The sequence below is a fragment of the Pseudomonas sp. FP1154 genome, from assembly GCF_030687245.1.
In the GTDB taxonomy this organism is placed as follows: domain Bacteria; phylum Pseudomonadota; class Gammaproteobacteria; order Pseudomonadales; family Pseudomonadaceae; genus Aquipseudomonas; species Aquipseudomonas rhizophila.
Genome location: NZ_CP117465.1, coordinates 3,791,287 through 3,847,716, shown reverse-complemented (window position 1 = coordinate 3,847,716; position 56,430 = coordinate 3,791,287). Strand labels below are relative to the sequence as shown.

Sequence of the window (56,430 nt, the reverse complement as noted above, 5' to 3'; positions counted from 1 at the left end):
GGATGTAATCCTCGGGCTGGGTGTAAGTGTGGGTCAGCTCGGTGGCGCTCAGGTCTGACGCCTGGGTGAAGATCTGCCGCTGTTCGCGCAGGCTGTCATAGGTGGCCTTGATCGCGGCGAAGTAGGCACCGTGACCATCGATGGTGACGCGCACGCCGAGTTCCGCCAGGCGTTTGTCGTCACGCAGCAACGGATTGCCATAGGTGACGAGCATCAACGGCACGCTCAGGTTTTCGCTGATCTGCGCCAGATGGTCGAAGTCCTGCACCCCCACCATGCAAATCCCGTCGGCGCCGGCACGTTCGTATTGCTGGGTCCGACTGATGATTTCCTGGACCGGTAGGATCCCGGCGTTGGTGCGGGCAATGATCGCCATTTCCGGGTCGACCCGGGCTTCCAGTGCTGCGCGAATCTTGCCGACACCTTCGGCGACGCCGATCAGGTCGGTGGATTTGCGCCCGAACTGGGCCGGCAGCAGCGTGTCTTCGATGGTCAGGGCCGCCACACCGGCGCGCTCGAGTTCGATGATGGTGCGCATCACGTTCAGGGCGTTGCCATAGCCGTGATCGGCGTCGGCAATTACCGGCAGTTGGGCTACGCGGCCAATGCGCGTGGCCTGCTCGGCGAATTCGCTGAGTGTGATGAGGGCAAAGTCCGGCGCCCCCAACACTTGCAGCGACGCGACCGAGCCTCCCAGTATCCCTACTTCAAAACCCAGGTCGGCGGCGATGCGCGCTGACATCGGATCAAACACCGAGGCGGTGTGGTAGCAGGTTTCGCTCGCCAGCAGTTGGCGAAAGTTGCGACGCAAGTCTTGATGGGAAAGCCTGGGCATATGAGTTCCACCATTGGAATGGAAAGGCTTGAGCAAAAGTGTCAACGCCGAAAGATCCAAAGGCTATCACGCGCAAGGCTTAAAGATGATGACGAATGTGCATGGGCTATGTGTGTGCCGGATTGCAGAGGATCCCGACAGGCTGTCAGCGATGATCGAGCTGACCAAGGTGCAGGCAAAGGGGGCGGAGGCTAATGCGTGTCAGTGGGTAAGGTATTTGTGCTCGAGCCCAGCCTATGCCGCCGCCGCTTGCCGCCCCTGTTGAAGCAACGCCACGGCGCGCACCGTGTCACCTGGTTGCATTTGCAGACGTTTGGCCGTGAGACGGTCCACCAGCAGGCTGTGACCGTGCTGGTGGGCTCGGGCACTGGTTACGCGGCAACTCGCCAGCCGTCGGTTATGGATCAGCCAGACCGGTGCCTGTTCGTCCGGCATACCGATGGCCAGGGTCAGCGACTGGCTGTCGCGCACGGTCCGGATTTTCGCCACTGGCGCTTCGATCACCGGGCCGCCATCGAAAATGTCGATGTAGCCTTTATGGGTAAAACCCTCGGCGCCGAGGATTTTCAGGGCCGGCTCGGTATTCGGGTGGGCCCTGCCGATAGCCGCCTGGGCCTGTTCGGTGAGCAGGCAGGTGTACAGGGGCTGGCGCGGCATCAGCTCGGCGATGAAGGATTTGTTGCCCATGCCGGACAATTGGTCGGCGTAGCTGAAGTCTTTCTGAAAGAAGTGCCGGCCCAGGCTGTCCCAGAACGGTGAGCAGCCGTGCTCGTCGGCGTGCCCTCGCAACTCGGCGATCAGTTTTTCACCGAACAGCTGGGAAAACTCGGCCACGAACAGCAAGCGCGCCAGTGACAGCAGGCGTCCGTTATGGCCGCGGCGGTGTTCGGGATGCAGGAACAAGGAGCAGATCTCCGATTGCCCGGTCATCTCATTGTTGAGGAACAGCGTGGGTATCTGTCGCTGGATGCCCAGTTCAGGTGCGGAGCTGACGGTGACCCCGACCCGATAGTTGTACCAGGGCTCACGCAGCCCGACCGCACCGGTCAGGGCGCTGATACCGACCACTTGCCGGTCATCGTCCTCGAGCACGAACAGGTAATCGGCATCGGCGCGTTCGACTTGTCCGGCAAAGGTGCGCTGGGCCCAGCGCACTCGATGAGCCAGGCGTTCTTCGTTGGCCGGCAGGCTGGTGAACCCGGGGCCCGCGCAATGGGCCAGGTCCAGCAAGGCGGGCAGATCCGTCAGAGCGACCGGGCGCACAATCATGATGCAGCTCCTTCATCGTGCCAATCGGGGCGCTGATGCCAGGTGAGGAATCGCGTCAGGTTCATAACGCAACCACCCGGGCCCGCTCGCCGTCGGTGATACCCAGTGCTGCCAGCATCTGCGGTGTCAGGGACACGGTGCCCTCGGCACTGACGTCAAGCTCGGCCACGATGGCCCGGTAATTCTCCAGGCCGTCGTTGCTCAGCAGGAAGCGGCCGCCGAGGTCAATGTCTGAGCATTGTCGGGCCGTGGCTATACGGCTTTGGGTGATCGAGCGGATGTTCGCCACACGAGCATGCAGTGTCGGCCCGCCGTCGAAGATATCCACGTAGCTGTTGGTTTCGAAACCCTCGCGTTCCAGGATGTCGAAGGCTTCCTGGCCGTCGGGATGCACCCGGCCGATACAGGCTTGGGCCGCCTGGGACAGCATGGGTACATAAATCGGGTATTGCGGCATCAGTTCGGCGAGAAAGGTGCGGCTCTGCAGACCGCACAAGCGTTCGGCTTCGGCGTAGGGCAGGTCGAAAAAATGCTGGCCGACGGCATCCCAGAACGGCGACTGACCGTCATCGCTGCTGAAACCAACGATCTCGGTGATCACTGATTCGGCAAAGCGTTGCGGATGGGCGGCGATGAACATCAGCCGCGCGCGAGACAGCAACTCCGATTCCGGCGTGCGTACCCGTCCGGCGTCGATATGAAAACCGCGCAGCAGCGTCTGGCCATTGAGGTCCTGGCACAGCGACAGCGCGGGTACGCCGTGCTGGATGTTCAGTTCCCGGGATTCGCTGGTAAACGGGCGATGACGCAGGCTGTAGAACGGTTCATTGCAGCCGGTGCTGGCGAGAATCTCGGAACAGCCGGTCAATTGCCCGGATGCCAGGTCCTCCAGGACGAAGAAATAATTCTCTGCGCCAGGGCTCTGCACGTCGGTCTCGAACGAGGCACATGAATCGAGGATTTTGTCCCTCAGGCGTTCGGTATCGTCGGGAAGCGATGTGACGCCCACCAGACTGTCACGGGCCAGTTGCTGCAATTGCGGCAGGTCGCTTAATTGAACTGGACGTAAGGCCAGCATGGATTGCACTCCTTTTCCAAAGAGCCCGGTGACATGCACCGGGCTTGACGATCACTGTCGATGTCCACGCATTGTGACGACGGCTGGTCGAACCCCTTCGACCGCCGATCCTCACTGTCCCGCAGGGTCAGGCAGGGCAGTATCGGTGCCGAACTTATTGAGCACGGCCAGATAGACCAGGCCTGCGGCAATCCATATCAAGCCGAGCTTCTGCGCATCCACGCCCATGTTGTACATGATGGCCGCGACGATGGCGAAGCCGATCAAAGGGCAGATCAGGTGGCGAATCACTTGGCCGGACCGCTGGCGGCGCCAGTGATGGTTGATCACGGTGATATGCAACAACATGAAGCCGCTCAAGGCGCCGAAATTGACCAGGGAAGTCAGGGTGTCCACGGCATCGATGAACAGGTAGCAGATCAGCAGCGACAGCACCGCTACCAGATAGATGCTCAAGTATGGGGTGTTGTGTTTCGGATGGACCTTGGCCAGCACCTTGGGGAGCTTGCCGTCCCGGGCCATGCCGAACAACAGCCGCGACACCGCCGCTTGCGAGGTGATCGCCACAGCCACGCCCCAGGCCAGCGCCGTGGCGACGGCGGTCAAAGTGGCCAGCCAACTGCCGGCCGCCAATTCGGCGATTTCATAAAACGCGGTATCGGCGGACTTGAAGCCCATGCCGGCCGCCAGGTCGGTGGCAATCCAGGTTTGCACGACGAAAATCACCCCCATCACCAGCAGTGTGATCAACGCCGCCTTGCCCACGCTGCGCCCCGGATCATTCTTGATTTCTTCGGCCAGGGTGGAAATGGCATCGAAGCCCAGGAACGACAACACGGCGATAGACACGGCCTGCATCAACAGCGCGAAATCAAAACGCTCCGGGCTGTACAGCGGCGCCAGGGTCAGTTGGCCGTTACCGGCGCCCCCCTGCAAGGCATTCCAGGCGTAGAACAGGAAAATGGCCAGCACCATCAGTTGCGCCAGCAGGAAAATGATATTCATCCGTGCGGTGAAGGTGATGCCCCGCAGGTTGACGAAGGTCGCGCTGACCAGGAATGCCAGAATGAAACCGACCTTGGGAACGTCCGGGTACAGATGGTTCAGCGCCATGGCGGCGTAAACATAGAGCAGGGGCGGGATCAGCAGGTAGTCCAGCAGCATCAGCCAACCGGCGATGAAGCCCACGTGTGGGTTAAGGCCCCGTTGCGCATAGGAATAGACGGAGCCGGCCACCGGAAAAGCTCTGGCCATGCTGCCGTAGCTCAAGGCCGTGAAGAGCATCGCCACCATGCCGATGATATACGCCAACGGCACCATCCCCGGCGCCTCGGCGTTAACGTAGCCATACACGCCGAACGGTGCGATGGGGATCATGAAAATCATCCCGTACACCACCAGGTCCGTCAGCGACAGGCTGCGCTTCAATTCCTGTTTATAGCCAAATGCCTCGATACTCATAAGCCGTTCTCCTTCTCAGCTGTGTGGGTGTGCTCTTGCTTGTCGCTTGCCGCTCGAACCTTGCCGCTGCTTTCCTACAACAATGGCGCCAGGTAAGCGCTCCAGGCCTGCACCGCTGTCGGGCTGCGTAGCAGGTCGTTGCGCACTTCGATCAACACCGAATCCAGGCCGCGTCCATCGCCATGTACCGGAACCGTCATATCGGTCGAAGGGTTGATCTTGTACGGCTGGTTGCCGGCTACCCGCAGCGAGTGCCGGCTTAGCCCGTCGACGATGCGCTGGGCATAGTCCTTGGCCTCGCCGAACAGCACGCCCGCTTCCAGGGCGCGCGGTTGGCCGTAGAACACTGGCGTAAAACTGTGGATGCCCACCACCCGCACCGTCCGGTTGTCGGCCAGGCGCTGGTCGATCAACGCTCGCAGTCGATCATGGAAGGGATGGAACAGGCACCGCTGGCGATATTCACGGGTGGCCTCATCCAGGGACTGGTTGCCCGGAATCTGGTAGATCTCGCTCTGGTGCGGGATGCTGTCGGCGACGTGAAGGGGACGGTTCAGGTCGATCAGCAGCCGTGAATAGTTGGCCGCGAGCAAGGTCGCTCCAAGGGTTTCGGACAGTTGTTCGGCCAGCGCCAGGGCACCTATATCCCAGGCAATGTGCTCCTGGGCCGCCGTCTCATCCAGGCCAAGGTCGTTCAACGCGGCGGGGATAAAACGGTCGGCGTGTTCACACACCAGGATCAACGGGTGTTCGGCGTCTTCCCGGATCAGGCGATAAGCCGGCCCGGTATAAAGGCCCGATTCAGCACATTCAATAGATTCGCGCATAGTGCTCACACAGCTCGGCAGGTGACAGCGCCTGGGTCAAGGCCAGCTCCTGGGCCTTCAAGGCGAAATAGGTTTCGACCAGCGGGCCGGGCAGGGCTTCGAACAGCGCCCCGCTGTGGCGCAGGCAATCCAGCGCCTGGGCCAGGGTCGTCGGCAGGGCGATAATGCCACGGGCACGACGGTGTTCTTCGTTCAATTCATCGGGTATTTCATCGGTGACCGCCGTGAGCGCCAGCCGTTGCTCGATGCCCAGTCGCCCGGCGATCAACAGCGCCGCCAGCGCCAGGTGCGGCGAAGCGGTGGCATCCATGGCGCGAAATTCCAGGTTGTACTGGGTCGCCACCGGTTTGCCGCTCACGCTCACCGTCGGGCAGATGCGCAGCGCCGCTTCGCGGTTACGTTGCCCCAGGCAGGCGTAGGACGCGCTCCAGTGATGGGGTTGCAGGCGTTCATAGGACACCGGTGTCGGCGCGGTGATTGCGCACAGGGCGGGCAGATAGTGCAGCACCCCCGCGGCCCAGTGCTGGCCCAGGTCCGACAGCCCGTTGGCGCCGCCAGCATCATGCAGCACGGGGACGCCGTCCAGGTCTTGCAGGCTCATGTGCAAATGCACGCCGTTGCACACGGCATGTTCCGAAGTCTTGGGGGCGAAACTCACATCCAGGCCCATCTGCCGGGCGATCTCCCGGGTGATTTCCCGCACGTTCACCGCACGGTCGGCGGCGGCCACGCCCAGGGTCGGGCGGCAGGTGATTTCATACTGATGCTTGCCGTATTCCGGCAGGAACATTTCCGGTTCCACGCCGCCTGCCCGCAATGCGCTGAGCAACCATCCGGCGAACCCGGCCTGCTGGCGCTGGGCCTGGAGGCTGAAGGCCAGGCGATCCGGTTGGGGTTGAGGGGTATCGAGGCTGAATTCATGCTCGAACGCGGCGAACACCTGCAAGCCCAGCTCGGCGCGATAACGTTGCACTTCGTCATGCAGCAAGGTGCGAGGGCAAGCGGCCCAGGGCCGACCATCGGTTTCCCGCACATCGCAATGAATGAAATCCAGGGCAGGTGCCTGGGTATCCGGGCCATTGTCGACAGTGACCCTGCTGGCCAGGTCCGGGATCAGTCGCAGGTCGCCATAGGCCCCCCAAGGGTTGGCCGCTGCAATGATGTCCTGGGGCGTCAGCGCACTGTTGGCCGGCACCCAGCCACAACCGGCGTCGACGTAGTGGGGCAGTTCATCACTGGGGAACGAGCGGCCGCGGGTCACGCCGATCAGGTCGGTGCAGACCAGCGTGGACACGGGCAGCGGGGTCAGCGGCGTTGCGGTATCGAGACGGCTCACGGCTGCATCTCCTGCAACCGACCGAGCACGGTGTCGGTATCGGTGATCCAGCAATAACCTTTGATCGCGTTCAGGCAGGCCAGATGACGTTGTTCGCTGTAAGTGGCGCAGGCATCTTCCACCAGCGTGACCAGGTAGCCGCGGTCGGCGGCGTCACGCACGGCCATGTCGACACACTGGTCGGTGACGATGCCGGCGATGATCAGATGACGGGTCTGCAGATTGCGCAGCACGTAGTCGATGTTGGTGGAGTTGAAGACCCCCGAAGACGTCTTGGGCAGCACGATCTCGTTTTCCCGCGGCGCCAGCTCGGCGATGATCTGGGCTTGCGGGCTGTCTTTGGGCAAATGCATGTCCGACAGCTTGTGGTCCAGCGAGCGATCGCGACCATCGGCAGTCAGGCTCTGGATGTGGGTGTGCAACACGTTTTGCTGCGCCGCCCGCACCGCTTCGAGCAGGCGCTGCTGATTGGGGATCACCTGTTGGCGGGCACGGCGGATGAAATAGTCGGCCTCGGGCGTGGCCAGGTGGGCATCGAATTGCGGTTCCAGCCAGGCGCGTTGCATGTCCACCAGCAGCAAGGCGGTATGGTCGCAGGTGAATGGCAAATCCCGAGGGGAGTGGTGAGGGAGCGAGAACATCCTTATTTTTCCTCCAGCAGGTGCGTGTTGAACGCCGTGCGCAAGGTGTCGATACCTTCCAGGCGCTCGGCCAGATCAGGGCATTGCAAGGTCAGGCAGGCGATAAGCGCTTCGACCTGGGCCAGCGCCGGCACCAGGCTGTCGAAGGCCGAGATCGATTCCACCGGAGCGCTGATGATCAGGTCGGCCAGTTCCCGTAGCGGTGAGGTGTAGACGTCGCTGAACAGTACGACCCGCGCGTGGCGCTCCTTGGCCGCGCTGGCCACGCGTTGGGCCTGGGCCTGGTAGCGACGATAATCGAAGATCAGCACCACATCCTGGCGCTGCACGTCGAACAACCGGTCGGGTAACTGGGCGTTGTCTTCCAGGGCAAAACAACCCGCACGCAGCAAGCGCAAGTGGTTGAGCAGGTATTGGGCGAGGAAGCTGCTGAAGCGCCCGCCAAAACAATGCACCTGATGCCGGCTGTCGAGCAGCCATTGCACGAGAATACGCACGTCTTCGGGTTGAGTCAGGGCCTGGGTGTCGGTGAGGATGCGCTGGCTGGTTGCCAGGTACTGGCTCCAGGTGTCGCCTTGCTGCAATTTGGCCCGCGGTTGCAACAGGGTGCGAGGGGAGCGCAGGCGATGGTCCATGTCACTGAGCAGCGCATCCTGGAATTCGGCATAACCGCCAAATCCGAGTTTTTTCACCAGCCGCACGATAGTCGGGTCGCTGACCCCGGCATGATCGGCCAGGCGCGACATCGGCCCGAGGCCGTTGCGCGGGTAATGATCGAGCAGGGCCCGTACGACCTTGCGTTCCGACGGCGTCAAAACCAAGCCCGGATCGGTAATCAGGTCTCGAAGAGGCGGCATCCGTGCTCCTTGCCTGGATGGGTGTTGGATTTCTTTCATAACTCCTGAAAATAGTATTTATGTAGCGGGTACTACATGTCCAGTGGTTTTTACGTTCTGTTTAAAATGCACGAAAGTAGTGCGAAAGCCTTGTAGGACGGGGACTTGATCGCATAGATCCGATATGTCAGTTGATGCCTCTGTCGGTGTAAGACATAACGCCTTTTTGTCTCAGTTATTTGATTTCATATAAGGTGCTGTACAAGAAAAAGCCGGAGTATCACCTCCATGAAACCCGTTCGACTGTCTGAGTACCGTGTGTGCAAGCCACTCGCCTGACCCTGATCTGCCATGCCCGCACCGTCGCCCAGAAGCAGGCGCGTTTTGGCCTGGATGAACCGCTGGATGCCGACTGGCTGGGCAAACGCCCGGAGCCGGGCCACGGCTACCGAAATGTCCGGCAGTTGCTCTGCGGGCCGGAGTTGCGCACCCGGCAGACTGCCGCCCTGTTCGGCGACGACGCCCAGGTGGTCGCTGACCTGGCCGATTGCGATCTGGGTCGCTGGCGTGGCTTGTCCATCGACCAGTTGCTCAAGGTCGAACCGCAACCCCTGCAAGCCTGGCTCGACGATCCCGATGCGGCTCCCCATGGCGGCGAATCCGTCACCCGCTTGTACCATCGTGTCAGCGACTGGTTGGCCAGCCTGGAAGGCCGGCCAGGGCATGTGTTGGCCGTCACTCATCCGTTCGTGATCCGCGCGGCCGTGGTGACCGTATTGGGCTGTCCGGCAGCTGCCTTCAACCGTCTCGACATCGAACCGCTGTCGACTGTCGAGTTGCGTTTCAACGGTGTGTGGCGATTGCGCACCGAGGGTCCCGGCCAGGAGTCACTCGAATGAAAAAACTGTCAGTCATCGGTATTGGTGCCGGCGATCCGGATTACCTGACGATCCAGGCAGTGAAAGCCTTGAATCGGGTGGATGTGTTCTTTCTCATGGACAAGGGGCCTGCCAAGCAGGCGTTAGTGGATCTGCGGCGGGAAATCTGCCAACGCTACATCGTTGATCGTACCTACCGTTTCGTCGAAGCCTACAGCCCCGAGCGACAACGCGGCGACGTGGACTACGCCGCCAGTGTCGAAGATCTGAACCGGGCGAAGCAGGCTACCTTCGAGCGGTTGATCGAAGAGCAGTTGTCTGACGGGCAGTGCGGCGGTTTCCTGGTCTGGGGCGATCCGTCGTTGTACGACAGCACCGTGCGTATCTTGCAGTCGATTCTCGACGCGGGTCGCTGCGCCTTCGAATTCGAGGTGATTGCGGGCATCACCAGCGTCCAGGCCCTCGCGGCGCAACATAAGGTGCCATTGAACAGCATTGGCGGTTCGCTGGAGATCACCACGGGCCGCCGGCTGGCGGCAGGGCAGGTCGGTGACTCGGCAAGCGTGGTGGTGATGCTCGATGCTGAAGATGCGTATCGCCAGGTATCCGATCCGGATACGCACATCTACTGGGGGGCCTATGTGGGCACACCGGATCAGATCCTGATCGCCGGTCGGCTGGAGGAGGTGGCTGAAAGCATCGAACGCACCCGCAAGGCCGCACGGCAGGCGAACGGATGGATCATGGATACTTATTTGTTGCGCAAACCTTGATAACTCAAACCTTGATACGTCAGACCCCAATGTTCGACAGTTTCCACGTCAACTGACCGCCTTCGCCCCACGTCCAAACCGCTCCCGGTACACCGACGGCGCCAGCCCCACCACACTGCGAAATGCCACGCGAAAGCTTTCCACCGAGCGGTAGCCGCACAGCTGGGCGATGTTGTCGGTGTTGTCTTCGGTGCTTTCCAGCAACTCGCGAGCCCGGGCCAGGCGCTCATGTTGCAGCCAGGCCTTGGGCGACAGGCCGCAGGCCTGGGTGAAGTGCCGCAGGAAGGTTCGCTCGCTCATGGCCGCCTGGCTGGCCAGTTCGCGCACACCGAGCGGTTCGTGCAGGCGTTCGCGGGCCCAGTGCATGACGCCGGACAAATCGCTGCGTGGCGTGCGGCTGACCGGTGAAGGAATGAACTGCGCCTGGCCGCCCGTGCGTTGTGGTGACATCACCAGTCGCCGCGCCACGGCGTTGGCAACCTGGGTGCCGAAATCCCGCGCCACCAGGTGCAGGCAGGCATCAATGCCCGCGGCGCTGCCGGCCGAAGTAATGACTTGCCCCGAATCCACGTACAGCACATCCGGGTCTACCAGGATGGCGGGAAAACTTTTGGCCAGTTCATCGGTGTAGCGCCAGTGAGTGGTAGCGCCCAGTCCATCGAGCAAGCCGGCGGCGGCCAGCACGAATGCCCCTGAGCAGATCGACAGCAGGCGCGCGCCCCGGGCATGGGCGCAGCGCAATGCCTCAAGCAGCGCCGGCGGCGGTGGTTCGTCGCGACTGTGCCAGCCGGGCACCACGATGGTTTGCGCCGTTTGCAATAATTCCATGCCGCCATCGGCCAGGATCTGGAAGCCGCCCATGGCCCGCATCGGGCCGTCATCGACGGCAACGATCCGATGTTTGTACCAAGGGAAATCGAACTCAGGTCGGGCAAGGCCGAATATCTCGATGGCGATGCCGAATTCGAAGGTGCACAGGCCGTCGTAGGCGAGGATGGCGACCAGACCGGGATTGGGCTGCATATGGCGGAAAATTCCCACAGAGTGTCTTGTGCGCCACTGTAGCGGTAAGCATCGGCCGGATAAAGTCTGCTCACCCCCTCATTTGTCTGTGGAGTACACACTCATGACCAGCCTGGTTCGCCAAGTGCCTGCTGCCCCGTCCGACCTAGCCCTGCAACATTTCAGCCGGCGTCTGACGTTCGAAACCGATTGCTCCGACGTTCACGCCAGCCAACAGGCTGGAGAAGTCGATTTCGTGCTGGTGGACGTGCGCGGGCCACTGGCTTTCGAGCGCGGGCATGTGCCCGGGGCGATCAACCTGCCAACCCGCTCGCTGACCGCCCAGGCGCTGGCGGCTTATCCCAAGACCGCGCTGTTTGTGGTCTATTGCGCGGGCCCGCATTGCAATGGCGCGAACAAAGCGGCAGTGCGTCTGGCGACCTTGGGTTATCCGGTCAAGGAAATGATTGGCGGTGTCATGGGCTGGCTGGACGAAGGCTTCCGTCTGACTGGCGCAGTGCAATGCGCGGCGGACCAGGCTGTCGGTTGCGACTGCTGATCCTTTCCAGCCAGCAGGGTGCAATCCCTGTGGCCTGGTTGTTTCTATAAATATTTGTCGCCTCAACACAATTCGCCTCCTGAGTGCCCCTCTAGACTGCCGGCCACTTCGGTTTTTAATGACCGAACGCTGCCTAAGAATCTGCCGATAACCCGCTAATAAAAACCTGCGCACTCAGGAGCAAAAATGAACAAGCTAGCAATGTTTGGTGCCTTGGCACTGTCCGTGTTGTCCTTGTCGGCCGTGGCCGAAGACGCCAAGCCGATCCGCCTCGGAATCGAAGCCGGTTACCCGCCGTTCTCGATGAAAACCCCCGACGGCAAGCTGACGGGTTTCGATGTTGATATCGGCGACGCGCTGTGCGAGCAGATGAAGGTCAAGTGCACTTGGGTCGAGCAGGAATTTGACGGCCTGATCCCAGCGCTGAAAGTGAAGAAAATCGACGCGATCCTGTCGTCCATGACCATCACCGATGATCGTAAGAAAAACGTCGACTTCACCATCAAGTACTACCACACCCCGGCGCGTTTCGTGATGAAGGAAGGCAGCGACGTCAAGGACCCGCTGACCGAACTCAAGGGCAAGAAAGTCGGTGTGCTGCGTGCCAGTACCCACGACCGTTTCGCCACCGAGGTGCTGGTGCCCGCCGGTATCAATCTGGTGCGTTACAGCTCCCAGCAAGAAGCCAACCTGGACATGGTCGCCGGTCGTCTCGACGCCATGCTCGCCGACTCGGTCAACCTCGACGACGGCTTCCTGAAAACGGACGCCGGCAAAGGTTTTGCCTTCGTGGGCCCGACCTATGAAGATGCCAAATACTTCGGTGGCGGCGCCGGCATTGCGGTGCGCAAGGGGGATAAGGCCCTGGCCGAGAAATTCAACGACGCCATCACGCAAATCCGCGCCAACGGCACGTACAAGAAAGTGCAGGACAAGTACTTCGCTTTTGATGTCTACGGGCATTAATCGCTGAAACCAAGGTGGCCCGCCGTTGACCCGGTCGGCCACCTTTTTCATGGGCGAGTGTTTTACCCCAGCGCCCGTCGAAATACCGTTATTGGGAGTTCCTCATGCAACGCATCGACCATACCCTGCCATGGAGCCACCTGGGCACCGAGCGCCGGCTCAGTGTGTTTCGTTACGGCCACGGTCCACGCAAGGCGTATATCCAGGCCAGCCTGCACGCCGATGAATTGCCCGGCATGCGCACGGCATGGGAGCTGAAACAACGACTCAACGAGCTTGAGACCCAAGGCTTGCTCAACGGCGTGATTGAACTGGTGCCCGTGGCCAACCCCATCGGCCTGGACCAGCATCTGCAGAGCGCGCACCTGGGGCGTTTCGAGCTGGGCAGCGGCAAGAACTTCAATCGGTCTTTCGTGGAACTCAGCGCGCCGGTGGCCCAACGCATCGGTGATCGCCTGGGCGACGACCCGGCCGCCAATATCACGCTGATCCGCCAGACCATGGTTCAGGTGCTGGACGATTTGCCGGCGCCGCCCTCACAACTCGAGGCCCTGCATCGCCTGCTGCTGCGCCATGCCTGCGACGCCGATGTCACCCTGGACCTGCATTGCGACTTCGAGGCGGCGATTCACCTGTACGCCTTGCCGCAACACTGGCCGCAGTGGCGCTCCCTGGCCGCGCGGTTGAAGGCGGGCGTGGCGTTGCTGTGCGAAGACTCTGGCGGCAGTTCCTTCGACGAGTCTTGTTCCTCGCCCTGGTTGCGTCTGGCCAAGACCTTCCCCGAGGCCGCGATCCCGCCGGCCAACCTGGCGACCACGCTGGAACTGGGCAGCATGGGCGACACTCGGGTGGATCAGGCCCAGGCCAATTGCGAAGCCATTCTCGGGTTCCTGGCCGAGCAGGGTTTCATCGGTGGTGACTGGCCGCCCGCGCCAGCGCACTGTTGTGAAGGTTTTCCGTTCGAAGGCACTGAGTACCTGTTCGCGCCGCATCATGGGGTGGTGAGCTTCCTGCGCGAGGCCGGTGAGTGGGTGGAGCAGGGCGATCCGTTGTTCGAAGTGGTCGATCCGTTGAACGATCGGGTTACTACTGTTCGGGCCGGCACCAGCGGCGTGTTGTTTGCGCTGGACCGTGGGCGCTATACCCAGCCTGGAATCTGGCAGGCGAAAGTGGCCGGGCGAGCGCCGATTCGCGCGGGGAAATTGATCAACGACTGATAACTGCTGTCTATCTCAGCGCACGCGCGTTGCCGTGCGGCTATCGAATGATGGAGGAAGACTGATGTTCAAAGCGCTCGCCCTGTTGCTGTTGGTAGTGTCTTGCGGTTTGCAGGCTCAGCCTGCGCTGCACACCGATTTGCCCCTCAATTACCTGGCCCATGCCGATGAGCAGGCCAGAAACCGGCCGCTGGTGATCTTCCTGCATGGCTCCGGCGGCAGTGAGCAAGACCTGTTCGACCTCAAGGATGAGTTGCCCAGTGACTACAACTACCTATCGGTACGAGCGCCCAAGACCGTGGAGCGGGGCCAGTATCAATGGTTTGCCAAGAAGGGCGAGGGCGCCTACGACGGTGATACCGCGGACCTGAAGGCCAGCGGCCAGATGCTGTTGGATTTCATCGAGAAGGCCCGGGTCAAGTACCCGACCGATGCGAGCAACGTATACCTGGTCGGTTTCAGCCAGGGCGCGATGATGAGTTACGAGGTCGCCCTGCGCCATCCCGAGGCCGTCGGTGGCATTGCCGCGCTGGGCGGGCGGGTGCTGTCGGTACTGCGGGCCGAACTGACACCCGACGAGTCGCGCCGGACGCTGGCGGTATTTATCGGTCATGGTACGGCGGACTCGGTGATCCCATACCACGACGGCACCGAGGCGGACAGCTTCCTCAAGACCCTGGCCCTGGAGCCCGAATTCCATGCCTATCCGGGCGTTGGCCACAGCGTCAGTGCCATGCAGGTGCGGGATCTGCGCGCCTGGCTGGAGCGGCTTAATCCCTGATTCAGTGACAGAGGTGTTGAGTGTGCCGCCGTCATCGCGAGCCGGCTCGCTCCCACCTTTTTCCCGAGTTGCTCCCAGAAACGGGATTGCCTCCAGTCCTGTGGGGGCAAAGATTGCTCGCGATGAATAGCAGATTGGATATCAAGATTCATGTCGCCCCAGAATCTCTGTGGGAGCGAGCCTGCTCGCGATGAAAACCACCCGGTCCATCAAGTCACTGACCAGCGACGATCTGCTTCACCAGCGCCTCATGCCCGGCCTTGTCGCTGGCCCGGGAAATGATCTGTACCACTGCCATGCGCATGCCTGAGGCGCCCAGCAACGTGGTATCGAGGGTCGGCCCACCGCCTTGGGTCGCCTTGGTATCGAGCTGGCGCAGACCCAGGCCGGTACCTTTTTGGGTCAGGCTTTTCTCGCTCAGGATCTTGGCATCCGGCAGGGCCTTGATTTTCTGGACGGCGAAGTCGGCCATGGTGGCATCGAGGAATGTGCTGTCGTCGTCTTTCACATTCGAGCCATCGATGATGGTGTTTTCAGCCGTGATCACCACGGTTTTGCTGGTGGCATTGCTGTACATCGTCCCCTTCGCCCCCGCCGTGCCCTGAGCGGCATCGCCGGCCGGAAGCGGTGTCGCAGTGAAGCCCTTGGGCAGGGTGAAGTTGAACTTGCTTCCCAGCAGGGAAACCTTTTGTACCTGTGCTGCGCCGCCGGTTTTGGGCTGGGCGGCATAAGCAGGCACCACCACCAGACTGGCGATGACCGTCAGCATCAGGGCAGCGGCTTGTTTACTTACCAATGACATTGAAACGCTCCACAGAGGGGTGTGCTTGAGCGCGATCATCCCATGGGCGTCCAACCGGCTCCAGCGCCGGTCACGAGTGCGCCACATCATTGGCCCGTGGGGCAGAGGCGCGCACCAGCAGGCGGCGGGTCACCAGCAGCATGACCACCGACACCGCGACACTCACGACAAAGGCCGGCATGCCGAGCAGCGGCAGGGTGAGGGCCAGGGTCAGGCAGAACGCGGTGAAGCAATACATGCCAGTGGCCGTGGCCCGCAGCAACGCGGCGGTGAAGGCCGCGCCCCGGGTTTGCTGGGAGAACACTGCCATGACGCTGCCCAGCACCGGGAACACCGCCAGTAGCCCGCTCCAGCGTTCACCCACGGTGCTGGCCAGCAGCGTCACCGCCAGGGTCAACAGCGCGCCGGCGACCATGCGTAGCAGCAGCTTGTCGGATTTGGGAGCCGGGCTGCTCATCACCGGTCGAACCGTCGGGAACAGATAAGGCGCGGCCAGCAATGCCACAATGGCGATCACGCTCGACAGCGGCAGCGAGGCCGGCAACCAGGACAGCACCATCGCCACCAGCGCCCAGACGCCCAACGCGATACCCAGCGCCCAAGGCCAGTCACGATGCTGGGCGACCCGGGCGTACACCACACAGAATGCAATCATTGCAAACATGGCCGACAGCGCCGCTGTCGCCGACTGAGCGGCAAACGCCTCGCCCTGTTCCAGGGCCAGGAACAACAGAATCGGACCCACCACCACCGGCAACCCCGACAGCCAACCGGCCACGCTCGGTCCCCAACGCCGGCCCGCCAGGGAAATCAGCAGCAGGAAAGCGGGAATCACCAATAATTTGAGCAGCAGCACGGGGTTATCCTTGTCAGGCGACGGGTCGACACGTTAGCACCGACCTCGCAGTTTCAGCGATCCCAGTAAGGTACTTCGCCAAAACACTGTAGAAAAAAGTCAATCACGGTACGCACTTTCACCGACAGACGTCGGCTGCCCGGCCAGAGAATGGCGATCTGCTGGGGCTCAAGGCTGTTGGAGGCTTCGTAGTCGCGCAATACCGGCACGAGGGTGCCGTTGCGCACGGCTTCGCCGATCAACCACGACGGAAACATCACCAGCCCCAGGCCTTGTTCGGCCGCCTGGGTCAGGGTGTCGGCATGGTTGCCGGTGATCGGCCCTTTGACGCTGTAGGGCGTCCAGGCCTGACCCGGACGGCGAAAAAACCAGCGTTGCTGGCCGGCCACGCCCTTGTAGGCCAGACACTGATGGTTCGCCAGGTCCTGGGGTTTGAGCGGCGTGCCGCAACGCGCCAGGTACGCGGGGCTGGCGGCGATCTGAAAGCGGTGCGGGGCGAGGATTCGCGCTTGCATGCCTGAATCGTGCAGCGGGCCGATGCGAAACAGCAGGTCCGCGCCTTCCTGCAGCGGGTCGACGTAGCTGTCGGTTTGCTGGATGTCCAGTTGCAGCTTCGGGTAGCGCTCACACAATGACCCCAGCCACGGCGTCAGATGGCGCTGGCCGAACACCACCGGGGCATTGATCCGCACCAGTCCAGCCGGCTCACTGTGTTGTTCCTGCAGCGCCTGTTCGGCTTCTTCCAGTTGCACCAGCAACAGGCGTGCATGATGACCCAGCAGGCGGCCGGCTTCAGTGGGCGAAACAGCGCGGGTGTGTCGATACAACAACTGCTGGTTGAGGGCCTGTTCCATCAACTGGATCTGCCGGGAAATCGACGACGGCGCCAGGCCTTCGCGCCGGGCCACCTCCGAGAAGCTGCCGTGGTCGAGCACGGCGACAAACAACCGCAGGGCCTTGAAGCCGAGTTCATTGAGACCGTGCATGGACTGCTCCGCTGTGCGAGTTGCGCAAAAGTGTTGTCTGGATGCTCCCATTTATCGCACAGCTGCGCCAGCCGATAATCCCGCTCATTGTTCTTCTCAGAGGTTCTGATCATGCAAGCGTCTTCACTCAACGCCGCCGCCCCGGCGGCTGCCTCCAAACCACGAGTGCTTTTGCGCTGGCTGTTGCTGCCCCTGGTGATCCTGGCTGGCATGGGCCTGTCGGTAGAGGCCGGTCTGCTGGGGCCGCTGGGGGTTCAAGTGGGGCATCTCTGGGCAACCCTGAGCATATTCGGCGTCGGTTCGGCGATTCTATTTCTGCTGTTGCTGCTCAGTGGTCCGCAACAAGGCCCCGCCTTGAATGAGTTGCCGCGCTGGCAATTGATCGGTGGTTTCCTGGGGCCGATCTACGTGGTCGTGCTGACGCTTGCCACGCCCCACATCGGCATTGCCATGACCATGGTCGCAATCCTTTCCGGGCAAGTGGGTAAAAGCGTGCTGATCGACCACTTCGGCTGGTTCGGTGCAACCCGCAAGCGGGTCAACGGCGAGCGCTGGCTCGCCTTGGCGCTGATCGTCGTAGCCCTTGTCCTGATTGCCCGAGGTTGAATATGAATCTGTTTTTGCTATTGCTGCTGGTCGTTGGGGCCGGTGCGGTGTTGAGCGTGCAGGCGGCCATCAACGGTCGCCTGGGCCAGACGGTCGGTGTGCTGCGCAGCAGTCTGCTGACATTCGTGGTGGGCACGGTGGTCACCGGGTTACTGATCGTGTTTTTTGAACCCGCTCACGCCGTCAGCCTGCTGGACGTGCCGAAATGGCAACTTGGCGGTGCCTTGTTTGGTGTGGTGTACATGATGGTCATGGTCGGCGCGGTGCCAAGGGTCGGCACCGCCGTGGCGACCGTGGCGGTGATCCTCGGGCAGTTGGCCATGGGCATGCTGATCGACAATTTCGGCTGGTTGGGCAACCCCGCTATTGAGTTGTCCGGGAGTCGGGTGCTGGCGATGGCCTGCCTGGCACTGGCGCTGGTATTCATGTATCGCAGCAGTGCACGGCAGGCCTGAGAACCTCAGTCGGGCTCGACTTCCAGTCGCAGGCTGCCATCGTCCAGACGCTTGGCAAGCCGGACAATACCGCCAATGTGCCGGCCTTCGGTGCTGAAGACCACGATCTGGGCTTTTTCCAGATCATCCGGCAGCGGTGGCTGAACGTGCAGGGCGAACCACACCGGTTCACCGTCATCCAGGCGTTGGACATCGTAGCGGCAATCGACGCTTTGGGTCTGGCGACCAAACAGCGTGTCGAGGCCATACTTAAGGTCGGTGCTGTCGTCGGCAGCGGGGGCGAGGGACATCGGCGGTCTCCTGGGATGAATGCTCGGCTGGTCTTCTAGTGATTCCTCTGGTGGGGGAAAATTCAATGGGTTCGCGCCGGCACTGAACCGGCGGCGTTGCTGCTAGAATCGCCCACCTTGACTTACGAGAGGTATGCCCATGAGCGAGCCGATTCGCCTGACCCAGTACAGCCACGGCGCCGGTTGCGGCTGCAAGATTTCGCCACAGGTGCTGGAAGTGATCCTGGCCGGCAGCGGTGCGCAGAACCTTGACCCCAAGTTGTGGGTTGGCAATGCCTCCCGGGACGACGCTGCGGTATACGCCATCGACGAGGAGCGCGGGGTGGTCTCTACCACCGATTTCTTCATGCCGATTGTCGACGATCCTTTTGATTTCGGTCGCATCGCCGCCACCAATGCCATCAGCGACATCTACGCCATGGGCGGTGATCCGTTGATGGCGATTGCGATTCTCGGCTGGCCGGTCAATGTACTGGCCCCGGAAATCGCTCGCGAAGTGATTCGCGGCGGTCGTTCGGTATGTGACGAAGCAGGCATTCCCCTGGCGGGCGGCCATTCGATCGATGCGCCCGAGCCGATTTTCGGCCTGGCGGTCACGGGCCTGGTGCAAAAGCGTCATATGAAGCGCAACGACACCGCCACCGCCGGTTGCCGTCTGTACCTGACCAAGCCCTTGGGCATCGGCATCCTCACCACCGCGGAAAAGAAAGGCAAGCTGCGCGCCGCCGATGTTGGCCTGGCCCGCGACTGGATGTGCACCCTCAACAAGCCGGGCAGCCGCTTCGGCAAGCTCGATGGCGTGGCGGCGATGACCGACGTCACCGGTTTCGGCCTGCTCGGGCATTTGGTGGAAATGGCCGATGGCAGCCAGTTGACGGCGCGTATCCGCTACGACGCGGTGCCGCGTCTGCCGGGCGTCGAGTATTACCTTGACCAAGGCTGCGTGCCGGGCGGTACGCTGCGCAACTACGACAGCTACGCCAGCAAGGTCGGGCGCGTGCAGGAACTGCACAAGCGAGTGCTGTGCGACCCGCAGACCAGCGGCGGACTGCTGATCGCCGTCACGCCCGAGGGCAACGAAGCGTTTCTGGCGGTCGCCGCTGAACTGGGGTTTGCACTGGAGCCGATCGGTGAACTGGTCGAGCGACAGACCTACGCGGTCGAGGTGTCTTGATGACCCATGACATCACCGATTACCGCGATATTTTTCTCAATGACCGACCGATGATGGACACCCGTGCCCCCGTCGAATTTCTCAAGGGCGCATTCCCCGGCGTGGTCAATCTGCCGTTGATGACCGACATCGAACGGCAACGGGTCGGTACTTGCTACAAGCAGCAGGGCCAACAGGCGGCCATTGTCCTGGGGCATCAATTGGTGTCCGGCGACACCAAGGCGCAACGCATCCAGGCCTGGGCCGAGTTCGCAACAGCCCATCCTGATGGTGTGTTGTATTGCTTCAGGGGAGGCTTGCGCTCACAGATCGTCCAGCAGTGGCTCAAGGACGAGGCGGGCATCGACTATCCCAGGGTCGGCGGCGGCTACAAGGCCATGCGTACATTCCTGCTCGACACCGTCGAGCAGGCGGTTGCCCAATGCGACTTGGTGTTGCTGGGCGGCATGACCGGCACCGGCAAGACAGAAGTGCTGACTCAACTGGGCAACAGCCTGGATCTGGAAGGTTACGCCAACCATCGCGGTTCGAGCTTCGGCAAGCGCGCCACCGGGCAGCCTTCCAATATCGATTTCGAGAACCTGCTGGCCGTGGATGTGCTGAAAAAACGTGCCGCTGGTATCGAACAGTTCGTGCTGGAAGATGAAAGCCGCATGGTCGGCAGTTGCGCCTTGCCGCTGTCTTTGTACCAGCGCATGCAACAGGTTCCGATGGTCTGGCTTGAGGACAGCCTGGAGCGGCGGGTCGAGCGGATCCTGCGCGATTACGTCATCAACCTGTGCGGCGAATTTGTCGCAGTCCATGGCGATGAAGGATTCTCGCTGTTTTGCGAGCGGTTGCTGGCAAGCCTCAATAACATCCATAAGCGCCTGGGTGGCGACCGCCATCGACGTTTGCTCCAAATCATGGAAGCGGCCCTGGCCGAGCAGGCGACCAGCGGCGCCGTCGACTTGCATCGCGGCTGGATCGAAGGCCTGTTGCGTGAGTATTACGACCCGATGTACGTGTTCCAGCGCGAGAAGAAGGGCGGGCGGATCGAGTTCGCGGGTGAGCAGGTGGCGGTGCTGGAGTATCTGCGTGAGCGAGCGGCCCGCAAAGGGTGATCGCTGCCCACCGCCAATCCCCTGTGGGAGCGAGCCTGCTCGCGATAACGGTGGGGACCAGTGGCGGTGATTGAGGAGGTATTGTCGAAAGTAATGTCCGCAGCCTATGTCGGACAAGTTTCCTGCCCGTTGTCCAGGCCTTGCTTGTAGTTCTGGCTGGTGAGACTGGCCTTGCCGTTGTGCCAGGTCAGGGTCAGCACGTACAGCGAATCGAAATCCCCCGATTCCCAATCATCGGTAATCGTCTGCTTCTTGCCCATCGCGTCGCTGGCGACCTGGTTGATCAGCTCCGGCAGGTAGCCGTGCGACCAAGCGGTGTAGATGATCGAGTTGTGGTACTTGTCGTGCAGCAGTTCGTCAGCCAGGTCGCTGGTGTCATTGGCTGAATACTCGATGTTTACCGGCAGCCCGAGTTTGATGGCGCTGGGGCTGATGGTCATCAGTGGGCGGATGTAGCTGTAGGAATTATCCAGCTCGCCCTCTTCGACGTTGCGGGTAGGGTTGGCCGCGAACACATAGTCGGCCTTGCCGAATTTCTCCGGTAGCAGGGTGGCCAGGTCGATGGCGCGATTCAGCCCCTGGCAATTGAGCTGGCCCAGGCCGCCGGCGGGTTTCTCGGCGTGGCGCAGGAACACCAAGGTCTGGATACCGTCGGCCGGTTGGGCGCGACTGACGCTCGACTCCAGCAACAGCGCCAGGCCACAAGCGACAAGCAGCGTAGGCAACATCAGCCACGGTCGGCGCTTGAAGCGTTTGGCGAAATTCAGTGGGTTCATCATTGAATAATATTCTTCGGCTCTCTCAAGTCAGGCTGACAAACCTGGGCACCAGGAAGTTTTTGGCTTCCGGTGTTTTCCTTGTCGTGATGCCGCTTCGATTTCTCGGGGCATTGCTCAGAGTCTTCTGGCGCCCTTTGGTTCGATACCGACCGATTCCGTGCACTGTAAGGCCTCCTGCCAGGAGGTAGGGCGAATGTTAGCGACAGGATGTTGCGGATTTAAGAATGGGGCGTGCGAGTTTCGTGACGCGTTCATTTGGGTTTTGTATTTAAAGAATCGCCTTACACCTGCCGTCTCCTCCTCTGACTTATTTTCCCTGCCGTCCTCGGCAAAGTCTCGCGTCCGTCCCCGCACCGCGAGATTCCCGCATGTTCGCCCCCGACAAACTCCTGGCTTTGAACAACGTCATCGGCTCGCTGGTGATTGCGGCCATGGACCCCGAGCAGCCGGACATCGAAGCGGTGCTGGCGGACTTCCGCACTTGCCTGAACGACTACGACGCCTGGGCTGAAAGTTTCTGGACCGGCTGGGCGCTGGATATCGAGCAGGTGTTCAAGGTCGGCAACGAAGTGTCCCTGGCGGCACCGAAGGACCTTGATCAACCTGTCAGCGCCACGGTGGTCGCTTGTCCGGCGGAGGGGCCGCTGACGCTGGTGCACATGTTCCAGGCGGCGCGCTTCGTGCCGATTGGCGACACACCGGTGATGCTGGAACCGATCACCGGGGGCGAGCCGGGGAAAGAAACCTTCGGCGAACCGGTTCATCACGTGATCGGCCCCAGCGGCATTCTGGAAGTCCCCGACTGCTGGCGGGGCCAGCGTTATCGCATCACCTTTTTTCCCCATGTGACGGCCGAGCATGTCAAGGCGCTGTACGCGTCCTACCGTGACGTGATTGCTCAACTGGAAGGTTGGCTGCAAGCGGAGTGGGATGAATTTCAACCGCAATGGGTAGAGTTTTCCGACAGCGGATTTCTCGAGCGCTACAGCGCATTGCAGCAAGCTGATTGGCGCGGGTTCACAGACGCCCTGCATCAGTTGTGGGACGACGTCAAACAGGTCTTCGAACTGCTGGCGGACCTGCAGGCCAACAGCGAGAAGTTGTTGGAGTACCTGACTCAAGCCGAGCTTGAGCAGCTACTGAAGGCGTCCTCCGAGGCAATCGCCAAAGGGTTGATGGTGTTGAGCGACGAGCCGTTGCTCTTCGTGCATATGGCGGCCTTCGCCAGTTGGCTACGGATGTTGCCGCCCCAGCACGTTGCTGAAGTCGTGGGCGAGATGCGCGCCTCGGTGCTGATCAACTTCCTGCTGATGCGTTTGACCGGGGGGCTGGGCCTGGGTCTGCGCATGAGCGGTAAGGTGCTGGGCCGGGTCCGCTCGGAGCGGGCCCGGGAGTGGTTGCTGGCATCGAGCCTGAGATTGGGCCAACTCACCCCCGACCGGCTCGATCAACATGCCGATGTGCTCAAACCGTTGGTGGTCAGTCAGCGTGCGCCTTTAAAACCGACGCCTGTCGGACCTTTGCACATTACCCCTGAGAATTCTGCGCCAGTATCCGTGAGCAATCCGGCCGCCGTGGCGCGGGAAAAAACCCAGGGTTCCACGCGCCTGAGCCAGTTCGAAGCCCACGACGACGCCCCCAGCCAATCGAAAAACCCCAACGGTGACAGCGCCGACACCGCGGCCCTGACCCAGACCAGCGGCTGCCCGGTGTCGATGGTCACCGGCGAAGAACTGCTGACCCTGGATGACGGCACCCTCGATGGCCGGCTGCCGTTTGTCTTCACCCGCTTGTACCGCACCAGCGCGGTGGACCTGGACATCGGCCTGGGCCGCGGCTGGAGCCATGCCCTTGCGCATCGCCTGTTGCTTGAGGGCGAGCAGGTCATCTGGATCGACCAGGAAAACCGCCGTACGACGTTTCCGCTGCCCAGCGAGCAACGCCCGGCGATCCACAACAGCCTGGCCCGCGCGGCGATTTACCTCGGAGTGGAACCGGACGAACTGATCATCGCCCAGCCGGGCGAAGACGCGCCTTTCCTACACTTTCGCGACGGCCATCTGACCGCCCTCAGCGACCGCTATGCCAACCGCCTGACGATCAAGCGCAACATCCATGGCGACATCAGCCGCCTGGACAACGGCGCCGGACGCGCCCTGCGCTTGCGTTATGAGCAACGTCATCTGGTCGCCATCGACTACCAGAGCTTTCACCCGGCCATCACCCTCGACGAAGCCTGGCGCACTGAACAGACGTTGGTGTCCTACCGCTACGACGGACGTTTCCGACTGATCGAAGCGACCAACGCCGCCGGCGAAAGCGAACGCTACGACTACGACGACCAGCACGTCATCCTGCAACGGCAACTGGCCGGCGGTGCGAGTTTCTTCTGGGAGTGGCAAGGGGCAGGCCGCGCAGCCCGCTGCGTGCGGCACTGGGCCTCGTTTGCGCAGATGGACAGCCGCTACACCTGGGGCGAGGACGGGCAGGTCACGGTCCAGCATCTGGATGGCAGCCAGGAGGTGTACGTCCACGACGAGCGGGCACGGCTGGTGCGCAAGGTCGAGCCCGATGGCGGCGAGCACCTCAAGGCCTATGACCCCCGGGGCCGGCTGATTGCCGAACAGGACCCGCTGGGCGCCGTCACCGAATACCGCTACGACGAAGCCGGACGGCTGGTGGCGCTGATTCCGCCGGACGAAGAACCAACGTCCTACGAATACCGCCACGGTTTCCTGCACACCCGCTCACGCGGCAAGGCCGTGTGGCAATACCGGCGCAACGCCCAGGGCGATGTGATCGAGGCCATCGATCCGCACGGCCAGAGCACCGGCTATGACTACGACGCCCAAGGACAATTGCTGGCGATCCGTTACCCCGACGGTAGCGAGCATCGGTTTACCCGTAATCAGCTGGGCCAACTGACCGAAGAAACCCTGCCCGACACGGGGCGCCGGTGTTTTTCCTACGACGCCCTGGGGCGTTTGCTGACCCGCCAGGACGAACACGGCGCCCTCACGCACTACCAGTGGGACGCGGTGGGCCGCCTGCTCGAAACCACCTTGCCGGGTGGTGCGACCCGCGCCTGGCACTACAACGCCTACGGCAAGGTCACCGCCGAGCGCGATGAGCTGGGGCGGACCACCCGCTATGAATACGCCGAGGACCTGCACCTGATCAGCCGTCGCCTCAACCCCGACGGCAGCGAACTGAAGTATCGCTACGACTCGGCGCGGCTGTTGCTGACTGAAATCGAAAACGAATCCGGCGAAAAATATCAGCTGGACTACACGCCTAACGGATTGATCCGACAGCAGATCGGCTTTGACGGCCAACGCACCGCCTACGCCTACGACCTCAATGGCCACCTGCTGGAGAAAACCGAGCACGGCGCGGACGGCGCCCAATGGGTCACCCGCTACCAGCGCGACGGGGCCGGGCGGCTGCTGGTCAAGACCTTGCCCGACGGCCAGGCCATCGAATACCGCTACGACGGGCTGGGCCGGCTGGTCCACGTCAACGACGGCACCGCTCACCCGCTGGCCTTCGAATACGACGCCCAGGACCGGCTGATCAGCGAACACCAGGGCTGGGGCACCCTGCGTTATCGCTACGACGCCTGCGGACGCCTCAATCACCTGCGCCTGCCGGACAACAGCCAGCTCGACTACCACCACGCCCGGGGCGGCGCGCTGACGGCCATCGACCTGAACGGCTCGCGCCTCACCGAACACCAGCTCAGCGGCGGGCGCGAACGCCAGCGCCGCCAAGGCCTGCTGCTCAGCCAGTACGACTACGACGAACAAGGCCGGCTCAAGGCCCAGACGGTGTGGCAGAACCAGCAGCAACTGTTCTGGCGCGATTATGCCTACAGCGCCAATGGCAACCTGCAGTCCATTTCCGACAAGCGCAACCGCCGTCATTACCAGTACGACCCGCTGGATCGCCTGATCGGCATCGACTATTCCCACAGCGAGCCGCCGGAACACTTCGCCCACGACCCGGCCGGCAACCTGCTGATGCAGGACCGCCCCGGCCCGACCCGCCTCAAGGGCAATCGCCTGCTGATGGAGGGCGACCGGCACTACGACTACGACGCCTTCGGCAACCTGATCCGCGAACGGCGCGGCAAGGCCCAGTGCCTCGTCAGCGAATACCGCTACGACAGCCAACACCGGCTGATCGGCGTCACCACGGCGCACGGGCGCGAAACGTCCTACCGTTACGACGCCTTCGGCCGACGCATCAGCAAGACCGTGGACGGCCTGACCACGGAATTTTTCTGGCAAGGTGACCAGGTCGTCGCCGAAAGCAGCCCGCGCCACCACCGCAGCTACGTCTACGAACCGGGCACCTTCCGCCCACTGGCCCTGCTCGACGGCAAAGGCCCGAACGCCTGCCCGTTCTACTACCACCTCGACCACCTGGGCACGCCCCAGGAACTGACCAACTACGGCGGCACCATCGTCTGGTCGGCACGCTACAGCGGCTACGGCAAAACCACCGAACTGGTCCACGGCGGCGGCGAACAGCTGGAACAACCGTTGCGTTTCCAGGGCCAATATTTCGACCCCGAAAGCGGCCTGCACTACAACCGGCACCGCTACTACAATCCGGAAACCGGCCGCTACCTGACGCCTGACCCGAGCAAACTGGCGGGTGGCCTCAACGGGTATCGCTACACCCTGAACCCGACGGGGTGGGTGGATCCATTGGGGTTGGTGGATTGTCCGGGGAAGGGTGGGTGCCGGTCGGCGGTTGGTAGTCAGGATCCGGCGGCTAAGGTTGGGGTGGATGAGGGTGAAAAATCGCTACCCAAACCTACCTACCTTTATCGTGGAGATTTGAGGGGGCCGGAGGTCATTTTTAAAGAAGGTTTTATGAGCTTGGGAAAAAGTACTGACCTACTGCTTCATATTTGGGATAACAGAAATCCACCGAGTAATTTTGTCAGCACAACAACTAGCGTTGAAGTGGGGCTTGATTTTGGAACAAAATATGGAACGCGGAAAGGGTATCTGTATGTTCTGAAAAAAATTCCTGGGCGTGATGTTAATAAGGAGCTTCCGCCAGAGGACGTTCCCTATAGCTATGAGTATGAGATTGCAATTCCAGATCGAGTAAGAACGGAAGATATTATTGGCGTTACGCCGCTTAAAAGAGATGGTTCCTACGTAGGGTATTCTTTGCCCAACCCCCAGAGGAAATAACACATGAAAAGACAGCTTGTTCCAGTTATTAAAGATGGCCAAAGGGAAGAGGTGGTGCTGGACGTGAACGCACAAAAATCCACTATTCTGCTGACTTTTAAAAATGGCTGGTCAAAGAAATACTCGGGAGCGGATGTGTATGAGTGTCTAGGGAAAATTATTAAGGAGCATACGGATATAAAATTTTTGTGCAAAGGAGCCAAGCTTAGTGTGCGTCCTTCAAGTATGTCCTCGCAAATGTCATCAGGAATAGCGGCTTATGAGCATGTTCTAGGTAAGCGTGCATCGAGAGCAGATCTAGTTAATATATTTGATTATGAGGATCGGGATATAGTGAGTGATCCTCAGCTGCAGAAAGATTATTTTTTTCTATGGCTGGAATCTATAAAAAATGTGGATGAGTAAGTTGTGGTCGTATGGGAAGTTAGGCCTGCTTGCAGCGGGGTGGTTCATGTAGATGCTTTCCTGATGTCACGGCAATCATTCTGAACTATGCTCCGCTTTTTTCTTCCCCCTCTGGAGTCCGCTCCCATGCCCAACCTAACCCCATTCCCCATCACCCAAAAATGGCCCGCCCAGTTCCCGGAGTGGATCCAGCTCTACTCCCTGCCGACCCCCAACGGCGTGAAAGTCTCGATCATGCTGGAAGAAATCGGCCTGCCCTACGAACCCCACAAAGTGGACTTCGGCAGCAATGACCAGCTGTCCCCAGAGTTCCTCTCCTTGAACCCCAACAACAAGATCCCGGCGATTCTCGACCCCCATGGGCCGGGGGATCAGCCGTTGGCGTTGTTCGAGTCGGGGGCGATTCTGATTTATCTGGCGGACAAGAGCGGGCAGTTGCTGGCTCAGGAGTCGGCGGCGCGCTACGAGACGATTCAATGGCTGATGTTCCAGATGGGCGGGATCGGGCCGATGTTCGGGCAGTTGGGTTTCTTCAACAAGTTTGCGGGCAAGGACTATGAAGACAAGCGACCTCGTGATCGTTACGTCGAGGAAAGCAAGCGCCTGCTCAAGGTGCTGGATGGTCGTCTTGAAGGCCGGGACTGGATCATGGGCGAGCGCTACACCATCGCCGATATCGCCACGTTTCCCTGGGTGCGCAACTTGATCGGTTTTTATGAAGCGGGGGATCTGGTGGGTATCCAGAATTTCCCGAATGTAACGCGGGTGTTGGAGCGTTTCCTGGCGCGGCCGGCAGTGGCACGCGGGTTGAAAATTCCGGAATGAGTGGATTGATGACGAGCTGTTTCAATTTCAAGCAATTGGACGTGTTCAGCGAAGTGCCGCTCAAGGGGAATCCGCTGGCGGTGGTGCTCGGGGCAGACGAGATCAGTGACGAGCGCATGGCCGCTTTTGCCAACTGGACCAACCTCAGCGAAACCACTTTCCTGCTGGCGCCGCAGCATCCGGAGGCGGATTACCGGGTGCGCATTTTCACCACCTCGACTGAACTGCCGTTTGCCGGTCATCCGACTTTGGGCAGCTGTCATGCCTGGCTGGAGGCCGGAGGCGTGCCGAAAGGGCCGCAGATCGTGCAGGAATGTGGCGTTGGCCTGGTAAGAATTCGCCGCAGCGATTTCGGGTTGGCTTTTCAGGCGCCGCCCTTGCTCAAGTCCGGCCCGCTGGAGGCTCAAGTGCTGGAGCGAGTGCGCAAGGGACTGGGGTTGCAGGCCGAGGCGATTGTCGAGACGCAGTGGGTTGATAATGGTGCCGGCTGGCTGGCATTGATGCTCAAGAATCGCCAGCAAGTGTTGGCACTCAAGCCCGATTACCAGCAGTTGCGGGATCTGGCCGTGGGCGTCATCGCGCCGTGGGAACCGGCCGTGGATGGCGATGAGGCGCAATTTGAAGTGCGCGGTTTCATTGCCGGTGACGGCATGCCGGAGGATCCTGCCACCGGCAGCCTGAACGCCGGGCTGGCCCAGTGGATGCTGGCCAAGGGGCTGGCACCGTCGCGCTATGTGGTCAGCCAGGGCTTGACCATGGGCCGGGCGGGGCGGATTCATGTTGAGCAGGTGGGCGAGGACGTCTGGATTGGTGGTGCGGTGGTGACCTGCGTCAATGGCTCACTGACCTTGTAAGCCGATTATTGCCCGGCCGGTAAAACTCTGTTTTCCGGTCGGCGTTTGTGCCCAGGCGGGTGAGGGCATAAGCTTTGGCCCCTGCGATCGAGCACCCATTTTTCAGGAGTCCCATGTCCAGTCAGTTCCCCGAAGCACGTCCACGCCGTCTGCGTCGCAATGCGAGCCTGCGCAGTCTGTTCCAGGAAACCGAGTTCACCCTGAACGACCTGGTGCTGCCGATTTTCGTCGAAGAAGAAATCGATGACTTTGTACCGATCAAGAGTATGCCGGGCGTGGCGCGCATTCCTGAATCGAAACTCGCCGGTGAGATCGAGCGGTATGCCCGTGCCGGTATCAAGTCAGTAATGACCTTTGGCGTGTCCCATCACCTGGACAGTGATGGCAGCGACACCTGGAGCGAGCGCGGCCTGGTGTCGCGCATGGCCGGGATCTGCAAGGACGCGGTGCCGGAAATGATCGTGATGTCTGACACCTGTTTTTGTGAGTACACCGATCACGGCCATTGCGGGGTGCTTCACGGGCATGAAGTGGACAATGACCGGACCTTGCTCAACCTGGGTAAACAGGCCGTGGCGGCGGCCCGTGCCGGGGCTGATGTGATCGCGCCGTCCGCCGCCATGGACGGGCAGGTCCAGGCCATTCGCAAAGCCCTGGACGAAGCCGGTTTCAGCCAGACGGCAATCATGGCGTATTCAACCAAGTTCGCTTCAGCGCTCTACGGTCCGTTCCGCGAGGCGGGCGGCAGTGCCTTGAAAGGCGACCGCAAAAGCTACCAGATGAACCCGATGAACCGCCGCGAAGCACTGCGCGAGTCCTTGCTCGATGAGCAGGAAGGGGCCGATGCACTGATGGTCAAACCTGCCGGCGCGTACCTGGATATCATCCGCGATATTCGCCAGGCTTCGAACCTGCCCCTGTCGGCCTATCAGGTCAGCGGCGAGTACGCGATGATCAAATTCGCCGCCCAGGCCGGCGCCATCGACGAAGCTCGCGTCGTGCGAGAAAGTCTCGGCGCGATAAAACGAGCAGGGGCGGACCTGATCTTCACCTATTTTGCGATGGATCTGGCGCTAAGCGGGATCTGATCGACGCTGGATTTCCTGTGGGAGCCTGCTCGCGATAGTGGGGGGCCAGTTGGTATCAATGTCGGATGTGCCGCCGTCATCGCGAGCAGGCTCGCTCCCACATTGGACTTGTGGCGTGGACTGAAACTGTGAGCATCCGCGGTCAACCCTGTGGGAGCGAGCTTGCTCGCGATAATGGTAGGCCAGCTGGTATCAATGTCGGATGTGCCGCCGTCATCGCGGGCAAGCCTTGCTCCCACAGACACCCACCCAAAATCTACTGTGGAGTCTTGCTACCACCCTGATGGTGTTAGGCCACCCATCTCTCACGTCAGCTTTTTGCTGCTGTCGAGCCTTCTTTGCTCTCAAGACCCCTTTTGGCTCTGATGAACAGAACATAGCCTGTACCGGCTTTTGATCGTATGGTTGCTGCGCAATAACAGACTTGATGGAGCAACATGCAACTCAATCGATTGATGATCAGCCTCACCGCGTTGTTGACCCTGGCCGGTTGCGGCAGCCGTCAGGCCCAGGAACCGGAACGCCAGCCTGCCGAGGTCAAGGCGCAGATTGTGCGGTTGTTGCCGGCCAAGACTGTGGATCGCGAGGGCTGGGCGACGGATATCTACGTGGCTTTTGCCGCTCAGCAAATCTCACCCACGACGCAGAATATCTGTTCCGTCCTGGCGGTGACCGAACAGGAATCGACGTTCCAGGCTGATCCGGCGGTACCGGGGTTGGGCAAGATCGCCCGGCAGGAAATCGATCGTCGCGCGGCAAAGATGCACATTCCGGGTCTATTGATCAGCGGCGCCCTCCAGGTGCGTTCGCCCAATGGCAAAAGCTACAGTGATCGGCTCAATGCCGCGCGCAGCGAGAAGGAGTTGAGTGCGATTTTCGATGACTTCATTGGCATGGTGCCCTTGGGCAAGACACTGTTCGGCAGCTTCAACCCCGTGCACACCGGCGGGCCGATGCAGGTCAGCATCGCGTTTGCCCAGGCCAATGCCCGGGATTATCCCTATGCGGTGGATGGGTCGATTCGTCGGGAGGTGTTCAGTCGTCGCGGCGGGATGTATTTCGGTATTGCGCATCTGCTGGGGTATCCGGTGAGCTACACCGAACCGCTGTATCGTTTCGCCGATTTCAATGCCGGATGGTACGCCAGCCGCAACGCGGCATTCCAGCATGCAGTGAGTCGTGCCTCAGGCATTCCCCTGGCTCTGGACGGCGATTTGATCTTGCATGGTTCCATCATGCCAGGCAGCACCGAGTTGGCGGTGCGCACCTTGGGCCGGTCGTTGGGGATGCGCAACCCGACCATTCGCGACCAGTTGGAGCAGGGCGACAGCCTGGCGTTCGAGGACAGCAAACTGTACAAGCGGGTCTTCGAATTGGCTGAGAAGGCCGAGGGCAAGCAATTACCTCGGGCGGTGTTACCGGGAATCGTGCTCAAGAGCCCGAAAATCACGCGCAAGCTGACCACGGCGTGGTTCGCCAAGCGAGTGGATGAGCGTTACCGGCGTTGTATGACGCGCGCTGCGGGACGCTAGGCAATCGGTGGGCAATGAAAAAGCCCGGCGGATAAGGCCGGGCTTTCATGGTGATGCGTTAGGTTCCAGAGGTGTTTGAAGCATTGTGGCGAGGGGGCTCCTTCGCCACACATTGAGTTGGGTTTCGTCACGCATTTGGATTGAACAACTCATACACGGTTCTGGGTCAGACGATCGGAACCACCTTCAGCAACGCGGTTCTGTTGCAGACGATCGGAGCCACCTTCAGCAACGCGGTTCTGTTGCAGACGATCGGAGCCACCTTCAGCAACGCGGTTCTGTTGCAGACGATCGGAACCACCTTCAGCAACGCGGTTCTGTTGCAGACGATCGGAGCCACCTTCAGCAACGCGGTTCTGTTGCAGACGATCGGAACCACCTTCAGCGACGCGATTCTGTTGCAGGCGATCGGAACCACCTTCAGCAACGCGGTTCTGTTGCAGACGATCAGAGCCACCTTCGGCAACGCGGTTCTGGATCAGACGATCAGAGCCACCTTCGGCAACGCGGTTCTGGATCAGGCGATCGGAGCCGCCTTCGGCAACACGTTTTTCGATCAGTCGATCAGAACCACCTTCGGCAACGACCGGGTGGGAGGAGGCGGCGAATGCGTTGGCTGCCAGTACCGAGAAAGCGAGGCTGAGGATGATTTGGCGTTTCATGATGGTGTGCTCCGGGGATGCAGTGGGTTGGTGTGGAGCCATTGTTGTCCGGAGCGACAATCAAGAGAACTTCATTGGCCTGATGGTGAATATCGACGGCGGTGATACCTCGCCGAGCGGTTGGCAAGCAATATTGATGTTGACTGATCCGCCGACATCGCGGGCAGGCTCGCTTCCATGGAGAGTGCGTGTCGTCTGCCGGGTGGAACACTGGCGGGCCCGCGGGTTCTACCGGCTACCCCCCAAGCGCAGGAGGCAAGTTCATGTATCAGTTATTCGGCTACCGGCAATCCGGCTCTTCGGCTGTGGAGATCGCCCTGTGCCTGTGTGGCGTGCCTTATCGCCGTATCGATGCCTATTCGACCGAAGACAACGAGGCGTCGAAAGAGCTACAGGCATTGAACCCTCAGAAGCAGGTCCCGACCTTGCAATTGCCGGACGGTTCGGTGCTGACCGAAGCCGCGGCGATTCTGATCCATCTCGGGCTGGTGTTTCCTGAATCGAAGTTGCTGCCGGACGATCCGACCCAACGTGCTCAAGCCATACGGGGCCTGGTCTATATCGTCGCCAATTGCTACACGCCCATCGGCATCATCGATTTTCCAGAGCGCTGGCTGGTCGACGCGGATGAAGCGACCCGGCAGCAATTGGTGTCGGGCACCCGACAGCGGCTACATCGCAACTGGGCGCTGTTTGCCGACCAGTTTGCGGCTCGTCCTTTTCTCAGCGGTGCCGAGCCGGGAGCGCTGGATATCCTGGCCGCCGTGGTCACGAAGTGGGAAGACACGCGGGAGGCCATGCTGAATGCCCGACCGCCGTTCTACGAGCTACTGGAGCGCATCGACCGCCATCCGCGCATTGCGCCGGTGCTGTCGCTGCACTGGCCCTTGTAGGCGCTGTCGAGCGCAGCGAGGCTGCGGTTTTTCCGAGTAGCAAACGAAAGATCAAAACAGAAAGATCGTCCAAACGCGGCCCGAGCCTTCGGCAGCGCCTACGGGTCAAGGGCATGTCATTTTGGTGGCGGCTTGCTCAACGAGGCCGACAAACTGTCGGACATTCTGCTGATGGGCCGTCACCAGCTCATCGATGCTGCTCCCCGCCGGCGTTTGCAGGCTGTTACGGCAGGTCAGGGTATGGGCTTCGTTGCCCAGCTCGCGCAGGCGCCACTGCACGTCCATGCGGGCATATTGGCCGGGGATCGAATCGAAGCGCTGCACATCCACCCGCAGCAGTAGCTTCGCTGCGCCTGGGTTGCTCAGTTGTTCGTCCAGGCTGCTGCGCAGTTCATCGGCCAGACTGGCGCCCCACCATTGCGTTTCCAGGATCGCCAGCCCGCTGTTGCCTTGGCGGATGACCATTTGCGCGCGGTCCACCTGAGGCGGAACGCTCACCTGCTCGAGCTGGATGTCCATGTTCGTGCGTGGCTGGCCGGCAGGTTGAGCCGGGCTTAGGGTGTGGTACTGGATCGGATCGCCGCGGCAGGCAGCAAGCAGCAGCACCAAGGCAACCAGGGGGAGTTTCAGCATCAGCGGCATGGGGCGTGCTCCTGTGGTCATTCGTTCGCCGGCAATGTGAGGTTCTGCGCCGGTGCATCCTTGGGACGGCCGCGAAGCAGTGATTCGGGATGGCGGCTCAGGTAGTCGGACAGCTCGCGCAACGAACGCGACATGCGCCCAAGATCGTCCAGGGTCTGCGTCAGTTGTTCGCGTTGCGGCGAATCTTCGGCCAGGGTCGAGTTGGCCGATTGCAGGGTCTTGCTCACGTCCTGCAGCGTGTTTTGCACGCTTGGCAGGGTCTTGCTGTTGAACTGGGCCAGGCCTTTGCGCAATTCCACCAGGTTGCCGTTCAGGTTGTTGGCAACGCTTTCCAGGGGCAGCTTGTTGATTCGCTCGACCATCGCCTGCAGTTGTTCCTGCAGTTGCTGGAGACTGCCTGGGATGGTCGGTATACGGACCGGGCGGGCGTTGGCGTCGAAAGTGACTTTTTCGGCCTTGGGGTAGAAGTCCAGCGAGATGTACAACTGCCCGGTCAGCAGGTTGCCGCTACGGGCCTGGGCACGCAGGCCGCGTTCAACGAAACTGCCGATCAGGCGAGCGCCGGCAGCTTCGTCATCCGGGTTGTGATTGAGCGCCTTGAGCAGTTTTTCATGGGCCTTGCCCAGGCGCTGAGGGTAGAACACCACGCCGACATTGACCGGGAAGCTGCGCAGCTTCTCGTCGAAATCCAGATTGATAGCTACGACCCTGCCCACTTCGATGCCCAGGAATTCGACCGGCGCTCCGACCCGCAATCCGCGCAAAGCCTGATCGAAGCGTAAAGCCAGGTATTGCGCCTTGCCATCCGGCGGGGCCAGGGCGCTCTGCTGGTCGGCAAACAGCTCGAACGTCTTGTCCTCGCTAGCGGGGCTGTCGTTGGGGCTGTATTCCGGTGCCCGAAATGCGATGCCGCCCACCAGCAGCGCCGAGAGTGACTCGGTCTTGACCGCAAAGCCGTTGGCACCGACGTTCACGTCCACGCCGCTGACGTTCCAGAACCGGGTGTTTTCGGTGACGTAGACATCGTTGGGCGCATTGACGAATACGTCGATGTTGACCCCTTTGCCATCGGCATCCAGCGCATAGGACACCACTTGGCCCACCGGAATCTTGCGCAGGTACACCGGCGAGCCGATGTCCAGTGAACCGAGGTCCTGGGAATGCAGGGTGAAGCGCTTGCCCGGTTCACCGTAGGTGATCGGTGGCGGGGCTTCCAGGCCGGTAAAGGACTTGGCACGAACCTTCGATTGACCGGCGTCGGCCCCGATGAAATCCCCTGACAGCAGGGTATCGATCCCGGAAATTCCGCCGGCTCCGATACGCGGGCGTACGACCCAGAACACCGAGTCCTCGTGCGTGAAGGTCTCCGCCGTCTTGGCCAGCTTGACCGTGGCGGTGACGTTCTTCTGGTCGTCGCTCAATTGCACGTCGGTGACCTGGCCGATGACCACGTTGCGATATTTGACCGGTGTCTTGTTGGCGGTCAGGCCCTGGCCGGTCTTGAAGGTGATGGTGATGGTCGGACCTTCCTGCAGCCAGTTGTTGACCACCAGGGACAACCCTACCAGCACCGCGATGATCGGCACTATCCATACCAGCGACACCGTCCAGCGGCGGCTGGTGACATGGGCGCGACCTGGTGCCGGTTGCTGCCCGTCAGTGGCTTGCGACTTCATCCATGGCCTCCTCGGATGGTTGGGTGTCCCAGATCAGGCGTGGGTCGAAGCTCATGGCCGACAGCATGGTGAACAGCACCACGAGGCCGAAAAACAGGATGCCCGGTCGCGGCTCGATATCGCTCAGTGCCTGGAATTTCACCAGCGCCGCGACCAGCGCCACCACCAGCACGTCGAGCATCGACCAGTAGCCGATGACTTCCACCAGCCGATACAGTTTCGCCCGCTGGACCTGGGCCCAGGTGCTGCGCCGCTGCACGGTGACCAACAGCAAGGTCAGTACCACGAACTTGATGCCTGGTACCGCGATGCTGGCGATGAAAATGATCAGGGCGATGTCCCAGGCGCCGCCCTGCCAGAACTCGATGACGCCACTGATGATGGTGCTGTCGGCGCCATCCCCGAGCATCTGGGTATTCATCACCGGCAGCAGGTTGGCCGGAATGTAGAACACCAATGCCGCCAGCATGTAGGCCCAGGTACGGGTGAGGGTGTCGGGTTTGCGCCGGTGCAACGGGGCGTCGCAGCGGGGGCAGGTCTCGGGCTCGTCGCTCATGTCACAGGCCAGGCCACAGCTGTGGCACAGGCACAGGTTCAGGTCGCGGGCCAAGGGCGGGGGAGGCAACGGTTCGCGGTTCATAGGTTGTCCCACAAATCGCGCACATCGCGTCCGGCGATGCGGATCATCAGCAGGCTCAGGGCGGCCAGGGCAAACAGGCCGATGCCCGGCAGCACGTCCAGCAGCCCGGCGAGTTTGATCACCGCCACCAGCGCACCCAACAGGCACACCTCCAGCATGCTCCACGGCCGCAGTGCTTCCAGGCTGCGCATGCACAGACTGAACCCCGGCGCCCGTTGATTGGCGTAGGCGTAGGCCAGCACCCAGATCAGCAATACCAACTGAAAGACCGGGGCAATGATGATCGCCACCGCGGCCACCAGGGCGATGAAGGTGATGGGGCCCTGGCTCAGGGCCACGATGGAATCCCACAGCGTCGCGCTGTTGCTCAGCCCCTGGAGACGGATGCTCATCACTGGATAGATGTTGGCGAAAGCCCACAACACCGCTGCCGTCACACTCAAGGCCAGGCGCTGTTCAATGGTCAGGCCGTTGTAGCGCTGAATCACCGCGCCACACCGCACGCACGAGGCTTTCTGATGCGCAGCGAGCACCATCGGCTCGTACACCGCATCACAATGTTCGCAAATGATCAGTCGGTCGGTATCGGCCATCGGGATGCTCGGCAGGACAACTCCTTCAATATAGAAGGAGGTTGGGATTGAGCAACCCGCCCGAACGGGTCATTCGCCGCGAATGTATTGCTCCAGTTGTCGGATCAGGTCCGCCTGCTCGGCAATCGCTTCCTTGACCAGGTCACCAATGGACAGCAGACCGACGAGTTTGCCGTCTTCGACCACCGGCAAATGCCGCAAATGTTTTTCGGTCATGATGCTCAGGCAGGTTTCGACATTCTGGTGGGGGTCTATCGTAATCACGGGTGACACCATGATGTCGCTCACTTTGGTGCCTACTGAGGAGCGGCCATGCAAGACCATTTTGCGCGCGTAGTCGCGCTCACTGATGATCCCCAGTACTTCGCCGTTCTTCACCACCAGCAGGGCACCGACGTTTTTCTCGGCCATGCGCATCAGGGCCTGCAGCACCATGTCGTCCGGTGAAATGGTGTGCACTTGCTGGTTTTTCTCGTCTTTGATCCGGAGCAACTGCGCGACGGTTTTCATGGGGAAGCCTCAGGTGTTGTTTTTGCAGGTGGTTTAAGAATCGTAGACCCAACGGCGCAGAGCAAGCGGTAAAGCGGCAGTCAGTCGTCCAAAAACGTCATTGTCGGTGAGTTCACCACCGAAGTGAGGCCATGCACTGTTGGGGCGAGGGATTTATCGCCACTGTGGGGGCAGGCCTTGCTCCCACAGATAAATCCCCTCACCACAGGTAGAATCGTCGCTTACGCAAAAAATCGAGGTTGCAGCGGTGGATCTACAGCAGGGCTTCGTCCTGACCCGGCATTGGCGCGATACCCCGGCCGGCACCGAAGTCGAATTCTGGCTGGCGACCGACACCGGCCCCCGGCGCGTGCGCTTGCCGGTGCAGCCGTCGGTGGCATTCGTGCCACAGATTCAGCGCGGTCAGGTCGAAGCCTTGCTGCAAGGGGAGAAGGACGTTGAATTGCGACCCCTGGACCTGCTGGATTTCGAGCATCGACCGGTGCTGGGCCTGTATTGCCGGCAACATGCCCAACTGATGCGCCTGGACACCACCTTGCGCCGTGCCGGCGTGGAGGTGTTCGAAGCTGACATCCGTCCACCGGAACGCTACCTGATGGAGCGTTTCATCACCGCGCCGGTCTGGTTCGGTGGCACAAAGGCCGCTGAGGGCCTGCTGCTGGACGCCCAGATGAAACCGGCGCCCGAGTATCGTCCGCCTTTGCGTCTGGTGTCCCTGGACATCGAAACCACCGCCCAGGGCGATTTGTACTCCATTGCCCTTGAAGGCTGCGGCGAGCGTCAGGTGTATATGCTCGGCCCGCCCAATGGCGACGATACTGCCGTGGATTTCCAGCTCGAATATTGTGAATCGCGCACTTTGCTGCTGAAGAAACTCAACGATTGGTTCGCCCGTTTCGACCCTGACGCGATCATTGGCTGGAACCTGGTGCAGTTCGATTTGCGCGTGCTGCATGAGCACGCCCGGCGCCTGGCCGTGCCGCTACGCCTGGGGCGAGGCGGGGAGGAGATGCAGTGGCGCGAGCATGGCGCGCGCAACAATCACTTTTTCGCCTCGGCGGCAGGCCGGCTGATCATCGACGGCATTGAGTCGCTGCGTTCGGCGACCTGGAGTTTCCCTTCGTTCAGCCTGGAAAATGTCGCCCAGACGTTGTTGGGAGAGGGTAAGTCCATCGACAACCCGTACCAGCGCATGGACGAGATCAATCGCATGTTTGCCGAGGACAAACCGGCCCTGGCCCGTTACAACCTCAAGGACTGTGAGCTGGTGACGCGGATCTTCGCCAAGACCGAGCTGCTCAAGTTCCTGCTGGAGCGGGCCAGTGTCACCGGTCTGCCGGCGGACCGCAGCGGTGGTTCGGTGGCGGCCTTCACACACTTGTACATGCCACTGATGCACCGCCAGGGTTTCGTCGCGCCGAACCTTGGCCAGCGCCCGCCCGAGGCCAGCCCGGGTGGTTTTGTCATGGATTCCCAGCCGGGGCTCTACGAGTCGGTGCTGGTGCTGGACTACAAGAGCCTGTATCCGTCGATCATCCGCACCTTCCTGATCGACCCGGTAGGCCTGATCGAAGGCCTGCGCCACCCGGACGAAAGCCAGTCGGTGCCAGGTTTTCGCGGGGCACGTTTCTCCCGCACGCGGCATTGCCTGCCGGCCATTGTGGCGCGGGTAGCCGAAGGCCGGGAAACCGCCAAGCGGGAACACAATGCACCGCTGTCCCAGGCATTGAAAATCATCATGAACGCCTTCTATGGCGTACTCGGTTCCAGTGGCTGTCGTTTCTTCGATCCGCGGCTGGCGTCCTCCATCACCCTGCGCGGTCACCAGATCATGCAGCGCACCCGGCAGTTGGTCGAAGCCCGGGGGCATGTGGTGATTTACGGTGATACCGACTCCACGTTCGTCTGGCTGCGCCGGGCCCACGGCCAGGAAGAGGCGGCGTCCATCGGCCAGGAGCTGGTGGCATACGTCAATCAGTGGTGGCGCGAACACGTGCGTGATGAGTTCGGGCTGGAGAGCGCACTGGAGTTGCAGTTCGAAACCCATTTCAAACGTTTTCTGATGCCCACCATTCGTGGCGCGGAAGAGGGCAGCAAGAAGCGCTATGCCGGGTTGGTAACCCGCGCCGACGGCAGCGACGAGATCGTCTACAAGGGCCTGGAAACCGTGCGCACCGACTGGTCGCCGCTGGCCCGGCAGTTCCAGCAGGAGCTGTATGGGCGGATCTTCCACCGCAAGCCTTACCAGGATTATGTGCGCGATTATGTGCACCAGACCCTGGCCGGAGCGTTCGATGATCGGCTGGTCTACCGCAAGCGCTTGCGCCGGCCTCTGGAAGACTACGAACGCAACGTACCGCCGCACGTGCGCGCCGCGCGGCTGGCTGACGAATTCAACCAGCGCCAGGGCCGTGCGCGGCAATACCAGAACGGCGGGTGGATCAGCTACGTGATCACTGTCGCCGGCCCTGAGCCGCTGGAAACCCGCAGCGCGCCGATCGATTACGACCATTACGTGACCAAACAGCTGCAACCGGTGGCGGACGCGATTCTGCCGTTTGTGGATGACGATTTCTCGACCCTGGTGGGGGGCCAGATGGGCTTGTTCTGACGGATGCGCCAGTGTTGCGGGCGGGAGGCTCTTGTGGCGAGGGCGCTTGCTTCCGCTCGGTTGCGCAGCAACCGCCAGAAGGGGCCGCTACGCGCCCCAGCGGGAGCAAGCTCTCTCGCCACAAAAGCGCTTTGCTCGTGAGAACTAGACCATCGCCAAGCGCTGCTTGCCTTCGGGCTGCGGGAATATCAAATCCAGCGCCGCCAGATCCTGGGGTGCGAGCTTCAGGTTGGCCGCTTCGGCGTTCAAGCGCACATGTTCGCTCTGAACGGCTTTGGGAATGGCAATGACATTGTCCTGACGCAACAGCCAGGCCAGGGCGATCTGCGCTGGGGTTGCGCCATGGCGTTCGGCGATCTGGCCCAAGGTGTGGTCCTTGAGCAGTTGCCCGCCCTGGCCGACCGGGCAGTAAGCCATGACTGGCATGCGCTGCTGTTGGCACCAGGGCAGCAGGTCGAATTCGATGCCACGCTCCTGCAGGTTGTACAGCACCTGGTTGGTGGCGCAGGCCGGTGAAGCCAGTTCTTCAAGGTCCGCGACATCAAAGTTCGACACGCCCCAGCGGCCGATCTTGCCTTCTTCGCGCAGGCGTTCGAACGCTTCGACGGTTTCTTCCAGCGGGTATTGCCCGCGCCAATGCAGCAGATAGAGATCGATGTAATCGGTGTCCAGTCGGCGCAAACTGCGTTCGCAGGCAAGCGCAATGCCTTTGCGGCTGGCATTGTGGGGATACACCTTGCTCACCAGGAAAACCTGGTCCCGCAGGCCGGTGATCGCTTCCCCAACGACCTCTTCGGCGCCGCCCTCGGCGTACATCTCCGCCGTGTCGATCAGCGTCATGCCCAATTCAATGCCCAGGCGCAGGGCCGCCACTTCCTTCTTGTGAAGCGACGCTTCTTCACCCATGCGCCAGGTGCCCTGGCCAATCACCGGTACGGCCTCGCCAGCCAGTTCCAGAGTCCTCATGCCTACCTCCTGTTTGCAGAACATTAGACGTGTGGCAGCAGGATAGACCAGGTGTTCAAGGTTGATCGTCCCCACCGCCGTGGGAACGATCTTTTCGAAGGGCAGGATTTATTGCGCGGAGAACTTCAACACCATGGTCTGGGTGTAGGTCTGGCCGGGGTCAAGCCGGGTCGACGGGAAGTTCGGCTGGTTTGGCGAGTCGGGGTAGTGTTGGGTTTCCAGAGTGAACGCGCCCCAATGCGGATAGACCTTGCCGTGCTTGCCCTTGATCGTGCCGTCGAGGAAGTTGCTGGTATAGAACTGCACGCCAGGCTCGGTGGTGTAGAGCTCCAAGCGCCGTCCGGACTGTGGGTCGTAGACATCAGCGGCCAGTTTGCTCACGTCACCCTTGGCGTCAAGCGCCCAGTTGAAATCGAAACCGCCCTGTTTGGGTTCGGCGAATTTGAGCTGCGGGTGATCGGCCTTGATATGGGTGCCGATGGCGGTGGGCTTGGTGAAGTCCATCGGCGTACCGGCCACGGGGGCCAACTCACCGGTGGGGATAAGCTTGTCGGTCACCGGGGTGTAATGGGCGGCATGCAGGGTCGCGACCTGTTTGAGTATGTCGCCGTTACCGGCACCGGCGAGGTTGAAATAGCTGTGGTTGGTCAGGTTCAGCACCGTGGGTTTGTCGGTGGTGGCCTGGTACTCGATACGTAATTCGTTCCGTTCATTGAGGCTGTAGGTGACATCTGTTTTCAGTGCGCCTGGGAAACCCATCTCGCCATCCGCCGACAGGTAGGTCAGGGTCACGCCCACCGAGTCCTTGCCGTCATGGGGTTCGGCCTTCCAGACGCGCTTGTCGAAACCTTGCGGTCCGCCGTGCAGGGAGTTGCTCTTGTCGTTCTGCGGCACCTGGTAGCGCTTGCCGTCCAACTCGAATGCGCCGCCAGCCAGGCGATTGCCGAAGCGGCCAATGGTTGCGCCGAAATACACATTGCCGTTCTTCTGGTAACCCTGCACATCGTCGAAGCCCAGCACAACATCGGCGGCCATACCGTTCTTGTCCGGCACGATCAGTGACTGGAGGATCCCGCCGTACGTGATGACAGTAGCCTCCATGCCGTGGCTGTTGCGCAGGACGAATTTTTCCACCGCGGTACCGTCGCTGGTCTTGCCGAACGCTGCGCGTTCATTGCTCAGGCCGGCGGCCTGGGATGCAGAGGTGGCGATCATCAGAGACACTCCGAGAGCCGTGAGCAGATGTCTGGATTCAAGCATGGTGTGACCTTCCTTCCTGTCTTGTTGTTGTTTGGAACGCGGGTCGAGTCCGGTGTTTAGTCGGACAGCGATGAAGGTATATTTGGTTAGTAGTCTTTCTATTTGAAAGGCTAGAAGGGATTTATAGCCATTAATCGCGATTAATCAATTAAAAAGTCATACTAATTGAGCGGGGCGGATCTTCCCCATCTGTGTGGTTTTCCCTCGTCCATCGCACTTTTACGTTTTTTGCCGCTCTATCCATGGCCAGGAAGCGGCGACCCCCACCGCCTCCCCAAGCCCAGACCGAGACTCGATGGCCGGTGTTTTTCATTTCGTGATGGTGTCGCGACGTCGCTGTTCAGCGCTGTTGGTCGGCGTGTTGATGTTGCTTGGCGGCGGTTGCAGTCATCAGCAGGGGCAAGACATGGTCACTCAGTTCAGCAACACCAGGCCTCAGGAACTGCTGCAGACCAGCGTTGACCGCATGGCCACACTGGCGATGCATGACAACCTGCAAAGCCTCTATCTGCTGATGAACAAGCTTTATCTGCGCAACCCCGAAGAGTTGCGCAAGTCCGGATTTCTCGACGCCCGTGCCGCGGAAAAGCAGGTGCGCCTGGCCATCGAGCAGCAACAGCCGTTACCGACCCTTGGCGGCAAGAAGGACCTGGCCGCCCTGAGCTATGCCATGAGCCCTGAGTTCCTGGGGGATCGGGTGGGGGCGTTCATCTACGCCATTGGCAGCATGCTGGTCACGGCCCATGGCAATCGTCTCGAGTTCTACATGACCGACGCGATCGACCCGCGCTTTGTCAGCAACGCGGCGCGCAACATCGAAAAAGCCACTTGGATACTCAGCCAACGACTGGACAAAGACGGCAAACCGCTGCTGTTTTCCAATGAGATTTCGGAGGAGGGCAGCAATCTCAGCTTTGCCGTGGAGTTTGGAAAAATCGTTGCGCGCCTGGACCTGCTGACCCAAATGCTGGACGAGCGCTACCGGCGGATCGGTCTGAACTATGCCCAGAGCCTGCTCTTTCTTAACTTCCTGCCGGTTCAGTAATGTCAGAGGAAAAGGGAATAAAGATAGATCACATTGGTATAGGTGGTTATAAGAAAAATCGCTATGCTCGCGCCCAGATTTTATTTCATGCGGTCGCGCTTAATGGATTTCGGTAATGTCGGTTTAGTCATAGCGGGCTTGGTTGTCGGTTTTATCGTCGGGATGACCGGCGTGGGCGGCGGTTCGCTGATGACCCCCATTCTGTTGTGGTTTGGTATCAACCCTGCAACCGCAGTGGGTACCGATCTGCTGTACGCGGCGATTACCAAGTCCGGCGGTGTATTGGTTCACGCCAAGAACCGCAACATCGATTGGGCCATCACCGGCTGGCTGACCTTGGGCAGTGTGCCGGCGGTAGGATTGACGCTGTGGTTTCTCAGCAGTCTGCACAGTTCGCCCGACGCCATGAACGCGATCATCAAGCAAGCCCTGGGTTTTGTGCTGTTCGCCACCGCCCTGGCGATTCTGTTCAAGAAACGCCTCCTGCAATTTGCCCATGATCGTGCGGGCGGCCACTACAATCCCACCGGCTCGCGGCTCAATGTACTCACCGTCGTCACTGGCCTGATATTGGGCGTCATGGTCGCACTGACCTCCATTGGCGCTGGCGCACTGGGCACTGTCGCACTGTTCATTCTCTATCCATTCCTGGTCACCAAGCGCCTGGTGGGCACTGAAATCGCCCACGCCGTACCGCTGACCCTGGTCGCTGGCCTGGGCCACGCCAGCATGGGCAACATGGACTGGCACATCCTGGGTTACCTGCTGGTCGGCTCGTTGCCGGGCATCTACCTGGGCAGTCACTTGTCGGGCCGCATTTCCGATGAGGTGCTGCGCCCATGCCTGGCAGTGATGCTGGCGATGATCGGGTTCAAGTTGGCGTTCTAACTAACCTGCGCACCAATCAATGTGGGAGCGAGCCTGCTCGCGATGAGGCCGGTACAGCAGAACATCTGCTTGATTGACTGTGCGCCATCGCGAGCAGGCTCGCTCCCACATAAGTTGTGCCCGACTCCTGTCACGAAATTGTTCATCTCCCACGCCACGGTTGCGCAATGACCCCTCTGGCCTAAGCTTCAAGGCAGGCAGGCGCGGTATTGGGCGACTGTCGCGGAACAATCGCCGCCATGCGCAATCAGTACAGCGTAGATATCAAAAGGAGAGGCGCATGCTCATTCGGTCGTTGACCTTCGCTACCTTGTTGGCCATTGCAGGTCCCTTGTTCGCCGCGGATGGCGACTCACCCTTGGCCGCGGACAAGGGCAAATCCCGCCCCTTGATTGTCATCGCGCCGAGCACCGTCGATCCTGCATGGGTCAGCCTGAAAAAAGCATTGGAGGAACCGGCCGGCAAACAGGGTTTTTCCGAGCGCAACCTGGTGCTTTACACCGTGCTCAACACGATGGGGCAGCGCGATGGCAAAGACCTGGACCCGCAAAGCACCATGGCGCTGATCCGTTCACTCAGGTTGGGGGCCGGTGCCCAGACCAAGATCATCCTGGTGGGCAAGGACGGAGAAAAGAAGCTTGAGCACTCAGGTGCGATTGAGCTGAAGGATATCTTCGACACCGTCGATAAACTGCCTCCAGCAGAAAAGGAAGCGGCGGCGCCAGCCCCGACTCCCGCGCCTGAAGCTGCGCCGGCCCAGGAAGGCAAGGGTGCCAAGGCAGGCAAGACGGGCAAACCGGTGACTGCGCCGAAGCCGCTGGAGGATTGATCGGGCAGGCGATGAGCTCCCTTTGTGGCGAGGGAGCAAGCTTCCTCGCCACAGTAATTTGCGTAGCCTATTGTTTCTCCAGCGCCGTCAGGATCTTGTGCGCGGCCTTCACCCGTTCCTCGATCGGGTAGTTTTTGTTTGCCAGCATCACGATCCCCATATCCTTTCCAGGAACGAACGCCGCATAGGCACCAAAGCCACCGGTCGAGCCAGTCTTGTTGATCCAGCTGTCGGCCGGCGCAGGCAGGGGTGGGTTGAGCGGCTCCACTTTTTGTGGCATCAGGGCCATCTGCGGTGCATTGCCGGCCAATAGTGCGTCAAGCGTGACGGGGTAGGGGTAGAACTCCCAACCCAACCCTTGGGTCATGCCATTGGCCTTGTAGAACCCGGTATGCGTCGTGGCGATGGCCTGTCGCAGATCGGCGTCCAGCTTTTCAGGCCGCAGGTTAGCCTCGATGAAGCGGATCAGGTCCGATGAACTGGTTTTCACGCCATAGGCCTCGGCGTCCAGCGCTCCCGGTCCGACCCGCACTGGCTTGCCGTCCTTCGCGTAGCCTTGGGCGTAACGGCTCAATTGATCCTTGGGCACCCGTACATAACTGTGCTTGAGGCCTAATCCCGGCATCAGTGTCTGTTCCATCACCTCATCGAACGGTCGTTCCAGGCTGCGGGCCGCCAGGTAGCCGAACAGGCCGATGCTCGGGTTTGAATAGAGCCGCTGGGTACCGGCCGGATAGAGTGGTTTCCAGGTCTTGTAGTAACTGAACATCCGGTCCGGATGGTCCGCTTCGCCAGGAAACTGCAACGGCAGGCCGCCCGGCGTGTAGGTGGCAAGGTTGAGCAGGCTGATGCCTTGCAGGGCGCTGCCGCTCAGCTCGGGGGCGAAGCGACCGGCCGGGTCCGACAGCGACAGCTTGCCTTGGGCCTGGGCGTAGGCGCCGAGGGTGGCGGTGAAGGTCTTGCTGACCGAGCCGATTTCGAACAGCGTCTGGTCGGTCACTGCCTGCTTCGTGTCCTTGGAGGCCACCCCGTAATTGAGGTAATGACGTTCACCGTTGTGAGTGATTGCCACGGCCATGCCGGCGATGTCCTGTTGTTTCATCAAGGGCTGGATCACGGCATTGACGGTGTCTTCAACGCGCTCCTGGGCAAAGCCCGTTGTCGTGCCGCAGGCGATGAAAAAAGCGCCCGTAAGTATCGATTTGGCAATGTGCATGTCTGACCGTTCTCCATGAGTCCTGAGGGTGCCAGCCGCTCTGCCAGCAGCTTTGGGGGCACCCAATCTAGGGAGTTTTCCGATGTCCGGCAATCGGGATCCTTGCAGTTCGAACCGGGTTCCGAGTCATCTGACCGGGTTGCAAGAGACTTCCTACGAAAATCTTTAGCGTCCTGGCCTTCGACAGCCCATGGCAAACCACACAAACCACTGGTCGCCGGGTAAACTTGCGCTCTTTCTAAAGGAGTCCACATGAGCTACTACCAGCCCGGCATTCTCGCCACCCCTGTTCCGCCTCAGGCCCGTCACTTGTTTTTTGCCCTGGAATCGGTCGAGGCGCTGCCGGCTGCGATCGATAAGCTTTTGTTGCAAGTCGATGATCGAGTAGTGATCGGCCTGGGCGAGTCGCTGGTCCAGGCGCTGGGTGCGCAGGTCGAAGGCCTGCGGGCGTTTCCGGCCCTGGCCGGCGTGGGCGTGGACAACCCTTCGACCCAGCACGCGCTGTGGTGCTGGCTACACGGCGAAGACCGTGGCGAGCTGCTGCACCGCAGCCGTGCCATCGAGGCCGCTCTGGCCCCGGCGTTGCGCCTGGTGCAGATGAACGAAACTTTCCGTCATATGACCGGCCATGACCTGACCGGTTATGAAGACGGCACTGAGAACCCTCACGATGAAGCGGCCATCGCCGCTGCCCTGGCTCAAGGTGTCGATGGAGTGCGCGGTGGCAGTTTTGCGGCGATCCAGCAGTGGCAACACGATCTGGATGGTTTCGCCGCCATGCAACCCCATGAGCGCGACAACATCATGGGCCGACGCCTGAGCGACAACGAGGAAATCGACGATGCCCCGGAGTCGGCCCACGTCAAACGCACCGCCCAGGAAAGCTTCGCCCCGGAAGCCTTCGTCGTACGCCGTTCCATGCCGTGGATTGAAGGGGATCGCGCAGGCCTGATGTTCCTGGCGTTCGGTTTCTCCCTCGACGCTTTCGAGGCTCAACTGCGGCGCATGAGCGGCCTGGAGGACGGTATCACCGACGGCCTGTATCGCATGAGCCGGCCGATCACGGGGGGCTACTACTGGTGCCCGCCGTTGCTGGATGGACGTCTGGATCTGCGGGCCTTGAGCCGCTGAGGCCGGCGCCACGCGCAACGGCTTGTGCAAAAGCGCAGCGTGAACGCTATTCTTGGGCCGGACGTCTATCCGTGCAATGGGGAGAGCAAACGTGGATAAAGTCATCGTTATCACCGGTGGCGGCCGCGGGATCGGGGCGGCCACGGCGCTGTTGGCTGCCGACCTGGGCTATCGGATCTGCATCAATTACCAGTCTGATGAAGGCGCCGCGCAGGATGTGCTCGGACAGGTCCGGGCCAAGGGCGCCCAGGCGATTGCCGTGCGGGCGGATGTCAGCATCGAAGACGAAGTGGTCGCGCTGTTCGATCGTGTGGACGCTGAGTTGGGTCGCGTCACCGCTTTGGTGAACAACGCCGGCACGGTCGCCCACAAGTCCCGACTCGACGAAATGTCCGAGTTCCGCATTCTCAAGATCATGAAGACCAACGTGCTGGGGCCAATCCTCTGCGCCAAGCACGCGGTGTTGCGCATGTCGCCCAGGCATGGCGGGCAAGGTGGCAGTATTGTGAACGTCTCCTCGGTGGCCGCCCGCCTGGGCGCGCCGGGCGAGTATGTCGACTACGCGGCCTCCAAAGGCGCGCTGGACACGTTCACCATTGGCCTGTCCAAGGAAGTCGCTGGAGAAGGTATCCGCGTCAATGCGGTTCGCCCAGGTTATATCTACACCGATTTTCATGCCCTCAGCGGCGACCCGGACCGGGTCAGCAAGCTGGAGTCGGCAATTCCCATGGCCCGTGGCGGCCGTCCCGATGAAGTGGCTGAAGCGATTATCTGGTTGCTGTCGGACAAGGCTTCGTATGCGACCGGGACGTTTGTGGATTTGGGGGGCGGGCGCTGAGCTTTGAAATATCAGTTGTCTGTTCTGCCGCCATCGCGAGCAGGCTCGCTCCCACATGAGATCTGCTGAGTAGCTGAGAGATTCGTCTCGCCGCAAACCCACTGTGGGAGCGAGCCTGCTCGCGATGGGGCAATAACAGACAACCCCATATCAAAACGACCGAATAATCCGCCCCAACGTCTCCATGGCCTTCTCTGACACTTCGGTCCACGGGCTGCCGTAGTTCAAACGGATGCAATTGCCGAAACGCCGGGTCGGTGAAAAGATCGGCCCAGGAGCGATGCTGATGCCTTGGGCCAAGGCCATCTGGAACAGTTTCAGCGAGTCCATCTGCTCCGGCAGTTCCAGCCACAGGAAATACCCACCCGCCGGCTGGCTGACGCGGGTCTGTGCGGGGAAGTAGCGGGCGATGGCGGCGAGCATGGCGCTTTGCTGTTCTTCCAGGGCGTAGCGCAGTTTGCGCAGATGACGATCATAACCACCGTGTTGCAGGTAATCGGCGATGGCCGCCTGGGCCGGCATCGAGGCGCACAGTGACGTCATGAGTTTGAGCCGTTCGATCTTCTGTGCGTAACGCCCGGCGGCGACCCAGCCGATGCGATAGCCCGGCGCCAGGCTCTTGGCGAACGAACCGCAATGCATCACCAGCCCTTCGGTGTCGAACGCCTTGGCCGGCTTGGGTGCCTGCTGGCCGTAATAGAGTTCTGCATACACGTCGTCCTCGATCAGCGGCACCTGATGACGGCGTAGCAACTCCACCAACGCCTGTTTTCTTTCCTCGGGCATGGTCGCGCCCATGGGGTTCTGGAAACTGGTCATGCACCAGCATGCTTTGATCGGGTGGCGCTCCAGCGTCTGCTCCAATACATCCAGATCGATGCCGTCGCGTGGGTGCACCGGAATTTCCACTGCCTTGAGCTTGAGCCGCTCCAGCACTTGCAGGCTGGCGTAGAACGCTGGCGCCTCGATGGCCACCAGGTCGCCGGGCTCGGTGACGGCTTGCAGGCACAGGTTCAAGGCTTCCAGGGCGCCATTGGTGACCAGCAGTTCTTCCATGGGCAGCATCAGCCCGCCGACCATGTAGCGCAGGGCGATCTGTCGGCGCAATTGCGGATTGCCCGGTGACATGTCCGTGACCACCATTCGGGGGTCCATATCCCGCGTTGCGCTGGACAGCGAGCGGGACAGTCGTTGCAGGGGAAACAGGGTCGGGCTGGGGAACGCCGAGCCGAACGGTACGGTGGCTGGATCCTTGATCGAGTCCAGCACCGAAAACACCAGCTCGCTGACGTCGACTTCGGTGCTGTCGTGCACCTGGGTGCTGATCACCGGCTCGGCGAACGGATTCGGTGCATGGGCGTTGACGAAGTAGCCGGAGCGCGGACGAGCCCGGATCAGGCCACGACGCTCCAGCAGGTAGTAGGCCTGGAACACCGTGGACGGGCTGACGCCGTAGGTCTGGCTGGCATAACGCACCGATGGCACACGCTGCCCTGGGCCCAGCACGCCGGAGCGGATCAGCTCAGCGATGTCGTCGGCGAATTTCTCGTAGCGTTTCATAGCGGGCCCGCTCTTGAACAATTCAGGGGGTAACGCACGGCTTGCGCAGTTACCTGTGGGAGCGAGCCTGCTCGCGATGGGGCCGGTACATTCAATGTTGATATTGTTTGACCGTCCGCCATCGCGAGCAGGCTCGCTCCCACAAAGGTTCGGCATCTTAAGCCTCAACGATTTATCGGCGCCACAAAGCGGCTCGTGGCCTCACTGAAAGTCCCAGGCTCGTCACTGTCGGCCACCTTGAAGACCATTTCCCGGGAGCCGCTACGGGGCCGTTCGCTGAGCATTGCCACCGACACCGGTACGTCGAGGATTTCCCCCGGCGCCAGGCTCAGTTGCGTTTTGCCCTGCAGGACAAAACCTTCGGCGTCCGCCAAGGACAGCTGATAATCCTGGCGCTGCTGGGTCTTGTTGATGATTTTCAGGCTGTAGATGTTCTCGATCTGGCCCAGACTGTTTTCGCGGAACAGCCCACGGTCCTTGGTCACGTCCAGCGACACCATGGGGCGTTCTGCCAGCGCCACGGCCAAGGCCCCGATCATCACCAGCAGCACGGCGGTATAGCCAATCAACCGCGGTCGCAGCAGGCGAGTCCTGCCACCTTGCAACTGATGTTCAGAGGTGTACTTGATCAGGCCACGGGCATAACCCATCTTGTCCATGATCGAATCGCAGGCATCGATGCAGGCGGCGCACCCGATGCACTCCATTTGCAGGCCGTCGCGAATGTCGATGCCGGTGGGGCAGACCTGCACGCACATCTGGCAATCGATGCAATCGCCCAAACCCACATTGGCCGGGTTCACTTCGCGCTTGCGCGGGCCCCCGGATTTCGCCACGTGCGGTGTCATAGGAAATGGTCAGGGTGTCTTTATCGAACATCACGCTCTGAAACCGTGCATAGGGGCACATGTGCATGCACACCGCTTCACGCAGCCAGCCGGCGTTGAGGTAGGTGGCGCCGGTAAAGAACAGCACCCAGAACAGACTGACACCGGCCATTTGCAGGGTCAGAAGTTCTTCGGCCAGTGGGCGGATCGGCGTGAAATAACCGACGAAGGTCAAGCCGGTGAGCAGGCTGATTGCCAGCCACAACGTATGTTTGGCTGAGCGACGCAGCAGCTTGTTCAAGGTCCAGGGCGCCGCCTGCAGCTTGATCCGCTGGTGCCGTTCGCCTTCGGTGATTTTCTCGCACCACATGAAAATCCAGGTCCAGGAACTCTGCGGGCAGGTGTAGCCGCACCACACCCGACCGGCAAATACGGTGATCGCGAACAGGCCGAAAGCGGCGATGATCAGCAGTGCCGACAGCAGGATGAAATCCTGGGGCCAGAAGGTCGCGCCAAAAATGTGGAATTTGCTTTCGGCGAGGTCCCAGAGCACCGCTTGGCGGTCGCCCCAGTTCAGCCATACAGTGCCGAAAAACAGCAGAAACAGAAGCCCTGCACCGCTGATGCGCAAGGTGCGGAACAAGCCGGTGAAGCTGCGGGTGTGGATCAGGTTATCGGTGGTCCGGGCCTTTATCTTCGTCGGCGCGGGTTCGAAGTGCTGTATCAACTGGACGGGGATTCTTTCGCTCATGGTCGGTCGCTCCTCAGCCTGTAACTGGCCGGCGCACTATGACCATCGAACTGTTTTCATAACAGACTCAGGTATCACGATAAAAACCGGATCAGATGCCGTGAGGCCCTGGCCCTGCGACACTTTGATGCATCCAGATCAGGCGAACAGATCTCGTTGGCGAAGACCGCAGTGGGAGCAAGGCTTGCTCCCACGCAGCCTCTCTGCACAGAGGACGATTTTCTCTTCAATCAAAGGGACAAAGGGATTCAGATCACCGAATCGCTATCAGTCGCCTTGAGGTTCTTACGCCCATCGACCGCCCCGGCCACGGTCAGGGCATCGGCTTGCGCCTCGGTGATGTACACCCGGCCGCCGTTGAGATCCACCGCCGACATGGCTTTTTCCGCATCAGTGATAACGGTCAACTCGTTGGCGGGCCGCTGTTCGTTGAACTCTTCGGTGTCGAAGGTGCAGATTTGGTTGCTATCGATATTGAAACTCATGGTTAGGTTTCCTTCTGGATGTCCTGAACGTTAGGCGTCGGCCCGCAGCCGCGGTTCGTTGCGTCTGATCAGCGGTCGAGCGCACCTCTGGCCTGGCTTGCGGTCCATCGTTTATCGACTGGAAAGAGGACCGTTCATGGACGCCTGGTGGCATGAAGTCTGGATAACCCTGCAATCGGAATTCGCCGATATCACCGATGCGCAGCAGATGACGCGGGTAACCGTACGCCTGCTGATGGCTGCGTTGTTGGGCGGCATCCTGGGTTTTGAGCGTGAACACAAGGGCAAGGCCGCCGGGGTCCGGACCCATATGCTGGTGGCCTTGGGGGCGGCGCTGTTTGTGCTGGTGCCGCAGATGTCCGGCTCCGAGGCTGACGCCATGAGCCGTGTGGTGCAGGGTGTTATCGCCGGCATCGGTTTCCTGGGCGCGGGCACTATCCTCAAGGGCAACGATAGTGACGAAAGCCATGTAAAAGGCCTGACCACCGCCGCCGGCCTGTGGATGACCGCCGCCATCGGCGTCGCCGCCGGGCTGGGGCGCGAGTCCACGGCAGTGCTCAGTACGGTATTGGCGCTGGCGATCTTCAGCGTAATGCCGCTGATTGTCCGGGCGCTGGAGAAGGAGGAAAAGCCGTGACTGCGATCTCCAGCCAGAACACATAATCCTGTGTGGAGCGAGCAAGCCCGCTCCCACAGGTTTTTTGTTATCCACTAGGCTGTTGGTTCAAACCCGCTCCGGCGGCGCCTCGCTCGGCGGGTCGCCCAGAGGAGGCTGGGGATCAAGCGGCGGGTCTTTTTCCGGGATCGGTTCCGGCTCGGGGCCGGGTGGCGGCAGGGTGGGGTCGTCAATGTTGGGGTCGGGTGTTTCAGCCGGGATGGGAATATTCATCAGGACGGGTCTCCGTGACGCACATGGCTTGAGTCGTGCTTAACCTTGTTGACCACCCTGCGCCTGGTTTGATCCCGCTGCCATCGGGGCAAATCACTCTGAACTTTTAACCGTCGGTTCGGTTCGGAGTTTAAGTGAGTTTTTTCAGGGATCCATCCTTTCAAGGACTACTGGGCCTTTACCGCCACAACGTCCATGGGGCGTAAAAGGAGCGATGCTCGATGACTGCTGAACAACACCCGACTGACCTGTCGTACAACCCGCATTTGCCATTGTCCCAGGCCCTGTTACTGCCGCGTATTGCCATTGAAAGCACCATGCCGGTCATCGAAGGCGGGCAATTCGCCGCCAAGGCCGTGGCCGGGCAGGACGTGACGGTGACCAGCAAAGTCTTCGCCGACGGTCATGACAAATTGGCCGTGCATATCCTTTGGCGGGAGCTGAAGGATGAGTCCTGGAACAACGCGGTCATGACCGAGCTGGGCAATAACGGCTGGCTAGGCCAGTTCAATGTGCCCGAGCAGGGCTTCTATGTGTTCCGCATCGAGGCCTGGATCGACCAGTTCGCCAGTTTCCGCTACGAGCTGGAGAAAAAATTCGCGGCCGGCGTGCCCATCAGCCTGGAATTGCAGGAAGGACGCAATCAGGTGCAGATGGCGGCCGAGCGCAGCGAAGGTGAGCTGAGGGAGCAATTGACCGCGTTGCACCATGAGCTTTCCGGCCTGTTGCCAGCCGAGCAGGTGGCATTGTTCCTGGCACCCCGCAGTGCCGGTCTCATGTCCCAGGCCGATCATCGCCCCTATTTGAGTATCAGCCCGCAATACCCTCTGGACGTCGAACGCAAGTTGGCCGAGTTCGCCAGTTGGTACGAGCTTTTTCCCCGCTCGATCACCGATGATCCCAAGCGTCATGGCACCTTCAATGACGTGCATTCGCGTCTGGCGGTGATCCAGGACATGGGGTTCGATGTGCTGTACTTCCCGCCGATCCACCCTATTGGTCGCAGTTTTCGCAAGGGCCCGAACAACTCCCTCACCGCCGGCCCCGACGATCCGGGCAGCCCTTATGCCATCGGGAGCGAGGAGGGCGGTCACGAAGCGATTCACCCGCAGTTGGGCTCGCGCGAGGATTTTCGGCGTCTGGTGGCCGCGGCGGCCGACCATGGCCTGGAGATTGCCCTGGACTTTGCTATCCAGTGTTCCCAGGACCACCCGTGGCTCAAGCAGCATCCGGGCTGGTTCAGCTGGCGGCCGGACGGCACGATCAAATATGCGGAAAACCCGCCGAAGAAATACCAGGACATCGTCAACGTCGATTTCTACGCCGCGGATGCGATTCCCAGCCTGTGGCTGGAGCTGCGGGACGTGGTGGTGGGGTGGGTCAATGAAGGCGTGAAGATCTTCCGTGTCGACAATCCCCACACCAAGCCGTTGCCGTTCTGGCAGTGGTTGATTGCCGATGTGCGGGCCCAGCACCCTGAAGTGATGTTCCTCGCCGAAGCCTTCACCACGCCGGCCATGATGGCGCGCCTGGGCAAGGTCGGTTATTCCCAGAGCTACACCTATTTCACCTGGCGCAATACCAAGACCGAACTGGCGACGTATTTCACCGAGCTCAACGAATCTCCGTTACGCGAGTGCTACCGGCCGAACTTTTTCGTCAACACGCCGGACATCAACCCGGCGTTTCTCCATGAGTCGGGGCGCGCCGGGTTTCTGATCCGCGCGGCCCTGGCGACCATGGGCTCGGGCCTGTGGGGCATGTACTCGGGGTTTGAATTGTGCGAATCGGCGCCAGTGCCGGGCAAGGAGGAATACCTCGACTCGGAGAAGTATGAGATCCGCCCCCGGGACTTCACCGCGCCGGGCAACATCATTGCCGAAATCGCCCAGCTCAATCGCATCCGCCGGCAAAACCCGGCGCTGCATACGCACTTGGGCCTGACGATCTACAACGCCTGGAACGACAACATCCTGTACTTCGGCAAACGCACCGCCGATGGCAGCAATTTCATTCTGGTGGCAGTGAGTCTCGACCCGCATACCCCGCAGGAAGCCAATTTCGAGTTGCCGCTGTGGGAGATGGGGCTGCCGGACGATGCCCAGACCCAGGGCGAGGATTTGATGAGCGGGCATCGTTGGACGTGGTATGGCAAGTACCAGTTCATGCGTATCGACCCGGCCTACCAACCGTTCGGGATATGGCGGATCAGCGTGGCGTAAGGCTGTGGGAGCAAGGCTTGCCCGCGATGAAGTTGACGCGCTCTTCAGGGGAATCGAGGCGCCTGTATCGCGAGCAAGCTTTGCTCTCACAAAGTGAGGATAAATCCCCTCGCCACAAAAGGCCCCACGACACAAAAAGACCTTACAAGCCTGTTTCAGCGGCTTTACAGAATTTCTCAGGAGTTGCAAATGGCGAAGAAACCCCGGTCTGCCACCTTTATCAAAGACCCGCTCTGGTACAAGGACGCGGTGATTTATCAGGTCCACGTCAAATCCTATTTCGATTCCAATAACGACGGGATCGGTGACTTTCCCGGATTGATCGAAAAGCTCGACTACATCGCCGATCTGGGCGTCAACACGATCTGGCTGCTGCCGTTCTATCCTTCGCCCAGGCGCGATGATGGCTACGACATCGCCGAGTACCGAGGTGTCAGTCCCGACTACGGCACCATGGCAGATGCGCGGCGTTTCATCGCCGAAGCCCACAAGCGTAATCTGCGGGTGATCACCGAGCTGGTCATCAACCACACCTCCGACCAGCATCCATGGTTCCAGCGCGCGCGCAAAGCCAAGCCGGGTTCGAAGGCGCGGGATTTCTACGTCTGGTCCGACGACGACCACAAGTACGATGGCACGCGGATCATTTTCCTCGACACCGAGAAATCCAACTGGACTTGGGATCCGGTAGCCGGCCAATACTTCTGGCACCGTTTCTATTCCCACCAGCCGGACCTCAACTTCGATAACCCCCAAGTGATCAAAGCCGTACTGTCGGTGATGCGCTACTGGCTGGACATGGGCATCGACGGCCTGCGCCTGGACGCGATCCCGTACCTGATCGAGCGCGACGGCACCAACAACGAGAACCTGCCCGAGACCCACGACGTCCTCAAGCAGATCCGTGCCGAGATCGATGCCAATTACCCCGACCGTATGCTGTTGGCCGAGGCCAACCAGTGGCCGGAAGACACCCAGCTGTACTTCGGCGATGTCGACGCCCAGGGTTTGAACGGTGACGAATGCCACATGGCATTCCACTTCCCGCTGATGCCGCGCATGTACATGGCGCTGGCCCAGGAAGACCGCTTCCCCATCACCGACATTCTGCGGCAGACCCCGGAAATTCCGGCCAATTGCCAATGGGCGATTTTCCTGCGCAACCACGATGAGTTGACCCTGGAGATGGTCACCGACAAGGAGCGCGACTACCTGTGGAATTACTACGCGGCCGACCGTCGGGCGCGGATTAACCTGGGGATCCGCCGACGTCTGGCGCCGCTGATGGAGCGCGACCGCCGCCGTGTCGAGTTGCTCAACAGCCTGCTGCTGTCGATGCCCGGCACGCCGACCTTGTACTACGGCGATGAAATCGGCATGGGCGACAACATCTACCTGGGCGACCGCGACGGCGTGCGCACGCCGATGCAGTGGTCGATCGACCGCAACGGTGGTTTCTCCCGCGCCGACCCGGCCAGCCTGGTACTGCCGCCGATCATGGACCCGCAATACGGTTACCAGTCGGTCAACGTCGAGACCCAGGCCGGCGATCCTCATTCATTGCTGAACTGGACCCGGCGGATGCTGGCGGTGCGCAAGCAGTCCAAGGCCTTTGGTCGTGGCACGCTGAAGATGCTCTCGCCAAGCAACCGCCGGATCCTGGCTTATACCCGCGAATACACCGGCCCCGATGGCAAGCACGAAATCATCCTGTGCGTGGCCAACGTGTCTCGTAGCGCCCAGGCCGCCGAACTGGACCTGTCGGCCTATGCCGGGATGGTCCCGGTGGAAATGCTGGGGGGCAATGCCTTCCCGCCCATCGGCCAGCTGAATTTCCTGCTGACCCTGCCGCCGTATGGGTTCTACTGGTTT

Annotated in this window: 52 protein-coding genes and 1 pseudogene (2 of these 53 cut by a window edge); 26 read left to right on the top strand and 27 right to left on the bottom strand. The window is 61.0% G+C overall.

The annotated features are described in order from the left end of the window. The 8 genes from PSH91_RS17190 to PSH91_RS17155 form a co-directional block, all read right to left on the bottom strand. Positions 1-835: the 5' portion of an oxaloacetate decarboxylase gene (locus PSH91_RS17190; RefSeq protein WP_047228462.1), read on the bottom strand. Its footprint begins 35 nt before the window's first position; only the first 835 of its 870 coding nucleotides appear in the window; its start codon is at positions 833-835; its stop codon lies beyond the left edge, outside the window. A gap of 234 nt (positions 836-1,069) precedes the next feature. Continuing rightward, positions 1,070-2,104, bottom strand: a complete 1,035-nt coding sequence (astA, locus tag PSH91_RS17185; protein ID WP_281460011.1) for an arginine N-succinyltransferase — start codon at positions 2,102-2,104, stop codon at positions 1,070-1,072. Positions 2,105-2,165: 61 nt separating this feature from the next. After that, complete coding sequence (locus tag PSH91_RS17180; RefSeq protein WP_047228460.1) at positions 2,166-3,182, bottom strand: arginine N-succinyltransferase; 1,017 nt, start codon at positions 3,180-3,182, stop codon at positions 2,166-2,168. 111 nt (positions 3,183-3,293) lie between these two features. Next, positions 3,294-4,643 carry an APC family permease gene (locus tag PSH91_RS17175; RefSeq protein ID WP_076383984.1) on the bottom strand — a complete coding sequence of 450 codons (1,350 nt, stop codon included), beginning with the start codon at positions 4,641-4,643 and terminating at the stop codon, positions 3,294-3,296. 74 nt (positions 4,644-4,717) lie between these two features. After that, on the bottom strand, positions 4,718-5,470 hold the full coding sequence (locus PSH91_RS17170) for an N-formylglutamate amidohydrolase (protein ID WP_047228458.1): 753 nt from the start codon (positions 5,468-5,470) through the stop codon (positions 4,718-4,720). Further along, positions 5,454-6,806 carry a glutamine synthetase family protein gene (locus tag PSH91_RS17165; protein WP_305466278.1) on the bottom strand — a complete coding sequence of 451 codons (1,353 nt, stop codon included), beginning with the start codon at positions 6,804-6,806 and terminating at the stop codon, positions 5,454-5,456. Before PSH91_RS17165 ends, PSH91_RS17170 begins: the two co-directional genes overlap by 17 nt. Then, positions 6,803-7,447: an isochorismatase family cysteine hydrolase gene (locus tag PSH91_RS17160; protein WP_076383986.1), complete on the bottom strand. Its 645-nt coding sequence runs from the start codon at positions 7,445-7,447 to the stop codon at positions 6,803-6,805. The genes PSH91_RS17165 and PSH91_RS17160 overlap by 4 nt, the downstream gene beginning before the upstream one ends. A gap of 2 nt (positions 7,448-7,449) precedes the next feature. Continuing rightward, entirely contained in the window at positions 7,450-8,304 is an 855-nt protein-coding gene (locus tag PSH91_RS17155) for a MurR/RpiR family transcriptional regulator (RefSeq protein ID WP_047228455.1), read from the bottom strand. 299 nt (positions 8,305-8,603) lie between these two features. Here PSH91_RS17155 and PSH91_RS17150 point away from each other — a divergent pair, with 299 nt between their 5' ends. Further along, positions 8,604-9,182 (top strand): histidine phosphatase family protein, encoded by a 579-nt coding sequence (locus PSH91_RS17150; protein ID WP_047228454.1) that lies wholly within the window; start codon positions 8,604-8,606, stop codon positions 9,180-9,182. Further along, a complete protein-coding gene (gene cobF / locus PSH91_RS17145) occupies positions 9,179-9,934 on the top strand; it encodes a precorrin-6A synthase (deacetylating) (protein ID WP_047228453.1) in 756 nt (251 codons plus the stop codon). Before PSH91_RS17150 ends, cobF begins: the two co-directional genes overlap by 4 nt. Before the next feature lie 48 nt (positions 9,935-9,982). Here the strand turns inward: cobF and ftrA are convergent, their stop codons facing one another. Beyond that, complete coding sequence (gene ftrA, locus PSH91_RS17140) at positions 9,983-10,957, bottom strand: transcriptional regulator FtrA (protein ID WP_076383987.1); 975 nt, start codon at positions 10,955-10,957, stop codon at positions 9,983-9,985. Positions 10,958-11,060: 103 nt separating this feature from the next. On the opposite strand from ftrA, the gene PSH91_RS17135 reads away from it, so the two are divergent. The 4 genes from PSH91_RS17135 to PSH91_RS17120 all read left to right on the top strand — a co-directional run bounded on the left by PSH91_RS17135 (position 11,061) and on the right by PSH91_RS17120 (position 14,459). Then, the gene (locus PSH91_RS17135) at positions 11,061-11,495 is read left to right on the top strand and encodes a rhodanese-like domain-containing protein (RefSeq protein ID WP_047228451.1); all 435 of its coding nucleotides are present in this window, start codon (positions 11,061-11,063) and stop codon (positions 11,493-11,495) included. Between the two features lie 186 nt (positions 11,496-11,681). Further along, complete coding sequence (locus tag PSH91_RS17130; protein ID WP_047228450.1) at positions 11,682-12,461, top strand: ABC transporter substrate-binding protein; 780 nt, start codon at positions 11,682-11,684, stop codon at positions 12,459-12,461. A 104-nt stretch (positions 12,462-12,565) separates the two neighbouring features. Continuing rightward, on the top strand, positions 12,566-13,678 hold the full coding sequence (locus PSH91_RS17125; RefSeq protein ID WP_188251313.1) for a M14 family metallopeptidase: 1,113 nt from the start codon (positions 12,566-12,568) through the stop codon (positions 13,676-13,678). A gap of 64 nt (positions 13,679-13,742) precedes the next feature. Further along, positions 13,743-14,459: an alpha/beta hydrolase gene (locus PSH91_RS17120; RefSeq protein ID WP_107322292.1), complete on the top strand. Its 717-nt coding sequence runs from the start codon at positions 13,743-13,745 to the stop codon at positions 14,457-14,459. A 214-nt stretch (positions 14,460-14,673) separates the two neighbouring features. Here PSH91_RS17120 and PSH91_RS17115 read toward each other — a convergent pair whose 3' ends face one another. The 3 genes from PSH91_RS17115 to PSH91_RS17105 all read right to left on the bottom strand — a co-directional run bounded on the left by PSH91_RS17115 (position 14,674) and on the right by PSH91_RS17105 (position 17,103). Further along, a complete protein-coding gene (locus PSH91_RS17115) occupies positions 14,674-15,261 on the bottom strand; it encodes a hypothetical protein (RefSeq protein ID WP_107322293.1) in 588 nt (195 codons plus the stop codon). Between the two features lie 70 nt (positions 15,262-15,331). Next, positions 15,332-16,117 (bottom strand): hypothetical protein, encoded by a 786-nt coding sequence (locus PSH91_RS17110; RefSeq protein ID WP_305466276.1) that lies wholly within the window; start codon positions 16,115-16,117, stop codon positions 15,332-15,334. A 53-nt stretch (positions 16,118-16,170) separates the two neighbouring features. Then, positions 16,171-17,103 (bottom strand): LysR family transcriptional regulator, encoded by a 933-nt coding sequence (locus tag PSH91_RS17105; RefSeq protein WP_047228445.1) that lies wholly within the window; start codon positions 17,101-17,103, stop codon positions 16,171-16,173. Positions 17,104-17,214: 111 nt separating this feature from the next. Between PSH91_RS17105 and PSH91_RS17100 the strand changes: the two genes are divergently transcribed. After that, a complete protein-coding gene (locus PSH91_RS17100; protein WP_305466275.1) occupies positions 17,215-17,709 on the top strand; it encodes a DMT family transporter in 495 nt (164 codons plus the stop codon). A gap of 2 nt (positions 17,710-17,711) precedes the next feature. Beyond that, positions 17,712-18,164: a DMT family transporter gene (locus PSH91_RS17095; protein WP_047228443.1), complete on the top strand. Its 453-nt coding sequence runs from the start codon at positions 17,712-17,714 to the stop codon at positions 18,162-18,164. Between the two features lie 5 nt (positions 18,165-18,169). Here PSH91_RS17095 and PSH91_RS17090 read toward each other — a convergent pair whose 3' ends face one another. After that, positions 18,170-18,454 (bottom strand): hypothetical protein, encoded by a 285-nt coding sequence (locus tag PSH91_RS17090; protein WP_076383991.1) that lies wholly within the window; start codon positions 18,452-18,454, stop codon positions 18,170-18,172. A 139-nt stretch (positions 18,455-18,593) separates the two neighbouring features. On the opposite strand from PSH91_RS17090, the gene selD reads away from it, so the two are divergent. Beyond that, entirely contained in the window at positions 18,594-19,628 is a 1,035-nt protein-coding gene (selD, locus tag PSH91_RS17085) for a selenide, water dikinase SelD (RefSeq protein WP_047228441.1), read from the top strand. Further along, the gene (mnmH, locus tag PSH91_RS17080; protein WP_076383992.1) at positions 19,628-20,731 is read left to right on the top strand and encodes a tRNA 2-selenouridine(34) synthase MnmH; all 1,104 of its coding nucleotides are present in this window, start codon (positions 19,628-19,630) and stop codon (positions 20,729-20,731) included. The genes selD and mnmH overlap by 1 nt, the downstream gene beginning before the upstream one ends. Positions 20,732-20,835: 104 nt before the next feature. On the opposite strand, the gene PSH91_RS17075 is transcribed toward mnmH, so the two are convergent. Next, positions 20,836-21,510, bottom strand: coding sequence for a histidine phosphatase family protein (locus PSH91_RS17075; RefSeq protein WP_173406774.1), 675 nt, complete (start codon positions 21,508-21,510; stop codon positions 20,836-20,838). Positions 21,511-21,878: 368 nt separating this feature from the next. Here PSH91_RS17075 and PSH91_RS17070 point away from each other — a divergent pair, with 368 nt between their 5' ends. The 6 genes from PSH91_RS17070 (at position 21,879) to PSH91_RS17045 (ending at position 31,424) form a co-directional block, all read left to right on the top strand. Next, on the top strand, positions 21,879-26,720 hold the full coding sequence (locus PSH91_RS17070; RefSeq protein WP_305466273.1) for an RHS repeat-associated core domain-containing protein: 4,842 nt from the start codon (positions 21,879-21,881) through the stop codon (positions 26,718-26,720). Between the two features lie 3 nt (positions 26,721-26,723). Next, on the top strand, positions 26,724-27,125 hold the full coding sequence (locus PSH91_RS17065; protein ID WP_305466272.1) for a hypothetical protein: 402 nt from the start codon (positions 26,724-26,726) through the stop codon (positions 27,123-27,125). 126 nt (positions 27,126-27,251) lie between these two features. Continuing rightward, positions 27,252-27,950: a glutathione binding-like protein gene (locus tag PSH91_RS17060; protein ID WP_076383995.1), complete on the top strand. Its 699-nt coding sequence runs from the start codon at positions 27,252-27,254 to the stop codon at positions 27,948-27,950. An 8-nt stretch (positions 27,951-27,958) separates the two neighbouring features. Next, positions 27,959-28,804: a PhzF family phenazine biosynthesis protein gene (locus PSH91_RS17055; RefSeq protein ID WP_076383996.1), complete on the top strand. Its 846-nt coding sequence runs from the start codon at positions 27,959-27,961 to the stop codon at positions 28,802-28,804. A gap of 113 nt (positions 28,805-28,917) precedes the next feature. Continuing rightward, positions 28,918-29,892, top strand: coding sequence for a porphobilinogen synthase (hemB, locus tag PSH91_RS17050; RefSeq protein WP_076383997.1), 975 nt, complete (start codon positions 28,918-28,920; stop codon positions 29,890-29,892). A gap of 437 nt (positions 29,893-30,329) precedes the next feature. Next, positions 30,330-31,424, top strand: coding sequence for a DUF1615 domain-containing protein (locus tag PSH91_RS17045; RefSeq protein WP_188251024.1), 1,095 nt, complete (start codon positions 30,330-30,332; stop codon positions 31,422-31,424). Between the two features lie 149 nt (positions 31,425-31,573). Here PSH91_RS17045 and PSH91_RS17040 read toward each other — a convergent pair whose 3' ends face one another. After that, complete coding sequence (locus tag PSH91_RS17040) at positions 31,574-32,086, bottom strand: phage infection protein (protein ID WP_107322624.1); 513 nt, start codon at positions 32,084-32,086, stop codon at positions 31,574-31,576. 263 nt (positions 32,087-32,349) lie between these two features. Here PSH91_RS17040 and PSH91_RS17035 point away from each other — a divergent pair, with 263 nt between their 5' ends. Next, on the top strand, positions 32,350-32,979 hold the full coding sequence (locus PSH91_RS17035; protein WP_305466269.1) for a glutathione S-transferase family protein: 630 nt from the start codon (positions 32,350-32,352) through the stop codon (positions 32,977-32,979). A 105-nt stretch (positions 32,980-33,084) separates the two neighbouring features. Here PSH91_RS17035 and PSH91_RS17030 read toward each other — a convergent pair whose 3' ends face one another. The 5 genes from PSH91_RS17030 to PSH91_RS17010 all read right to left on the bottom strand — a co-directional run bounded on the left by PSH91_RS17030 (position 33,085) and on the right by PSH91_RS17010 (position 37,040). Continuing rightward, positions 33,085-33,621, bottom strand: coding sequence for a membrane integrity-associated transporter subunit PqiC (locus tag PSH91_RS17030; RefSeq protein WP_047227756.1), 537 nt, complete (start codon positions 33,619-33,621; stop codon positions 33,085-33,087). 17 nt (positions 33,622-33,638) lie between these two features. Then, positions 33,639-35,297, bottom strand: coding sequence for an intermembrane transport protein PqiB (locus PSH91_RS17025; protein WP_107322626.1), 1,659 nt, complete (start codon positions 35,295-35,297; stop codon positions 33,639-33,641). Next, positions 35,278-35,937 (bottom strand): paraquat-inducible protein A, encoded by a 660-nt coding sequence (locus PSH91_RS17020; RefSeq protein ID WP_047227758.1) that lies wholly within the window; start codon positions 35,935-35,937, stop codon positions 35,278-35,280. The genes PSH91_RS17025 and PSH91_RS17020 overlap by 20 nt, the downstream gene beginning before the upstream one ends. Then, complete coding sequence (locus PSH91_RS17015) at positions 35,934-36,530, bottom strand: paraquat-inducible protein A (protein WP_047227759.1); 597 nt, start codon at positions 36,528-36,530, stop codon at positions 35,934-35,936. Before PSH91_RS17015 ends, PSH91_RS17020 begins: the two co-directional genes overlap by 4 nt. Before the next feature lie 69 nt (positions 36,531-36,599). Continuing rightward, complete coding sequence (locus tag PSH91_RS17010; protein ID WP_047227760.1) at positions 36,600-37,040, bottom strand: CBS domain-containing protein; 441 nt, start codon at positions 37,038-37,040, stop codon at positions 36,600-36,602. Between the two features lie 247 nt (positions 37,041-37,287). On the opposite strand from PSH91_RS17010, the gene PSH91_RS17005 reads away from it, so the two are divergent. Further along, positions 37,288-39,651: a DNA polymerase II gene (locus PSH91_RS17005; protein ID WP_076384003.1), complete on the top strand. Its 2,364-nt coding sequence runs from the start codon at positions 37,288-37,290 to the stop codon at positions 39,649-39,651. 144 nt (positions 39,652-39,795) lie between these two features. Here the strand turns inward: PSH91_RS17005 and PSH91_RS17000 are convergent, their stop codons facing one another. Continuing rightward, the gene (locus PSH91_RS17000) at positions 39,796-40,617 is read right to left on the bottom strand and encodes an aldo/keto reductase (protein WP_047227762.1); all 822 of its coding nucleotides are present in this window, start codon (positions 40,615-40,617) and stop codon (positions 39,796-39,798) included. A gap of 108 nt (positions 40,618-40,725) precedes the next feature. Next, entirely contained in the window at positions 40,726-41,877 is a 1,152-nt protein-coding gene (locus PSH91_RS16995) for an aldose epimerase family protein (protein WP_047227763.1), read from the bottom strand. A 319-nt stretch (positions 41,878-42,196) separates the two neighbouring features. On the opposite strand from PSH91_RS16995, the gene PSH91_RS16990 reads away from it, so the two are divergent. From PSH91_RS16990 to PSH91_RS16980, 3 genes are all read left to right on the top strand, one after another. Then, complete coding sequence (locus PSH91_RS16990; protein ID WP_370695203.1) at positions 42,197-42,922, top strand: hypothetical protein; 726 nt, start codon at positions 42,197-42,199, stop codon at positions 42,920-42,922. Between the two features lie 102 nt (positions 42,923-43,024). Continuing rightward, positions 43,025-43,810 (top strand): sulfite exporter TauE/SafE family protein, encoded by a 786-nt coding sequence (locus PSH91_RS16985; RefSeq protein ID WP_047227884.1) that lies wholly within the window; start codon positions 43,025-43,027, stop codon positions 43,808-43,810. 280 nt (positions 43,811-44,090) lie between these two features. Further along, a complete protein-coding gene (locus PSH91_RS16980; RefSeq protein ID WP_076384005.1) occupies positions 44,091-44,639 on the top strand; it encodes a DUF4174 domain-containing protein in 549 nt (182 codons plus the stop codon). A 67-nt stretch (positions 44,640-44,706) separates the two neighbouring features. On the opposite strand, the gene ampC is transcribed toward PSH91_RS16980, so the two are convergent. Beyond that, entirely contained in the window at positions 44,707-45,855 is a 1,149-nt protein-coding gene (gene ampC, locus PSH91_RS16975) for a class C beta-lactamase (protein ID WP_305466267.1), read from the bottom strand. Positions 45,856-46,107: 252 nt separating this feature from the next. Between ampC and PSH91_RS16970 the strand changes: the two genes are divergently transcribed. Further along, positions 46,108-46,986, top strand: coding sequence for a Dyp-type peroxidase (locus PSH91_RS16970; RefSeq protein WP_047227767.1), 879 nt, complete (start codon positions 46,108-46,110; stop codon positions 46,984-46,986). 91 nt (positions 46,987-47,077) lie between these two features. Further along, positions 47,078-47,824 carry an SDR family oxidoreductase gene (locus tag PSH91_RS16965; RefSeq protein ID WP_076384007.1) on the top strand — a complete coding sequence of 249 codons (747 nt, stop codon included), beginning with the start codon at positions 47,078-47,080 and terminating at the stop codon, positions 47,822-47,824. A 150-nt stretch (positions 47,825-47,974) separates the two neighbouring features. Here the strand turns inward: PSH91_RS16965 and mapR are convergent, their stop codons facing one another. From mapR to PSH91_RS16950, 3 genes and pseudogenes are all read right to left on the bottom strand, one after another. Further along, positions 47,975-49,384: a GntR family transcriptional regulator MpaR gene (gene mapR / locus PSH91_RS16960; RefSeq protein ID WP_076384008.1), complete on the bottom strand. Its 1,410-nt coding sequence runs from the start codon at positions 49,382-49,384 to the stop codon at positions 47,975-47,977. Between the two features lie 164 nt (positions 49,385-49,548). Beyond that, positions 49,549-50,962 (bottom strand): annotated as a pseudogene (gene ccoG, locus PSH91_RS16955) (cytochrome c oxidase accessory protein CcoG). A gap of 248 nt (positions 50,963-51,210) precedes the next feature. Next, on the bottom strand, positions 51,211-51,447 hold the full coding sequence (locus tag PSH91_RS16950) for a DUF3203 family protein (RefSeq protein WP_076384009.1): 237 nt from the start codon (positions 51,445-51,447) through the stop codon (positions 51,211-51,213). A gap of 136 nt (positions 51,448-51,583) precedes the next feature. Between PSH91_RS16950 and PSH91_RS16945 the strand changes: the two genes are divergently transcribed. After that, on the top strand, positions 51,584-52,084 hold the full coding sequence (locus tag PSH91_RS16945) for an MgtC/SapB family protein (RefSeq protein WP_076384010.1): 501 nt from the start codon (positions 51,584-51,586) through the stop codon (positions 52,082-52,084). Between the two features lie 87 nt (positions 52,085-52,171). Here PSH91_RS16945 and PSH91_RS16940 read toward each other — a convergent pair whose 3' ends face one another. After that, complete coding sequence (locus PSH91_RS16940; RefSeq protein ID WP_171061344.1) at positions 52,172-52,336, bottom strand: hypothetical protein; 165 nt, start codon at positions 52,334-52,336, stop codon at positions 52,172-52,174. Positions 52,337-52,557: 221 nt separating this feature from the next. On the opposite strand from PSH91_RS16940, the gene PSH91_RS16935 reads away from it, so the two are divergent. Then, entirely contained in the window at positions 52,558-54,558 is a 2,001-nt protein-coding gene (locus tag PSH91_RS16935; protein ID WP_305466264.1) for an alpha-1,4-glucan--maltose-1-phosphate maltosyltransferase, read from the top strand. Positions 54,559-54,747: 189 nt separating this feature from the next. Further along, positions 54,748-56,430, top strand: the 5' portion of a protein-coding gene (gene treS / locus PSH91_RS16930; RefSeq protein WP_076384012.1) for a maltose alpha-D-glucosyltransferase. The gene runs 1,662 nt beyond the window's last position; only the first 1,683 of its 3,345 coding nucleotides appear in the window; the start codon lies at positions 54,748-54,750; its stop codon lies beyond the right edge, outside the window.

What these genes read in the sequence shown, in the direction of transcription:
- astA (WP_281460011.1), bottom strand. Translation starts at nt 2,104, where the DNA reads ATGATTGTGCGCCCGGTCGCTCTGACGGATCTGCCCGCCTTGCTGGAC.
- PSH91_RS17180 (WP_047228460.1), bottom strand. Translation starts at nt 3,182, where the DNA reads ATGCTGGCCTTACGTCCAGTTCAATTAAGCGACCTGCCGCAATTGCAG.
- PSH91_RS17175 (WP_076383984.1), bottom strand. Translation starts at nt 4,643, where the DNA reads ATGAGTATCGAGGCATTTGGCTATAAACAGGAATTGAAGCGCAGCCTG.
- PSH91_RS17170 (WP_047228458.1), bottom strand. Translation starts at nt 5,470, where the DNA reads ATGCGCGAATCTATTGAATGTGCTGAATCGGGCCTTTATACCGGGCCG.
- PSH91_RS17160 (WP_076383986.1), bottom strand. Translation starts at nt 7,447, where the DNA reads ATGTTCTCGCTCCCTCACCACTCCCCTCGGGATTTGCCATTCACCTGC.
- PSH91_RS17155 (WP_047228455.1), bottom strand. Translation starts at nt 8,304, where the DNA reads ATGCCGCCTCTTCGAGACCTGATTACCGATCCGGGCTTGGTTTTGACG.
- cobF (WP_047228453.1), top strand. Translation starts at nt 9,179, where the DNA reads ATGAAAAAACTGTCAGTCATCGGTATTGGTGCCGGCGATCCGGATTAC.
- ftrA (WP_076383987.1), bottom strand. Translation starts at nt 10,957, where the DNA reads ATGCAGCCCAATCCCGGTCTGGTCGCCATCCTCGCCTACGACGGCCTG.
- PSH91_RS17135 (WP_047228451.1), top strand. Translation starts at nt 11,061, where the DNA reads ATGACCAGCCTGGTTCGCCAAGTGCCTGCTGCCCCGTCCGACCTAGCC.
- PSH91_RS17130 (WP_047228450.1), top strand. Translation starts at nt 11,682, where the DNA reads ATGAACAAGCTAGCAATGTTTGGTGCCTTGGCACTGTCCGTGTTGTCC.
- PSH91_RS17125 (WP_188251313.1), top strand. Translation starts at nt 12,566, where the DNA reads ATGCAACGCATCGACCATACCCTGCCATGGAGCCACCTGGGCACCGAG.
- PSH91_RS17120 (WP_107322292.1), top strand. Translation starts at nt 13,743, where the DNA reads ATGTTCAAAGCGCTCGCCCTGTTGCTGTTGGTAGTGTCTTGCGGTTTG.
- PSH91_RS17115 (WP_107322293.1), bottom strand. Translation starts at nt 15,261, where the DNA reads ATGTCATTGGTAAGTAAACAAGCCGCTGCCCTGATGCTGACGGTCATC.
- PSH91_RS17105 (WP_047228445.1), bottom strand. Translation starts at nt 17,103, where the DNA reads ATGCACGGTCTCAATGAACTCGGCTTCAAGGCCCTGCGGTTGTTTGTC.
- PSH91_RS17100 (WP_305466275.1), top strand. Translation starts at nt 17,215, where the DNA reads ATGCAAGCGTCTTCACTCAACGCCGCCGCCCCGGCGGCTGCCTCCAAA.
- PSH91_RS17095 (WP_047228443.1), top strand. Translation starts at nt 17,712, where the DNA reads ATGAATCTGTTTTTGCTATTGCTGCTGGTCGTTGGGGCCGGTGCGGTG.
- PSH91_RS17090 (WP_076383991.1), bottom strand. Translation starts at nt 18,454, where the DNA reads ATGTCCCTCGCCCCCGCTGCCGACGACAGCACCGACCTTAAGTATGGC.
- selD (WP_047228441.1), top strand. Translation starts at nt 18,594, where the DNA reads ATGAGCGAGCCGATTCGCCTGACCCAGTACAGCCACGGCGCCGGTTGC.
- mnmH (WP_076383992.1), top strand. Translation starts at nt 19,628, where the DNA reads ATGACCCATGACATCACCGATTACCGCGATATTTTTCTCAATGACCGA.
- PSH91_RS17075 (WP_173406774.1), bottom strand. Translation starts at nt 21,510, where the DNA reads ATGATGAACCCACTGAATTTCGCCAAACGCTTCAAGCGCCGACCGTGG.
- PSH91_RS17070 (WP_305466273.1), top strand. Translation starts at nt 21,879, where the DNA reads ATGTTCGCCCCCGACAAACTCCTGGCTTTGAACAACGTCATCGGCTCG.
- PSH91_RS17065 (WP_305466272.1), top strand. Translation starts at nt 26,724, where the DNA reads ATGAAAAGACAGCTTGTTCCAGTTATTAAAGATGGCCAAAGGGAAGAG.
- PSH91_RS17060 (WP_076383995.1), top strand. Translation starts at nt 27,252, where the DNA reads ATGCCCAACCTAACCCCATTCCCCATCACCCAAAAATGGCCCGCCCAG.
- PSH91_RS17055 (WP_076383996.1), top strand. Translation starts at nt 27,959, where the DNA reads ATGACGAGCTGTTTCAATTTCAAGCAATTGGACGTGTTCAGCGAAGTG.
- hemB (WP_076383997.1), top strand. Translation starts at nt 28,918, where the DNA reads ATGTCCAGTCAGTTCCCCGAAGCACGTCCACGCCGTCTGCGTCGCAAT.
- PSH91_RS17045 (WP_188251024.1), top strand. Translation starts at nt 30,330, where the DNA reads ATGCAACTCAATCGATTGATGATCAGCCTCACCGCGTTGTTGACCCTG.
- PSH91_RS17040 (WP_107322624.1), bottom strand. Translation starts at nt 32,086, where the DNA reads ATGAAACGCCAAATCATCCTCAGCCTCGCTTTCTCGGTACTGGCAGCC.
- PSH91_RS17035 (WP_305466269.1), top strand. Translation starts at nt 32,350, where the DNA reads ATGTATCAGTTATTCGGCTACCGGCAATCCGGCTCTTCGGCTGTGGAG.
- PSH91_RS17030 (WP_047227756.1), bottom strand. Translation starts at nt 33,621, where the DNA reads ATGCCGCTGATGCTGAAACTCCCCCTGGTTGCCTTGGTGCTGCTGCTT.
- PSH91_RS17025 (WP_107322626.1), bottom strand. Translation starts at nt 35,297, where the DNA reads ATGAAGTCGCAAGCCACTGACGGGCAGCAACCGGCACCAGGTCGCGCC.
- PSH91_RS17020 (WP_047227758.1), bottom strand. Translation starts at nt 35,937, where the DNA reads ATGAACCGCGAACCGTTGCCTCCCCCGCCCTTGGCCCGCGACCTGAAC.
- PSH91_RS17015 (WP_047227759.1), bottom strand. Translation starts at nt 36,530, where the DNA reads ATGGCCGATACCGACCGACTGATCATTTGCGAACATTGTGATGCGGTG.
- PSH91_RS17010 (WP_047227760.1), bottom strand. Translation starts at nt 37,040, where the DNA reads ATGAAAACCGTCGCGCAGTTGCTCCGGATCAAAGACGAGAAAAACCAG.
- PSH91_RS17000 (WP_047227762.1), bottom strand. Translation starts at nt 40,617, where the DNA reads ATGAGGACTCTGGAACTGGCTGGCGAGGCCGTACCGGTGATTGGCCAG.
- PSH91_RS16995 (WP_047227763.1), bottom strand. Translation starts at nt 41,877, where the DNA reads ATGCTTGAATCCAGACATCTGCTCACGGCTCTCGGAGTGTCTCTGATG.
- PSH91_RS16990 (WP_370695203.1), top strand. Translation starts at nt 42,197, where the DNA reads ATGGTGTCGCGACGTCGCTGTTCAGCGCTGTTGGTCGGCGTGTTGATG.
- PSH91_RS16985 (WP_047227884.1), top strand. Translation starts at nt 43,025, where the DNA reads ATGGATTTCGGTAATGTCGGTTTAGTCATAGCGGGCTTGGTTGTCGGT.
- PSH91_RS16980 (WP_076384005.1), top strand. Translation starts at nt 44,091, where the DNA reads ATGCTCATTCGGTCGTTGACCTTCGCTACCTTGTTGGCCATTGCAGGT.
- ampC (WP_305466267.1), bottom strand. Translation starts at nt 45,855, where the DNA reads ATGCACATTGCCAAATCGATACTTACGGGCGCTTTTTTCATCGCCTGC.
- PSH91_RS16970 (WP_047227767.1), top strand. Translation starts at nt 46,108, where the DNA reads ATGAGCTACTACCAGCCCGGCATTCTCGCCACCCCTGTTCCGCCTCAG.
- mapR (WP_076384008.1), bottom strand. Translation starts at nt 49,384, where the DNA reads ATGAAACGCTACGAGAAATTCGCCGACGACATCGCTGAGCTGATCCGC.
- PSH91_RS16950 (WP_076384009.1), bottom strand. Translation starts at nt 51,447, where the DNA reads ATGAGTTTCAATATCGATAGCAACCAAATCTGCACCTTCGACACCGAA.
- PSH91_RS16945 (WP_076384010.1), top strand. Translation starts at nt 51,584, where the DNA reads ATGGACGCCTGGTGGCATGAAGTCTGGATAACCCTGCAATCGGAATTC.
- PSH91_RS16940 (WP_171061344.1), bottom strand. Translation starts at nt 52,336, where the DNA reads ATGAATATTCCCATCCCGGCTGAAACACCCGACCCCAACATTGACGAC.
- PSH91_RS16935 (WP_305466264.1), top strand. Translation starts at nt 52,558, where the DNA reads ATGACTGCTGAACAACACCCGACTGACCTGTCGTACAACCCGCATTTG.